This window comes from Streptomyces sp. NPDC002446, assembly GCF_053595675.1.
In genome coordinates this window covers 1-41,469 of the sequence record NZ_JBSFYC010000069.1, presented here as the reverse complement: position 1 = coordinate 41,469, position 41,469 = coordinate 1, and the positions used below count along the sequence as shown (strand labels likewise).

Annotated in this window: 38 protein-coding genes and 2 pseudogenes; 25 read left to right on the top strand and 15 right to left on the bottom strand. The window is 70.3% G+C overall.

Going from position 1 to position 41,469, the window contains the following annotated elements:
* Positions 1-207, bottom strand: a pseudogene (locus ACWD6P_RS29810) (hydroxypyruvate isomerase); the annotation flags it as partial.
* 135 nt (positions 208-342) lie between these two features.
* Between ACWD6P_RS29810 and ACWD6P_RS29805 the strand changes: the two are divergent.
* The 8 genes from ACWD6P_RS29805 to ACWD6P_RS29770 all read left to right on the top strand — a co-directional run bounded on the left by ACWD6P_RS29805 (position 343) and on the right by ACWD6P_RS29770 (position 7,766).
* Positions 343-606: a hypothetical protein gene (locus ACWD6P_RS29805; protein WP_451447277.1), complete on the top strand. Its 264-nt coding sequence runs from the start codon at positions 343-345 to the stop codon at positions 604-606.
* Entirely contained in the window at positions 603-983 is a 381-nt protein-coding gene (locus tag ACWD6P_RS29800) for a helix-turn-helix domain-containing protein (RefSeq protein ID WP_451447276.1), read from the top strand. Before ACWD6P_RS29805 ends, ACWD6P_RS29800 begins: the two co-directional genes overlap by 4 nt.
* Before the next feature lie 170 nt (positions 984-1,153).
* Positions 1,154-1,675, top strand: coding sequence for a 2-oxo-4-hydroxy-4-carboxy-5-ureidoimidazoline decarboxylase (uraD, locus tag ACWD6P_RS29795; RefSeq protein ID WP_451447275.1), 522 nt, complete (start codon positions 1,154-1,156; stop codon positions 1,673-1,675).
* Positions 1,672-2,097, top strand: a complete 426-nt coding sequence (gene uraH, locus ACWD6P_RS29790) for a hydroxyisourate hydrolase (protein WP_451447274.1) — start codon at positions 1,672-1,674, stop codon at positions 2,095-2,097. The genes uraD and uraH overlap by 4 nt, the downstream gene beginning before the upstream one ends.
* Positions 2,098-2,104: 7 nt before the next feature.
* The gene (gene pucL / locus ACWD6P_RS29785) at positions 2,105-3,028 is read left to right on the top strand and encodes a factor-independent urate hydroxylase (RefSeq protein ID WP_451447273.1); all 924 of its coding nucleotides are present in this window, start codon (positions 2,105-2,107) and stop codon (positions 3,026-3,028) included.
* An 84-nt stretch (positions 3,029-3,112) separates the two neighbouring features.
* Positions 3,113-4,489 (top strand): nucleobase:cation symporter-2 family protein, encoded by a 1,377-nt coding sequence (locus tag ACWD6P_RS29780; RefSeq protein WP_451447272.1) that lies wholly within the window; start codon positions 3,113-3,115, stop codon positions 4,487-4,489.
* Positions 4,490-4,569: 80 nt separating this feature from the next.
* Complete coding sequence (locus ACWD6P_RS29775; protein WP_451447271.1) at positions 4,570-5,955, top strand: 8-oxoguanine deaminase; 1,386 nt, start codon at positions 4,570-4,572, stop codon at positions 5,953-5,955.
* A gap of 299 nt (positions 5,956-6,254) precedes the next feature.
* Positions 6,255-7,766 (top strand): nucleobase:cation symporter-2 family protein, encoded by a 1,512-nt coding sequence (locus ACWD6P_RS29770; protein WP_451447270.1) that lies wholly within the window; start codon positions 6,255-6,257, stop codon positions 7,764-7,766.
* A gap of 121 nt (positions 7,767-7,887) precedes the next feature.
* On the opposite strand, the gene ACWD6P_RS29765 is transcribed toward ACWD6P_RS29770, so the two are convergent.
* Together ACWD6P_RS29765 and ACWD6P_RS29760 are read right to left on the bottom strand one after the other, a co-directional pair.
* The gene (locus ACWD6P_RS29765) at positions 7,888-8,763 is read right to left on the bottom strand and encodes a chitosanase (protein ID WP_451447269.1); all 876 of its coding nucleotides are present in this window, start codon (positions 8,761-8,763) and stop codon (positions 7,888-7,890) included.
* Between the two features lie 112 nt (positions 8,764-8,875).
* Positions 8,876-9,451 (bottom strand): TetR/AcrR family transcriptional regulator, encoded by a 576-nt coding sequence (locus ACWD6P_RS29760; protein WP_451447268.1) that lies wholly within the window; start codon positions 9,449-9,451, stop codon positions 8,876-8,878.
* 259 nt (positions 9,452-9,710) lie between these two features.
* Between ACWD6P_RS29760 and ACWD6P_RS29755 the strand changes: the two genes are divergently transcribed.
* Positions 9,711-11,111 carry a M20/M25/M40 family metallo-hydrolase gene (locus ACWD6P_RS29755; protein ID WP_451447267.1) on the top strand — a complete coding sequence of 467 codons (1,401 nt, stop codon included), beginning with the start codon at positions 9,711-9,713 and terminating at the stop codon, positions 11,109-11,111.
* Between the two features lie 58 nt (positions 11,112-11,169).
* Here ACWD6P_RS29755 and ACWD6P_RS29750 read toward each other — a convergent pair whose 3' ends face one another.
* The 8 genes and pseudogenes from ACWD6P_RS29750 to ACWD6P_RS29715 all read right to left on the bottom strand — a co-directional run bounded on the left by ACWD6P_RS29750 (position 11,170) and on the right by ACWD6P_RS29715 (position 21,557).
* Positions 11,170-13,011, bottom strand: a complete 1,842-nt coding sequence (locus ACWD6P_RS29750; protein WP_451447280.1) for a DNA/RNA helicase domain-containing protein — start codon at positions 13,009-13,011, stop codon at positions 11,170-11,172.
* Positions 13,012-13,131: 120 nt separating this feature from the next.
* Positions 13,132-14,610: pseudogene (locus ACWD6P_RS29745) on the bottom strand (SAV_2336 N-terminal domain-related protein); the annotation flags it as partial.
* Positions 14,552-15,481: an AAA family ATPase gene (locus ACWD6P_RS29740; protein WP_451447266.1), complete on the bottom strand. Its 930-nt coding sequence runs from the start codon at positions 15,479-15,481 to the stop codon at positions 14,552-14,554. The gene ACWD6P_RS29740 and the pseudogene ACWD6P_RS29745, both read right to left, overlap by 59 nt.
* Positions 15,478-17,553, bottom strand: a complete 2,076-nt coding sequence (locus tag ACWD6P_RS29735) for a vWA-MoxR associated conflict system protein (protein ID WP_451447265.1) — start codon at positions 17,551-17,553, stop codon at positions 15,478-15,480. Before ACWD6P_RS29735 ends, ACWD6P_RS29740 begins: the two co-directional genes overlap by 4 nt.
* Positions 17,550-18,515, bottom strand: a complete 966-nt coding sequence (locus tag ACWD6P_RS29730; RefSeq protein ID WP_451447264.1) for an alpha/beta fold hydrolase — start codon at positions 18,513-18,515, stop codon at positions 17,550-17,552. The genes ACWD6P_RS29735 and ACWD6P_RS29730 overlap by 4 nt, the downstream gene beginning before the upstream one ends.
* A 173-nt stretch (positions 18,516-18,688) precedes the next feature.
* On the bottom strand, positions 18,689-20,320 hold the full coding sequence (gene aceB / locus ACWD6P_RS29725) for a malate synthase A (RefSeq protein WP_451447263.1): 1,632 nt from the start codon (positions 20,318-20,320) through the stop codon (positions 18,689-18,691).
* 282 nt (positions 20,321-20,602) lie between these two features.
* Entirely contained in the window at positions 20,603-21,181 is a 579-nt protein-coding gene (locus ACWD6P_RS29720; protein WP_451447279.1) for a nucleotidyltransferase family protein, read from the bottom strand.
* A 151-nt stretch (positions 21,182-21,332) separates the two neighbouring features.
* A complete protein-coding gene (locus tag ACWD6P_RS29715) occupies positions 21,333-21,557 on the bottom strand; it encodes a hypothetical protein (RefSeq protein ID WP_451447262.1) in 225 nt (74 codons plus the stop codon).
* A gap of 361 nt (positions 21,558-21,918) precedes the next feature.
* Here ACWD6P_RS29715 and ACWD6P_RS29710 point away from each other — a divergent pair, with 361 nt between their 5' ends.
* Positions 21,919-23,826 (top strand): serine/threonine-protein kinase, encoded by a 1,908-nt coding sequence (locus ACWD6P_RS29710; protein ID WP_451447261.1) that lies wholly within the window; start codon positions 21,919-21,921, stop codon positions 23,824-23,826.
* A 206-nt stretch (positions 23,827-24,032) separates the two neighbouring features.
* Positions 24,033-24,323: a DUF5955 family protein gene (locus ACWD6P_RS29705; RefSeq protein WP_451447260.1), complete on the top strand. Its 291-nt coding sequence runs from the start codon at positions 24,033-24,035 to the stop codon at positions 24,321-24,323.
* Positions 24,324-24,412: 89 nt separating this feature from the next.
* Here the strand turns inward: ACWD6P_RS29705 and ACWD6P_RS29700 are convergent, their stop codons facing one another.
* Positions 24,413-25,216, bottom strand: coding sequence for an IclR family transcriptional regulator (locus ACWD6P_RS29700; RefSeq protein WP_451447259.1), 804 nt, complete (start codon positions 25,214-25,216; stop codon positions 24,413-24,415).
* 483 nt (positions 25,217-25,699) lie between these two features.
* Here ACWD6P_RS29700 and allB point away from each other — a divergent pair, with 483 nt between their 5' ends.
* The 3 genes from allB to ACWD6P_RS29685 are packed head-to-tail and all read left to right on the top strand — an operon-like array spanning position 25,700 to position 28,751.
* Positions 25,700-27,040, top strand: coding sequence for an allantoinase AllB (allB, locus tag ACWD6P_RS29695; RefSeq protein ID WP_451447258.1), 1,341 nt, complete (start codon positions 25,700-25,702; stop codon positions 27,038-27,040).
* A complete protein-coding gene (gene alc, locus ACWD6P_RS29690) occupies positions 27,037-28,167 on the top strand; it encodes an allantoicase (RefSeq protein ID WP_451447257.1) in 1,131 nt (376 codons plus the stop codon). Before allB ends, alc begins: the two co-directional genes overlap by 4 nt.
* 50 nt (positions 28,168-28,217) lie before the next feature.
* Entirely contained in the window at positions 28,218-28,751 is a 534-nt protein-coding gene (locus ACWD6P_RS29685) for a GNAT family N-acetyltransferase (protein ID WP_451447256.1), read from the top strand.
* A 31-nt stretch (positions 28,752-28,782) separates the two neighbouring features.
* On the opposite strand, the gene ACWD6P_RS29680 is transcribed toward ACWD6P_RS29685, so the two are convergent.
* The 3 genes from ACWD6P_RS29680 to ACWD6P_RS29670 form a co-directional block, all read right to left on the bottom strand.
* Complete coding sequence (locus ACWD6P_RS29680) at positions 28,783-29,460, bottom strand: thiaminase II/PqqC family protein (RefSeq protein ID WP_451447255.1); 678 nt, start codon at positions 29,458-29,460, stop codon at positions 28,783-28,785.
* A 93-nt stretch (positions 29,461-29,553) separates the two neighbouring features.
* Entirely contained in the window at positions 29,554-29,772 is a 219-nt protein-coding gene (locus ACWD6P_RS29675) for a DUF6126 family protein (protein WP_451447254.1), read from the bottom strand.
* Positions 29,769-30,395, bottom strand: a complete 627-nt coding sequence (locus ACWD6P_RS29670; RefSeq protein WP_451447253.1) for a helix-turn-helix domain-containing protein — start codon at positions 30,393-30,395, stop codon at positions 29,769-29,771. Before ACWD6P_RS29670 ends, ACWD6P_RS29675 begins: the two co-directional genes overlap by 4 nt.
* 195 nt (positions 30,396-30,590) lie before the next feature.
* Here ACWD6P_RS29670 and ACWD6P_RS29665 point away from each other — a divergent pair, with 195 nt between their 5' ends.
* From ACWD6P_RS29665 to ACWD6P_RS29615, 11 genes are all read left to right on the top strand, one after another.
* Entirely contained in the window at positions 30,591-31,040 is a 450-nt protein-coding gene (locus tag ACWD6P_RS29665) for a ribonuclease domain-containing protein (protein ID WP_451447252.1), read from the top strand.
* Positions 31,041-31,366: 326 nt separating this feature from the next.
* Positions 31,367-32,035 (top strand): bifunctional 4-hydroxy-2-oxoglutarate aldolase/2-dehydro-3-deoxy-phosphogluconate aldolase, encoded by a 669-nt coding sequence (locus ACWD6P_RS29660; RefSeq protein ID WP_451447251.1) that lies wholly within the window; start codon positions 31,367-31,369, stop codon positions 32,033-32,035.
* Between the two features lie 195 nt (positions 32,036-32,230).
* Positions 32,231-33,058 (top strand): transporter substrate-binding domain-containing protein, encoded by an 828-nt coding sequence (locus tag ACWD6P_RS29655; RefSeq protein WP_451447250.1) that lies wholly within the window; start codon positions 32,231-32,233, stop codon positions 33,056-33,058.
* Between the two features lie 215 nt (positions 33,059-33,273).
* Complete coding sequence (locus tag ACWD6P_RS29650; protein WP_451447278.1) at positions 33,274-33,993, top strand: GntR family transcriptional regulator; 720 nt, start codon at positions 33,274-33,276, stop codon at positions 33,991-33,993.
* A 207-nt stretch (positions 33,994-34,200) separates the two neighbouring features.
* Positions 34,201-35,193 (top strand): sugar ABC transporter substrate-binding protein, encoded by a 993-nt coding sequence (locus tag ACWD6P_RS29645; protein WP_451447249.1) that lies wholly within the window; start codon positions 34,201-34,203, stop codon positions 35,191-35,193.
* A 197-nt stretch (positions 35,194-35,390) separates the two neighbouring features.
* Positions 35,391-36,404, top strand: a complete 1,014-nt coding sequence (locus ACWD6P_RS29640) for a sugar ABC transporter substrate-binding protein (RefSeq protein WP_451447248.1) — start codon at positions 35,391-35,393, stop codon at positions 36,402-36,404.
* A complete protein-coding gene (locus tag ACWD6P_RS29635; RefSeq protein ID WP_451447247.1) occupies positions 36,401-37,474 on the top strand; it encodes an ABC transporter permease in 1,074 nt (357 codons plus the stop codon). The genes ACWD6P_RS29640 and ACWD6P_RS29635 overlap by 4 nt, the downstream gene beginning before the upstream one ends.
* Positions 37,471-38,280, top strand: a complete 810-nt coding sequence (locus ACWD6P_RS29630) for an ATP-binding cassette domain-containing protein (RefSeq protein WP_451447246.1) — start codon at positions 37,471-37,473, stop codon at positions 38,278-38,280. The genes ACWD6P_RS29635 and ACWD6P_RS29630 overlap by 4 nt, the downstream gene beginning before the upstream one ends.
* Positions 38,281-38,520: 240 nt before the next feature.
* Complete coding sequence (locus ACWD6P_RS29625) at positions 38,521-39,642, top strand: ROK family glucokinase (RefSeq protein WP_451447245.1); 1,122 nt, start codon at positions 38,521-38,523, stop codon at positions 39,640-39,642.
* Positions 39,639-40,211 (top strand): hypothetical protein, encoded by a 573-nt coding sequence (locus tag ACWD6P_RS29620; RefSeq protein ID WP_451447244.1) that lies wholly within the window; start codon positions 39,639-39,641, stop codon positions 40,209-40,211. Before ACWD6P_RS29625 ends, ACWD6P_RS29620 begins: the two co-directional genes overlap by 4 nt.
* A 457-nt stretch (positions 40,212-40,668) precedes the next feature.
* Complete coding sequence (locus ACWD6P_RS29615; RefSeq protein ID WP_451447243.1) at positions 40,669-41,391, top strand: hypothetical protein; 723 nt, start codon at positions 40,669-40,671, stop codon at positions 41,389-41,391.
* Positions 41,392-41,469: the final 78 nt, after the last annotated feature.

Here is a 41,469-nt window from a genome sequence, read left to right as displayed (position 1 = left end):
CCCCACCAGCCGCACCCCGGCACCCTCCAGCGCACCGCGCAGCGCATCCAGCTCCGCCCGCTCCGGCACCGGGGCATCCACCCACGGCCACCACAGCTCCACCGCCGTGAAGCCCGCCGCCCGCGCGGCCGCCGGCCGCTCCAGCAACGGAAGCTCGGTGAACAGGATCGACAGATTGACGTTGAAGCGCGTGTCCGTGAACCCCATAAGGGCGGCGCTCCTTCCGGATAGTGGAACTGTTTTTCTGCGTAATGGAACATTGCCTGGCGGGTTCGGAGGCTGTCAAGGGGGCCCCGGGGCAATTTCTGGTGGCCGGGCCGAACCGCGCGTAGGTTGAGCGACGTGCGATTGAGAGTGGAGTTCACGACGGAGCCGTTCGACCTGGACGAGGCACCGGCGCATGCGGTGGTGGCGCGGGACATCGTCACCGGCGCCGAGCTGGACGCCGTCGATGTCGGTCCGTTCGGCAATACGGCCGAGGGCGATGCGGAGCAGGTGCTCGGCGCGGTGTCCGCGCTGCTGCGCGAATCCCTGCGGGCGGGCGCGACCCGGGTGTCCCTGCAGGTCAATGTGATCGCCAAGACGGACGAGGGGGATGCGACGTGACCGAGCCCGCTGACCACCCGTTCGTCCAGGCGGTCAAGCCGCTGGTGGACGCGATGGGCGGAGAGATGGTCGCGCCCGATCTGGCCCAGGGCGACGATGTCGTGCTGGCCTGGGAGGGGCAGGACCGGGTCGCCGTACGGCTCCCGCATCTGTCGGATTCGCTCGACCACATCCTCGCCGAGCTCCAGCGCCGGCACGGTATGCCGCTGGCGGAGCTGGATCGCAAGACCAAGCAGTCGGTGGTGCGGATACTGGAGGCCCGGGGTGCCTTCTCCGTCCGGCACGGCGTCGAGACGGTCGCGGGCGCCCTCGGGGTCAGCCGCTTCACCGTCTACAACTACCTGAACAGGGAGAACGCCGCGAAGGGCGGCGACTGAGACGATCTGGTCGGAGCCTGCGCCCGACCGCCGAAGCCGCCGTCCGCACCCCCGGACGGCGGCTTTTGTGTTGCCGAGTTTTCAACAAAGTGTTGACGTGGTGTTGCCGGGGGTCTTAGCTGTTTCCAGCCAAAGCAGAGCTGTCCAGCACCAGGCCACGGAGGCTTCCCGTGTCTTCGAGCAAGACCCCGGGGCTGACCCGGTTCAACACCGCCGACGACAGTACGGCACGGGCCGCACTGCACGAGGTGTGTGCCAGCCGGGCATGGGGGAGCAAGGTTCTCGCCCAGCGCCCCTACGCCACCATCGACGCCCTGTACGCCGCCAGCGACGCCGCCATGGCCGAGCTGACCGCGGCGGACCTGGCCGAGGCGATGGCCGGGCACCCGCCCATCGGCCGGCCGAAGCCGGGAGACCCGACCTCGAACCGCGAGCAGAGCGGGATGGCCGGCGCCTCCGACGAGCTCAAGGCGGAGATGCTCGAACTCAACCTGGCCTACCAGGAGAAGTTCGGCCATGTCTTCCTGATCTGCGCCACCGGCCGCACCGGGGAGCAGATGCGCGAGGCGGTCCGTAACCGGATCGACAACTCGCCGGAACAGGAACGAGAGATCGTTCGTGTGGAGCTCGGCAAGATCAACCGCATACGCCTGACCCGTATCGCGGAGACCGCAGAAGGAGACGCAACATGAGCAGCGAGCCGGCCGCACAGACGTCGGTGTCCACGCACATCCTGGACACCAGCGTGGGCCGCCCCGCAGAGGGCGTCGCCCTCACGCTCTCGGTGCGCTCCGGCCACGACGGCGACTGGACGCCCCACGGCGCGTCCAAGACCGACGCGGACGGACGCTGCAAGGACCTGCCGGCCCTGCCGGAAGGCACCACCCACGTACGCCTCGACTTCGCCGTCGAGGACTACTTCGTTTCGAACAAGCACCGCCTACACCACGAGGCAACCCAGCAAGCCGAGGAACAGCAGGACGCCCCCCGCGTAAGGGACAGCGGAGCTTTCTTCCCGGAGGTGGCAATCACCTTTGCCGTCAAGCCGGGCGAGCACTACCACGTACCGCTGCTGCTCAACCCGTTCGGCTACTCCGTATACCGAGGGAGCTAGCACCGACATGCCCACGATTCTCGGCCAGAACCAGTACGGCAAAGCGGAGAACCGCGTCGTCAAGATCACCCGTGATGGCGACACGCACCACATCAAGGACCTCAACGTCTCGGTCGCCCTCTCCGGCGATCTGGAAGAGGTCCACCTCTCCGGCTCCAACGCCAACTGCCTGCCCACCGACACGACCAAGAACACCGTCTACGCCTTCGCCAAGGAGTACGGGATCGAGTCGGCCGAGCAGTTCGGCATCCACCTGGCCCGGCACTTCGTGACCAGCCAGGAGCCGATCAAGCAGGCCCGTATCCGCATCGAGGAGTACGCCTGGGAGCGGATCGAGACCTCCGACGCCAACTCCAGGTTCATCGGCGCCGACGAGGTCAAGCACTCCTTCGTGCGCAAGGGTCAGGAGACCCGGCTGACCGAGATCACCTACGACGGTGAGCAGTGGCAGGTCATCTCCGGCCTGAAGGACCTCGTGGTGATGAACTCCACCAACTCGGAGTTCTGGGGCTACATCAAGGACAAGTACACGACGCTCAAGGAGGCCTACGACCGCATCCTCGCCACGCAGGTGTCCGCCCGCTGGCGGTTCAACTGGACCGACGACGAGCAGCGGATGCCCAACTGGGAGCGTTCGTACGAGCAGGTCAAGAAGCACATGCTGCACGCCTTCGCCGAGACCTACAGCCTCTCGCTCCAGCAGACCCTGTACCAGATGGGTTCGCGCATCATCAACAACCGCTCCGAGATCGACGAGGTGCGGTTCTCCCTCCCGAACAAGCATCACTTCCTGGTGGACCTGGAACCGTTCGGGCTCAAGAACGACAACGAGGTCTACTACGCGGCGGACCGCCCGTACGGCCTGATCGAAGCCACTGTTCTGCGCGACGGTGTCGAAGCCCGGATCCCGGTGGATCTGACCAACCTCTGAGCGGCTCTCCGACGCCGCGCCGTGCCTCGCGTCCCCTCCCCACCCCACTGCGGGAGGGGACGCGGATCCTGAGGGGAACGACCCATGGCACAGCCATCGCAAGTCCCGCACCACCCCCGGCTCCCGGTCCATCCGGTGGACGAGAAGCCGGCGGCCAAGCGGCTCGTCCCTGCCGCGCTCCAGCACATCGCCGCCATGTACGCCGGTGTCGTCACCCCTCCGCTCATCATCGGCCAGGCCGTCGGCCTGGACGCCGCGGGCCGGACCCGGCTGATCGCCGCCGGTCTGCTCATCGCCGGGCTCGCCACGCTCCTGCAGACGCTCGGCATCCGCCGCTTCGCCGGCAACCGGCTGCCGTTCGTCAACGCGGCCAGCTCCGCCGGCATCACCCCCATGCTCGCCATCGCCGAGACCACCGCGAAGGGCCATCAACTCCCGGCCATCTACGGGTCGGTCATGGTCGCCGGCGTCTTCTGCCTCGCCGTCGGTCCGTTCTTCGGCAGACTGCTGCGCTTCTTCCCGCCGCTGGTCACCGGCGTCGTCATCACCCTCATCGGGGTCACCCTGATGCCCGTGCCGGTCGGCTGGGCGCAGGGCGGAGACGAGCACGCCGCCGACTTCGGCGCCATGCAGAATCTCGCGCTCGCCGCCTTCACCCTCCTGGTGATCCTGCTCATCCAGCGCTTCGCCCAGGGCTTCGTCAAGCAGATCGCCCTGCTGATCGGTCTGGTCGTGGGCACCCTCGCCGCGGTCCCCTTCGGGATGGCGAGCCTCGACGGGCTGCGCTCGGCCCCGATCGCCGCACTGCCCACCCCGTTCGCCTTCGGCGCCCCGGAGTTCCAGCCCGCTGCGATCCTCTCGCTGTGCATCGTGATGCTGGTGCTGATGACGGAGTCGTCGGCCGGCATGCTCGCCCTCGGCGAGATCTGCGACCGCCCCACCACCGGCGCCACGATCACCCGGGGACTGCGCACCGACGGCCTCGCCACCCTGCTCGGCCCCGTCTTCGGCGGCTTTCCGACCAGCGCCTTCGCGCAGAACGTCGGGGTGGTCTCGCTGACCCGGGTACGCAGCCGGTACGTTGTCGCGCTCGCCGGCGGCACGCTTCTGGTCCTCGGCGCCTTCCCCGTCCTGGGCGCGGTGGTCTCGCTGGTGCCGATGCCGGTCCTCGGCGGCGCGGGTGTCGTCCTGTTCGGATCGATCGCGGTCAGCGGTATCCGTACGCTCTCCGAGGCCGGGCTCGACGACAGCTCCAACATCATCCTGGTGGCCGTGTCGCTCGGCGCCGGCATCATCCCGCTCGCCGCGCCGACCTTCTACGCGGACTTCCCCGCCTGGGCGCAGACCGTGCTCGGCTCCGGAATCAGCGCCGGAGCCCTGGCCGCGGTCCTGCTCAACCTGTTCTTCCACCATCTCGGCACCCGGCACCGTTCCACGGTCCCGGCACTCAAATCCCCCTAGGGTCCTGCCGTGCCCGCCCCCGAGCTCCCGGCTTTCGAGCAAGGGGGACCCCCACGCCACCACAGAGAAGAGGAAGCACGATGGCACCATCGGCAGCCCAGCGCATCGTCATCGAGAACTGTGCGATCGCGACCGTAGACGCCGACGACACCGAGTACGCGTCGGGGTACCTCGTCGTCGCCGACAACAAGATCGAGTCCATCGGTGCGGGCAAGGCCCCCGAGGGCCTGGAGAACGTGGTCCGTCGCATCGACGCCACCGGACACCTGGTCACACCCGGCCTGGTCAACACCCACCACCACTTCTACCAGTGGATCACCCGCGGTCTGGCCACCGACCACAACCTCTTCAACTGGCTGGTCGCGCTCTACCCGACCTGGGCGCGCATCGACGAGCCGATGGTGCACGCGGCCGCGCAGGGCTCGCTCGCGATGATGGCCCGCGGCGGCGTCACCACCGCCATGGACCACCACTACGTCTACCCCAAGGGCTCCGGTGACCTGTCCGGCGCCATCATCCGCGCCGCCTCCGAGATGGGCGTCCGCTTCACCCTGGCCCGCGGCTCCATGGACCGCAGCGAGAAGGACGGCGGTCTGCCGCCGGACTTCGCCGTGGAGACCCTCGAAGGCGCGCTCGCCGGCACCGAGGAGACCGTCAAGAAGCACCACGACGCCTCCTTCGACGCGATGACCCAGGTCGCCGTCGCCCCCTGCTCGCCCTTCTCCATCTCCACCGATCTGCTCAAGCAGGGCGCGGAGCTCGCCCGCCGGCTCGGTGTGCGGATGCACACGCACGGCTCGGAGACGGTCGAGGAGGAGAAGTTCTGCCATGAGCTCTTCGGCATGGGCCCGACCGACTACTTCGAGTCCACCGGCTGGCTGGGTGAGGACGTGTGGATGGCCCACTGCGTCCACATGAACGACTCCGACATCGCGGCCTTCGCCCGTACGAAGACCGGTGTGGCCCACTGCCCGTCGTCCAACGCCCGGCTGGCCGCCGGAATCGCCCGCGTACCGGACATGCTCGCCGCCGGTGTCCCGGTCGGCCTCGGTGTCGACGGCACCGCCTCCAACGAGTCCGGTGAACTCCACACCGAGCTGCGCAACGCCCTGCTCATCAACCGCCTCGGCGCGCACCGCGAGGCCGCGCTGAACGCCCGTCAGGCGCTGCGCCTGGGCACCTACGGCGGTGCGCAGGTCCTCGGCCGCGCCACCCAGATCGGCTCCCTGGAGCCGGGCAAGCTCGCCGACCTGGTGCTCTGGAAGCTGGACACGCTCGCCCACTCCTCCATCGCCGACCCGGTGACCGCCCTCGTCTTCGGGGCAGCGGCGCCGGTCACGCTCTCCCTCGTCAACGGCAAGCCGGTCGTCGAGCACGGCCGTCTGCTGCACGCCGACGAGGACGCCATCGCCCGCACCACGCGGGCCGAGGCACAGCGTCTGGCCCGTATCGCCGCCGAGGGCTGACCCCCTCGGCGCGGCACACACGGCCGACGCACACCCCAGACTCGGCCGGGAGGGACGGCTCCCGGCCGGGCTTGCGGATCCGAGCGGGATCCGCAAGCGCCGGACCCGGGGGTGCGGGAACCTCTCCCGCACCCCCGGTCCGGCCCGGCCCCGCCGGTCCACCGTCCGTTCTCCACGCGCCATAAGCGCGGCACCACCCAAGCCCGCTCACCAGCGGCCCCTCGCACCACAGAGCAAGCCCTCCGTGACAGCCTCGCCTCGCCGGCCGCCGGCGACGCAGAAATCGAAGGAGGCCCGCAGTGGCCGCAGTTACCGGGCAGAAGTCGGAGGGGGACCGGAAGCACCCGGTCGACGAGACCCTCCCGCCCTTCAAGATGTTCACCAGCGGCCTGCAGCATGTGGCCGCGATGTACGCGGGTGTGGTGGCCCCGCCGATGATCGTGGGGCCGGCCTGCGGGCTGAGCGCCACCGAGACCGCGTTCCTGATGGGCGCAAGCCTCTTCACCGCGGGCATCGCCACCCTCCTGCAGACCCTCGGCTTCTGGAAGGTCGGCGCCAAGCTCCCCTTCGTCAACGGCGTTTCGTTCGCCGGCGTCACCCCCATGGTCGCCATCGGCAAGGCCCAGAGCCCCGACAACGCACTGCCGATCATCTTCGGCGCGGTGATCGTCGCCGGTGTGCTCGGCTTCCTCGTCGCCCCCTACTTCTCCAAGCTCGTACGCTTCTTCCCGCCGGTGGTCACCGGCACCGTCATCACCCTCATCGGTGTCTCGCTGCTCCCCGTCGCGTTCAACTGGTCCCAGGGAGGCAACTCCCAAGCCCCCGACTACGGTTCCCTGACGAACATCGGAATGGCCGCGCTGACCTTTCTGATCGTGCTGGTGCTGCGCCGGGTGCTGCGCGGCTTCCTCCAGCAGATCGCGATCCTGCTCGGCCTGATAGCCGGCACCCTGATCGCGATCCCCGTCGGCATCGCCGACTTCTCCGCCCTCACCGAGGCGGATCTGCTCGGCTTCCCGACGCCCTTCCACTTCGGCGCCCCGCAGTTCGAGGTCGCCGCGATCATCTCCATGTGCATCGTGATGCTGGTCTGCATGACCGAGTCGACGGCCGACATGCTCGCCCTCGGCAAGATCGTCGACCGTCCCGCCGACGAGCGCACGATCGAGGGCGGGCTGCGCGCCGACACCCTCGGTACGGCGGTCAGCCCGCTCTTCAACGGCTTCGCCAACAGCGCGTTCGCGCAGAACATCGGCCTGGTCGCGATGACCAAGGTGCGCAGCCGCTTCGTCGTGGCCACCAGCGGTCTGATCCTGATCGTGCTCGGCCTGTGTCCGGTGGCCGCCTCGGTCATCTCGCTGGTCCCGCTGCCCGTCCTGGGCGGCGCCGGCATCGTGCTCTTCGGCTCGGTGGCCGCCAGCGGCATCCAGACGCTGGCCACGGCCGCGATGGAGAAGGGCGACAACGCCCTGATCGTCTCGGCCGCCGTCGGCATCGGCCTGATCCCGATCGCCGCGCCGGACTTCTACCACCAGCTCCCCAAGGACCTGCTGGTCGTCCTGGACTCCGGCATCAGCACCGGCTGCCTGGTCGCCATCGCCCTCAACCTGGCCTTCAACCACTTCGGCAGAGGGCCCGCGGACGGGGATGCGGTCCACGGCGGGACGGCGGACCACGCGACGGCGGACGACGTGACGGCGGACGACGTGACGACCGGAGGCGGGGACGGGCACGAGCCCCAGATACCGCAGCAGCCCAACCGCGGCGCCGTGGACGACAGCGGCGAGCCGGCGGCCACGCCCGCCCGCTGACGGCAGGGGCCCCGGCCCACCGGCAACGGCCCGTAGGGGAGCGTCAACTACGCCTCTAGCGTCAACTACGCCTTACATGCGGGCCGTTGGGCTGTCGGCCGGGGCGTGAGGGTGCGGTGGCTCAGCCGATGTGGAAGCTCTCCCCGTACACCTTCCAGTCCAGCGGAGTGTGCAGATCGAGATTGCCGTTCCTGAGGAACACCCGCTGCGCGGTGTCGACCCGGCTCGTGTCGCTGTGCGCCTCCTCCTGCTTCATCGCCCAGACCCGGGCGTCGAGGAAGGCGTTGAGGTAGGCCTTCTCGTCACCGCCCTGGGCCGGCGGCTTCGCCTTGGCCAGGGCGCGCTTGCGGATACTGGAGAAGCCGGTCCGGTCGTCCCCGTCGCCGTGCATCACGATCGCGTCGTAGTACGCGAACTGGCCCAGCACGCCGACGCCGTCGGCCTTGCCCCGCTTGACCGCCGGGTTGAAGTACACCCGGTCCCGCTCGTCGTTCTGCGCCTGCCGGAACGCGGGGTCCCCGGCGGCCTTCCGCCAGTCCTCGGGGTAGCCGGGATCCAGCCCCTCGTGCGAGTCGCTGCCGTCCACCTCGCGCAGCGCGGGGAGGTACCTGGCCAGGACGTTGCCCGGCTTGCGCTGGGTGTAGAGCTCGACGAGCTCCAGCATGTCGTGGGTGCCCGAGCAGAAGCCGATGATGCCGCCGGTGTACCCCCGGCCGTCACCGATGTCCTCGATGTACTTGTACTGCGCCTTCCAGTCCAGCGACGAGTTCTCCGCGCTGGAGACCAGCCGCATGGCGATCTCCTTCTTGGCCGGGTCGTCGAGGCCGGTCGCGGCCCGTGCGGTGCGCGGTGCGGAGTCGGCCGCGACCGGGCGATGGTGGTCCGCCGGGGCCTGCGTGGTGGCGACGGCGGTGGCCGGTACGGCGAGCAGGGCGAGGCCCAGGGCGATACGGGTGGCGGTCCTGGGCAGGGCCCTGCCTATCGATCGGGTGCGCATGGAGTCAGTCCTCCAGTTCGGAGCGAGCCGTGGGGGAGTCCCCAATCGTTAGGAAGCTTTCCTACCAGACTCGGATGTCCGCGTATACCCGCCGGGACGAGCGCGCGCGGGCTCAGTCCAGCAGTCCGCCGAGCAGCTCGCGGATCCCCGGCCCGGGGTCGAAGTCCTCGGCGGGGAAGGAGAGTTGGTGGAAGACGACGCCGTCCAGGTAGTCGAGGAGGATCTCGCAGTGCCGGCGCGGCGCCGGCGAGCCGAAGCGCCGCAGCCAGTCCGTACCCCAGCCGACGACGGCCGCGCGCCCGCGGGTGAGCGCGGGGCGGAGCTCGGGTCGGGCCATGGACTCCAGGTAGAGGGCGAAGCGGGCGGCGGTCCTGGCCCGCTCGGGCCCGGTCGCGTACTGCAGGAACCGGGCGATGGCGTCGGCGAGTTCACCGGCGTCGGCCGGTGCGGCCCGCGCGGCGAAGTCCTCCCAGTCGCGGCGCTCCAGCATCTGCAGGTGGTCGACGATGCCGTCGATCAGCGCCGCCCGGTTGCGGAAGCAGTTCGACGTCGTACCCGACGGGACCCCCGCCGCGGCATCCACGGCCTGATAGGTCAGCCGCCGCGCCCCCTCGCTCCCCAGCACCCGAATCCCCGCGTCCAGAACCTGCTCCCGCCGCCGTGCCACCCGGAGTGCCCTTCCTGCCATGCGTTTTACTGCATTTGTAGTGCCGATTTACGGCGAACACAGTACCCGCTGCCATGGGCCCGCAGCGCGCCCCCGAGCCCGGCCCGGCAGGCGCTCCGGGGCGGCGCGCTACGACCCGAACATGTCACCATCCCCACCTCTATGCCCGATATGCTCCCCACTTCCGAAGGTCTGTCAGCAATCCGGCGAGTCAGCGCCCACCTCGCCAATGAGCCAGTCACGGCGCGCGTACCGGCGGCGCCACGGAAGGGGTTCCGCGGTGAACCAGGAAGCCAACGACCCGCACGTCCCCGGGGGCGGACCGGCCGCGTCGCTGGAGGCCACCGCCGACGCGCTGATGGACGGTGTGTGCGCCGACCTCAAGCGACTCGCGGCCATCCCCTCGATCGCCTTCCCGGGCTTCTCGCCCGAACCGGTCCTCCAGGCGCGCGACCTGGTCGTCGCCCTCCTCAGGGAGGCCGGTGTGGCCGACATCGGGGAGCTCAACCTCCCCGGCACCGCGCCCGTCATCACGGGCAGCATCCCGCCGCCCACCCCTGAGGCTCCCACCGTCCTGCTCTACGCCCACTACGACGTCCAGCCGCCCGGCGACGTACGGCTCTGGGACTCCCCGCCCTTCGAGCCCACCGACATCGAGGGCGGCATCCGCGCCCGCGGCATCGCCGACGACAAGGCCAACCTCATGGTCCACATCGGCGCGCTACGGGCCTTCGGGGGCCACCCGCCCGTCGGCATCAAGATCGTCTTCGAGGGTCAGGAGGAGTACGGCAGCGCCTTCGACGACTACCCGCCCACCGACCCCGACCTCTTCGCCTGCGACGCGATGATCATCGCCGACACCGGCAACATCCGCCCCGGCACCCCCACCCTCACCACCGCACTGCGCGGATCCGCGGTGGTCCTCGCCGAGGTCCGCACCCTCAACACCGCCGTACACAGCGGGGAGTACGGCGGCGCCGCCCCCGACGCCCTGCTCGTCCTCCTCAAGGCCCTCGCCACCCTCCACGACGTCCACGGCGATGTCGCCGTCGAGGGCCTGCACCGCGCACCCTGGGACGGCGCCGCCTTCAGCGACGACGAATTCCGCGAGCTGGCCGGCGTCCCGCACGGCACACCGCTGATCGGCTCCGGCGGCCTCGGCGAACGGCTCTGGAGCGGCCCGGCCATCACCGTCGTCGGCCTGGACGCACCGCCCGTCGACCAGGCCGCCTCCGCCGTCGTCCCGCACGCCCGCGCCAAGCTCAACCTCCGCGTACACCCCCGGCAGAACCCCAAGGAGGCACAGGAAGCCCTCGTCCGGCACCTCCAGCGCCTCCGCCCCTTCGGCATCCCGCTCACCGTCACACCCGGCGACGCCGGCCCCGGCTACGAAGCCGCCACCGACGGCCCCGCCTACCGCGCCGCCCACACCGCCCTGCGCCGCGCCTGGGGCACCGCCCCCGTCCACTGCGCGACCGGCGGCTCCATCCCCCTGGTCAACGGCCTCGCCAAGGCCGTACCCCACGCCGAAATCCTCCTCTTCGGCGCCGAGGACAACCTCTGCAACCTCCACGGCCCCAACGAACGCGTACTCCTCTCCGAACTCCGCGCCGCCCTGCTCGCCGAAACCGCCTTCCTGACCGAATACGCCAGGACACACCGCACCGAGGCAACGGAATGAGAACCGGTCCGGCCACCGCCCCACCCCCTCGACCACCCCTGCGCCCGCCGGCTCGCCTTCAGACGCCGGGCCCGCCCGCCCGACCCGCCGGCACCAACTCGCGCAGCTTCTGCCTGGTCTCGGCATCCGTCGAGAACACCACGGTGCCGACCATCCCCCGGGTCAGCAAGACCTTGTAGGTGTTGCGGATAAGTCGGTCCACCTCCGCATCGGGCGTGGAGCGCCTGAACGAGGGATCCCTGGACGCCGCCCGATCGGCCACCCACCGATCCGTCCGCCACACCAGATCCGGCCCCATGATGACGCCGCTCCAGTCGTATTCGAAGCCTTGGGCGGAGTAGACGCTGCCCACCTGTCCGAAGCCGGCCGGATCGGTCGCCCACAGGGCGGCAGGGGGCGCTCCGTTGACGGCCCGTTCCCCGTAGACGTTCCACGGGCGTGCCCAGTCGCCAATGACGATGTCGGCCGGCAGATCCTGCCCCGGTTGGACGTTGGTCGTCCATTTCCAGCAGTACCCGGCGGAGATTCGTGCTCCGTACCCCTGAGCCCGCCGAGCTACCAGGAATGCCTCCAGCTCCTGCGGAGTGTCGACCACAAGAAGGCGCATCCTGTCGTCGGGGTCCCATGCGACGGGACCGCCCTCCTTCTGCCCCAGCAGCCGTGTCACCCACTCCACATAGGCATCGCTGCCAGCGCACCGGAATTGCCGGTCCAACGCGACAACGCGGCACTCGATTCCCTTGGCGGCCGCGGCAGCCCGGATCTCGGCGACGGTTCCCCTCTCTCCTGGCCGTACCACCTGGTGCTCGTCCAAGAAGAACACCGGCACCCGCGCGACGTTGATCAACTCCTCGATCTGCGGCTTTCCGGTGCGCTGTGCGGCAGGCGTGTAGCGGTTGGCTGAGGTCTCCCGGATGCGGTGCGCCTCGTCGCAGATGAGTACGTCGACGTCGTTCTCGGGGGCGGTCGAGAAGCTGTTGAAATACTTGAAAAGCTGCCCCTCACGTTTGCGTGCTCCGGCCACCCGCCGCATGGTTCTGGTGAACGATGCTGACCCGGTCGCATGCAACGTGGTGACTCCGCGCCGATAGAGCTCACCCAGCAGCGACAGCGCGATCACGCTCTTTCCCGTGCCGGGACCGCCGGCGACCACCACCACTTCCTTGTGGTGCGAATCCCGCGCCTTGTGCACCGCGTTGAACACCGTCTGATACGCGAGCTTCTGCTCGTCCAGCAGAATGAACTGCTGCCGTTCGCGCACCTCCTGCGCAACCGCATCCATCAGCCGTTTCGGTGACGCGACTTCCCCGGCCAGCAGTTCATCGGCCGCCCGCGGCTCCGCCCTGGGCGCGAGACGTGCCTTGAGGTATTCCACGAAGGCGGCACGCCGCTCGGACGTGAACAGCTGACCGTACTGGCTCATCTCGATCCGACGCAGCCCGCCCACACCAAACTCCGTTGCGTGGGGCAGATACACCACGCCGTGCAAGCGTTCCGGATGAGCGGCAATTGCGCCGTTGAGGCTGGCGAGGTACTGGCAGTACCCCCGAACCTGCTCCACCGGATGCAGTACCGGCCGAGCGTTGGATTCGGCGTAACACAGCGTCGGATCGTTCTCGTCGCACGTCACCTGGGTCCAGCGCTTCAGCTCAACAACGACGTACGAGGGATGACCGGTCACCGGATGCACCCCGGCCAGCACCGCATCGAGCCGTTTACTGGTCAGGGGCATCTCGTACTCCAGGAGCATGTCGACCTCCCCGAGCCCGGCGTCGTGGAGAACGGCCGCCAGAGAGGCGATGTGGCCTTCCTCCCGGTAGCGCGCCGCGGGGCCGTCGGGTGGCTGGGGACGCGGGGGGACCTCCGGGTATGTGAGCGCAGTGCCGGGCAGTCCGAGCAGCTCCAGCGTCCGCCGCGAGGCTCGGCCGAAGGCCGTGAGTTCCGCCGGAAGCTCCTTCGGAGCTTCGGGGTGGTGTGCCACGGACACCAGTTGTGTCCGGCCTTCGCCTCGTGCGGCGATGTGGCGGCTGACCGCTCGGTTCATCTGCCACAGCTCGTGCTGCGCCAGATGTTGCCGCAGCGTGGCCTGTACGGCGCTGGGGACCTCCAGGACGACGGTGCCCTCAGTGCCTGTGTCAACGGAGAACAGCCCGCTGGTGATCAGTTCCGCGATATCGGCGGTGGTGGCCTCGGCGGCCACCTCCTGACGGATCACATGGAGCAGCCGCAGGCTCAGCTCGTCAAAGGCGGAGCACAGAACGGCCAGACGAGCCGCCGCCGGGGCGGCCGTACGGAGGTAACTCGCCGCGCGGACCTCAAGGGGGAGAAGACGTGGCGTGCCCAGGTGCCCGGGCAGGTCGACGTTGATCGCCTTTCGACCCTCCGCCGGCACCAGAACGGCGCTGCATCCGGCCGGATCGTTACGCATCGCCATCTGCGACCATCGCCCCAGGGAGTGGGGGGACAGCGACAATACGGGAATCGGCATCCAGTCGCCGTGGTCGCCGCCGGCGGAGGCGGACAACAGCGGGGCATCGAAGCGCAGCTGGGCATTGGGAGCACCGGGCCCGCCCGGCGCGACGGTGGTGACCGGCAGGTTGAGACCGGTCCGCCGCCACAGTCTCGTGGGCAACGGGTTGAGCAGAGCGGTGGCGGTCGCAGCTCCCCAGTCACGTAGCAGTTGCCAGACCTGAGGCGCATGCCACTGCGGTGCAGCGCAGTCGGAGACCACCATGATCAGACGCCGATTGTCCGATGCCCGCAGGCTGCGCGGAGCCATGCGGCGATGCTGTTGGTTCCGCACTTCCGGACGGCCATCCGGGGCGAAGCACAGCCGTCGGACGCGCAGGGAGCGGAACGCACCGAGCCCTTCCAGCATGCTGGTGAACTCGCTGATGGTCTCCTGCCACACCTGCATCGACGGCGATGAGTCCACGACGAGTTCGAGATCGAACCAGCGCTCCGGCGCCGCGGCGAACATGGGGATCAGTTCCCCGCTCCGGGCATAGCCGTCGACCGTCGCGTCCAGGTCCAGTGCGGTGTTGCGCCCTTGCGGCCAGTGCCGTTTCCACGGGCGCAGAGCGCGGGGAAGGTCTGGCGAACGAGCTGGGCCGGCGGCCCGCGGCACGGTCACCATGTCCCCACGCACCAGGGAGCTACTGCCGGGCAGATGCTCGTGAAGAGCACGATCGGCAGTAGTCCGTTCCGTCTCGCGGCTCGGCCCGGGGCCCGGCCGAGTTGTCTGCTCCGCCGTGTCCGGGGGGTCGTCGCCGCTCGGTCCGGCCTCGGGCTCCGCCGTATCCAGATCACCGTGTCTGTCCGCGGCCCTCGCGTCGTCACCCTGCCGTGCCGCCAGCCACAGAGCCTCGGCCAGAGCAGTGGCGTCGAGATCTGGCACGGCAACGCGCAGTGCGTCGAGTGCCCGTGCCAGCGGGTCGGGCTCAGACACGGGACAGCTCGCGCAATACCAGGTCCATGACCTCCTGCCGGTCCTCGTCATCGGGTGCGTTGCCGCCGCTCAGCAGATGGACGGCATTGAGGAGCTGATCGATGGCGAGGCTCTCGCCTTTGCCGAGGCGCTCGACGAACGAGGTGATGAGTGTGTCGACTGCTTCTCCGTTGGCGGGGCGGAGCTGCAGATGGGCTTCGACGATCCGGCGAAGTGCCTCAACCGTGGGCATCGGCATGGTGAACCGGATACACCGCCGCAGGAACGCCGCAGGAAAGTCACGTTCGCCGTTACTGGTCATGACGATGAACGGGAACTGCTCACACCGCACTTGCCCTCGCGTGATGGAGCTTCTGCGGTCACTGCCGGACTCACGGATCTCGGCGGTTTCGTGCTTATAGCGGGCTAGCTCCGGAATCTCGAACTCACCGCGTTCCAGCACGTCGAGAAGGTCACTCGGCAGGTCGAGGTCGCTCTTGTCGATCTCGTCGATGAGCAGCGCCCTGGGACGGTCAGAGGGGAGCAAGGCAGTTCCCAGGGGTCCCAGGTGCAGGAAGGGTTCGATGCCATCGCCGTCCGCGGACGGATCGAGCCGCTGGGCATGGATACGGCCCAGCGCGTCGTACCGATAGAGCGCCTCGGCCAGGCTGCTTCGGGACGTGATGTGCCAGCGCAGTACGGTACCGAGCTTGAGCTCCGCCGCGACCTGCTCGATCACCGTGGACTTGCCGGACCCGGCAGGGCCAGTGATCAGCAGCGGACGTCGAAGCGCCAGGGCGGCGTTCACCGCATCGGTGAGGCCGGCCGGCGGCTGGAACTCTTGATGAAGCGAGGGGCGGGGAAAGCGGCGCCAGGGCGGCGGTGGCCCCAGGTCGACGTTGCGCGGTGTGCCGTCACCCACGTAGAAGGGCTGCCAGGTCATGTGGGACTCTCCCCGTCCTTGGTGAACCGCTCGAACCAGCTGCAGAATTCGAGCCATTCCACGTCGTGCCAGATCGTGCGCAGCTGGGCGAGCCGTGCGTCGGCTGCCCCCGGGACATCTTGTTTCCAGCTTTCGCGGTAGGCGCTGCAGAACTCAAGCGGCAAGAAGTGCCAGTACTCCTCGACACACTTACGGGCCTCGGCAGGGACTTGGCCGTCACCACCCGGCCACATCACGATGGGTGAATAGGGCAGCAGGGCTTCCATCAATTCCGGGAGCCTCGGTGGACGGTGAGTGAGGGCCACGGCCCGCGTGAATTCGCCCTTCGTGAGCCGATCGCGAAGAGACGGGATATGACGGGTGTCGTCTTCGGACAGCCAGTCCACCGGGGCGCCGCCCACGTTGGGCTTGCTCATGGCCGTAAGCCGTTCCCGTGCCTCCTCGTTGATCCACCAGAGGTCTTCGGGAGGCTGGAGCCGCCCGCTCCAGCGCAGGACGACGTCATAGCGTGCGCCCAACCGTCTGCCGATGACCGTCTTCTCGGGGTGCCACCGCAGCAAGAGCGAAGTGGAGGCCGCGATTTCGACCTGGCGAAAGGAGATGCCCAGTACCTGGGCCTGCTCGGACGCCCATCTCAGCACCGTGCCCAGCCCCCGTTCCACCCCCGCTTGGCTGGGATGGCAGGGAAACACATCGTGCGGAGCATGCTCTTCTTTGCCGGCGTTCCCGGTGAGCAACCAGGCATCGAGAGACTCAGGCCATTCGTCACCGACGGCGGCATGCAAGCTGACGACCAGCCGCGCCCGCCCCCCGCAGCTTCGCTCATACAGTTCGTCGAAGGCGTCATTGAGTTCGATCGATGCGCCGATATCTGCGGCCCACCGGGTCAGTTCCCTTGTATCGGAGGCGACACCGGAGCTGACGGCCAGCGCGGCAACGAAGGCCGCAAGGCGCGCGGTGGGGCTTTGCCCCTGTGCCGGGGCGTGCAGCAGCAGGTGCTCGATGGCATCACGCAGCAGTTCGCTGCCGGTGGAATCCGGAAGGCGCTCGCCGGAGCGTGAGCACGTGAGGGACAATGCCTGTCGCAGCCGTTCCGAGGTGAGCGGGTCGCCGGGCCATGAAGCGAGCATGTCGTGTGTACGGAACCCGATGTGCAGCGAGGAGATGACCCGCAGGGCCCAGTTCCGCTCCGCAGACAGCGACTCGGCTGTGCTCGCCACCTCATGGCGTAGGGCTTGCAGTTCACGCGCTCCAGTGACGGTGGTCCCGGCGGCCCCGCATCCCAACGGCTCAAGTGCCCGCCCCAGTTCCCGCATGGCCAAGGGGCCGAGGACCGGACTCGCCCCGCAGTCGGAATGCCTGCGATTACGGGCGAGCCAGAGTCGGCCGGCCGCCAGGGGATCTCCGTGCAGCTCCGCGCTCACCGGGGATTGGCCCAGGATTGCGTCGTCTTTGCTCACAGCGTCGGCGACGTCCGAGACCTTGAGGTAACTGCCCACTCCGGCGATGCCTTTGGTGAGCACCCTGACGATGCCCCGGGTGAAGCGGAGATCGCGGGCGTCCTCCTGCATCGCACAGGACATGAGGATCGAGAGTCGGGTCCTGCCGCCCTGATTGCCGTCGCTCAGTGAGTTCAGATCGGGAATCGCTCCTGCCGCATGGCAGGTGTCGACGAGCGCTATCAGGCCCTTCAGACCGGGAGCCTCCAGTGCCTGGGTCACCATGCCGCCGACATCAACGCCCATGTGGACTGCGCCCGCCCTGGACTCCCCGGCCATGAAATACAGCCGCCCGCCCGACTGGATGCCGTGGCCTATCAGCGCGAGGACGAGTACGGCTCCGGCCTCGCCGGCCCGGCCGGCGGCGCCGCGGATCGCCTCCTCGATCTGCGCCTGGGTGAGGGCGGGACCGTACAGCAGAGAGGGCCGAGTCAGTGGTCCAGCTTCACAGGCGCCCAACCGAGGGTTCGTGATGGCGTCGTGGAGGGAACGTGCGGCGTCCTCCAGCCCTTCCAGCTCGCCGAGCTGGGCGCACTGCGGTGCGATCACGAGGGCATGCCGGGTCTCCGTCATGAGCGCGCTGCCGACTCCAGCGCTTCGACGACCGGGCCTGCCACGGCCGGCTGAGCCAGATATTTGGTGGCGGGGTGCACCCATGCGCCGTCCGAGTCGACCCGGGAGCTCATCGGAAGCACGGACGCCGCGTTCGGCCGGACGAACGCCTCCAGGCGGGGCCGTGCGGCGACTATGTCATCCCGGTCCCAGAAGTTGAGCCATGTGCCGACCTGTTCGGGGACCTGGGGCGGATGTGGGCGTACGTGCGGCAGCACGGCGGTTCGCGTCCCGAGGGGTGAGCCGAGAGTGACCAGCAACGGCACCGGCCCTTGGTGGTCGTGCAGGGCCTCCAAGGCGACCACGGTTCCGAGCGAGTGCGCAACGACGACCGTTGGGCCGTCGGGGTCGAGCATGTCGACGACACGTTGCCGGACTCTGCGGTCGAGAGAAAGACCGTTGTCGTCCGGCTCGCCTCGGCCCAGGTACCGGGCCACCTGCCCGAGAGCCGTCCAGGTCAGCCGGGCGGTGACCCAGCCGCCCATCCCGCGCAGACCGGGCAGCGACATCAGCGTGGTGAGCGCGTTGAGGGCATACCTGCCCGGATTCCCCAGGCCCTGCGCGGTGCCTGCGGGAGCCAGCTGGGCACGTGCGTGGCGCAGAGTCCGAAGCTCACCGTTCCCGAGGCCGGGGTCGGCAAGCCTTTCGTCGACGGCTTCCAGCAGCAGCTGGTGGACCAGCACTCCGGTGATCTGCTCGTGGTCGGCAGCGGTCTTAGTGCCCTGGGATCCGGCGTTCCGGAACAGGTCACCGTAGTAAGCGAACCGGGCATCGGCGGCCAGCTCTTGGGTGAGCTCCACACCCCGTGCCGAGTGACCGGCAGCCCTTGCTCCGGCGGCCAGTGCGCGCAACCAGTCCTTGCGTTCGGCTACGACGTCTCTCGTCCCGCCGATGCCGTGCACGAACACAAGGCGTGTCCTCATCGATCCCCCCAACAGCGGCGCCCGGCTCCGGAGCGTGAGCAAGCTCCGAGGTTACCAACCGTGTTTGGGGCGGCACCGCAGCTGTGACCACAGTGAGGCCACCACCCGCCGTCCCGCGACGCGCCGCCTCCGGCACCGCGCGGTGCCGGAGGCGGCGGGGAACCGGCGAGCTGTCAGCCGGTGAGCAGCTCGTAAGCCGGCAACGTCAAAAACTCCGCGTAGTCCGCGTCCAGGGAGACCTTCAGGAGGAGGTCGTGGGCCTGTTGCCACTTGCCGGTGGTGAAGGAGTTCTCGCCGATCTCGTTGCGGATCGCGGTCAGTTCCTCGGCGGCGACCTTGCGGACCAGGTCCGCGGTGGCCTTTTCGCCGTTTTCGAAGACGACGCTGGCGTCGACCCACTGCCAGATCTGGGAGCGGGAGATCTCGGCGGTGGCGGCGTCCTCCATCAGGCCGAAGATGGCGACGGCGCCCAGGCCGCGCAGCCAGGCCTCGATGTAGCGGGTGCCGACCTGGACGGCGTCGACCAGGCCCTGGTAGGTGGGCTTGGCGTCCAGGGAGTCGATGGCGATGAGGTCGGCCGCCGAGACGGAGACGTCCTCGCGCAGGCGGGACTTCTGGTGGGGGGCGTCGCCGAGGACCGCGTCGAAGGAGGCGCGGGCGACCGGGACCAGGTCGGGGTGGGCGACCCAGGAGCCGTCGAAGCCGTCGCCGGCCTCGCGGTCCTTGTCGTTCTTGACCTTGGCCAGGGCCTTCTCGTTGGCCTCGGGGTCGCGGCGGTTGGGGATGAAGGCCGCCATGCCGCCGATGGCGTGTGCGCCGCGCTTGTGGCAGGTGCGGACGAGGAGTTCGGTGTAGGCGCGCATGAAGGGGGCCGTCATGGTGACCGCGTTGCGGTCGGGCAGGACGAACTTGGCGCCGCCGTCGCGGAAGTTCTTGACGATGGAGAAGAGGTAGTCCCAGCGGCCGGCGTTGAGACCGGAGGCGTGGTCGCGGAGCTCGTAGAGGATCTCCTCCATCTCGTACGCCGCGGTGATCGTCTCGATGAGGACCGTGGCGCGGATGGTGCCCTGAGGGATGCCGACGTAGTCCTGGGCGAAGACGAAGATGTCGTTCCAGAGGCGGGCCTCCAGGTGCGACTCGGTCTTCGGCAGGTAGAAGTACGGGCCCTTGCCGAGGGAGAGCAGGCGCTTGGCGTTGTGGAAGAAGTACAGGCCGAAGTCGACCAGGGCGCCGGGGACCGGACGGCCCTCGAACTGGAGGTGGCGCTCCTCCAGGTGCCAGCCGCGCGGCCGCATCACGACGGTGGCGAGCTCCTCGGCCGGCTTGAGGGCGTATGACTTGCCGGAGTTCGGGTCGGTGAAGTCGATCCGGCGCTCGTAGGCGTCGATCAGGTTGAGCTGGCCCGTGACGACGTTCTCCCAGGTGGGGGCGGAGGCGTCCTCGAAGTCGGCGAGCCAGACCTTCGCTCCGGAGTTGAGCGCGTTGATGGTCATCTTGCGGTCGGTGGGACCGGTGATCTCCACCCGCCGGTCGTTGAGCGCGGCCGGTGCCTCGGCGACCCGCCAGCTGTCGTCGGCGCGGATCCCCGCGGTCTCCGGGAGGAAGTCCAGGGTGCTGGTCCGGGCGATCTCGGCGCGGCGCTCGGTGCGGCGGGCGAGCAGTTCGTCGCGGCGCGGGGTGAACCGGCGGTGCAGCTCGGCGACGAAGGCGAGCGCGGCGTCGCTGAGGACCTCGCCCTGCCGTTCGGGGGTGTGGGCGGGGTCGACTTCGACGATGGCCAGCGGGGACGGCGCTGGTGCGGACATGAGCTGTCACTCCATTCAGCGGCGGTGCCTGGCGGCCGCCGGTACGCCGGGCGGCACGGGGTGCCGCGGGCTCCGGAACACGGTCGCGGGCGCCGTCTGGGTTCAGGGCGCTTCTGACCAGTGGAGACTAGTTTCCTTATCGCGGAACTTCAATGGTTTGTTGATGTCGAGATTCTCAGGGTCGACAGAAGTGGTGATCGACTGGCTCTCGGTGCCATGTTCGTCACTCTCCATCACTCCGGCACTCCGGCCGAATCACTCCGGCACTCCGGCCGACCCGTGTCACTCCAGTCGGTGCAGGTCCTCCGGCGTGTCGATGTCGTACGGCTCGGCGATGTCGGCGCACTCGACGAGGGTGAGGGCGTCCGCGTGCTGCTGGAGGTAGGCGCGGGCGCCGCGGTCGCCCTGTGCGGTCGCCGCGATGCCGGGCCAGCGGTCCGCGCCGAAGAGGACGGGGTGCCCGCGGTGGCCGTCGTAGGCGGCACAGGCGAGGGAGGCGCGGCCCGCGTACGCGGCCACCACCCGCGCCACCGCCGCGGCGCCGATGCCCGGCTGGTCGACCAGGGACACCACGACCGCGTCCGCCCCCGAGCCGGCCAGTGCGGCGAGGCCCGCGCGGAGCGAGGAGCCCATGCCCTGTGCCCAGTCCGGGTTCTCCGATGTGCCGTACGCCGAGAGGTCGGCCCGTTCGCGTACGGAACCGGCGGCGGCGCCCAGGACGATGTGCACCGGGTCGCAGCCGCCGTCCCGCAGGACCCGTGCGGCGTGCTCGACCAGCGGCCGTCCCCGGTGGTCGAGCAGCGCTTTGGGCCGGCCCCCCAGGCGGCGCCCGCCGCCCGCTGCGAGCAGCAGGCCGGCCACCTTCCCTTCGGGGCGTGCCGGTGCCGCCGGGTCTCCCGGCTTTGCGGGGAGTGCCGGCGGCGTCGGTGGTGTGGGGGGTGTCGGGCGCGTCGGGTGTGTCGGTGCCATGGGGACTGCCTACCTCATGGCGCCCCGCGGTGCGCCCCGTTGGTCAGGCCGCGTCGTCGGAGGCCCGTGGGCGGGGGATGCTCGGCCGGAACCGCTCCCGCAGATGGTGGGTGCGCTCTTCCACGCGGCGGCGCTCGGCAACGTAGCGGTGTATGTGCTCCAAGGTGATCTCCGATGCGTCGGAGAGTCCGTACGCGTGGCAGATGAGCTGCACGAGGCTGGCGCCTCGGGGGTTCGGGCCGGTGCCGGGGCCGGTGTCGGGCTCCATGGCATTCTCCGATCCAGTGATATGCCGGATATTTCCTCGGAGGGAAGAATGCTCCCTTCTGCTCCCGCATACGCATCGGATTCCGTACGCCCATGCCAACGGGTGCCGGTGGGAACGCACGTGCTGACGCATCATCAGGCCGTTTCCGGGCATCGCAGGGCATGCGCGTCAGTGGCCGTGAGCCGCTCCGGATGGAGGCCAAATGCGTTCGCGAAACCGGCTCTTCGGACATGCGTGACGTTCGCTCACCGGCGATGTCACGGTGCGGCGCGTGGCCGGATAAGGTTCTGCCCCGTTGTGGACATCGTGGCTGCTGCCTGCCGGTGTGCGGTGGGGTCAATTTTCTGAGTCGGGGGACGTCGTGGTGAACAGTGTGGGCTCTTCCGGGATCTTCCAGCCGCTGGAGGGGGACGACCCGCGGGCGATCGCGGGGTACCGCCTCACGGCGAAGCTCGGCTCCGGTGGCATGGGTAAGGTCTATCTCTCCTACACGCCCGGCGGCCGGCCGGTCGCCATCAAGGTGATCCGGCCCGAGTTCAGCGAGGACACCGAGTTCCGGCGGCGCTTCAAGCAGGAAGTGCAGTCCGCGCAGCGGGTGCAGGGGCTGTTCACCGCACCGGTCATCGACAGCGACGCCGACGGCGCCAGCCCCTGGCTGGCCACCGCCTACGTCCCCGGTCCCTCGCTCGCCGCGGCCGTCGCCCAGCACGGCCGGCTCCCCGTCCCCACCGTGCTGCTGCTGGTCGCCGGGATCGCCGAGGCGCTCCAGGTCATCCATGGCGCGGGCATCGTGCACCGGGACCTGAAGCCGTCCAATGTGCTGCTGGCCGCCGACGGCCCGCGCGTCATCGACTTCGGTATCGCCCGCGCCGCCGACGCCACGTCCCTGACCAGCAGCGGCGTCACCGTGGGCACGCCCACCTTCATGGCGCCCGAGCAGGCCGCGGGCAGCACCATCACCCCCGCCACCGATGTCTTCGCGCTCGGCCAGGTCGCGGCGTACGCGGCCATCGGCACCCCGGCGTTCGGTGAGGGCACCTCGCACGGGGTGCTCTACCGCATCGTCCACGAAGAGCCCGACCTGACCGGACTCCCCGAGGAGCTGCGGGAGTTGGTGACCCGCTGCCTGGCCAAGGAGGCCTCGGAGCGGCCCTCCGTCGCGGAGGTGATCGAGCTGTGCGGGGCGGCCTCCGGCGAGACCCAGCTGCGCCGGCCCGAGGAGTGGCTGCCCACCGCGGTCGCCGCCGACATCACCACGCGTGCGGCGGCCCCGGCACCCGCGCAGGCCCCGCCGCCCCCGCTGGAGGCCCCCGCCGCGGCCGCGCCGGCCCAGCAGCCGGCCCCGCCCGCGCAGCCGCCCACCCAGCCCGTACAGCCGCCGACCGCCCCGGCACCCGCCGTCCCGCCGGTGGCGACCGAGCTGAGCCACCCGCAGACCCCGCCGCCCGGCTTCGGGCCCGCGGCCTACGCGCCGACCGTCGGCGCCACCGCGCAGGGCGCGCCGGCGAACGCCGCGGCGGCCGCCACCGCCCCCACGGCCACCGGTCCGACGGTCGCTGGACCGGCGGCCACCGGCCCCACCGCCGCCTACCCCGCCGCCGCGGTGCCGGCCCCGCAGCCGCCGAAGAAGAAGCGCAAGGGGCTGATCACGACCCTGGTGCTGGTCTGCCTGCTGGCCTTCGCGGGCGCCGGCGGCGGTGTCGTCTACGCCTTCATGAAGGACGACGGCAAGAAGGCCAATGACCAGGCCACCGACGGCAAGAAGGCGAAGAACAGCGCGGCCTCGCCGACGCCCACCGGGGGCGCCACGGCGAGCCCCGGCACCGACGACTCCAGCACTCCGGCCGCCCCCGCGCAGGACCCGACCCCGGTCGACTACAAGGGCATCAACCTGCCCGACGAGTACCACATCTCGTTGTCCGACGAGCCGATGCTGCCGACCAACACGGACACCGACACCAACACCGACTTCTCCTACGACGACAACAACTACTCGGACGACCAGGTCGACACCGAGACCGGCAAGCTGGTGCTGCTCACCGCCGGCCAGGAGGGCTCGCTGGAAACCTGCCGCACCGAGACCCGGTACACCGAGAGCATCCTGACCAAGCAGCTCTCCAAGGGCGCGCAGATGTGCCTGACCACCGACTACGGCCATGTCGCCCTGATCACCTTCAAGGGGTACGCGCCGAAGACGGACCCCAGCAGCTACATGACCATCGACGTGCGGGTGTGGCGCAATGCGGTGCAGCCCAAGGAGAACTCCTGAGCCCTGAGGCTCGAAGCGGGCCGGTCCGCGCCGGATACGGCGTCCGGACCGGCCCGCTGCGGCGTCCGGATCAAGCCGGTGATCCGATTTTTTCGCTCTCCGTATGGCGCGGGCAGCACAGAGTGGCGTTAACTGTCCCGCATTGTGGACGGGCAACGGCCATGGAGGACGCCGTCGTTGTGGAACAGCTGCAGAGGGACCGACGAGTGACCGGGGTCGAAGGCGACCCGCGTGTCCAGGAGCTGCGTGGGGCGGTGTCCCGGCTGCGCCGTCAACTGGCCGTGCTTCCTGCGGAGTTACCGGACCGGGCGGCCGCGGACGACGAGCTGGCCGCACTGGACGCGATGGTGAGTCACGGGCTGCCGGAGGTGCCCCGGCTGCGCCGGTCGCTGCTGCTGATCGCCGGGGCGGTCGGCTCGGTGAGCGCGCTGTCGCCCGCGCTGAGCGAGGTGCGCGCGGGCATCGACCGCTTCGGAGGGCTGCCGAGCGGCCTGTGACCGGGGGCGCGGAGCGCAGGACCGGCGCGCACGTCAGCGGCGCGAGCCGGCGCGCGGACCCGCCCCGGCCCTCGAACCGCCCCTTCCGTCTACGCGGGCGTCTGGTTCGCCAGCGCCACCGACAGCTGGGCCGCGACGTCCTGCAGTACCGGCACGATCTTGTCCGTGGCGGCCTCCGTCACCCGGCCGGTCGGTCCTGAGATGGAGATCGCCGCCGAGGTGGGGGAGTTGGGTACCGGTACCGCGAGGCAGCGGACGCCGATCTCCTGCTCGTTGTCGTCGACCGCGTAGCCGAGCCGGCGGACGTCGGCGAGCGCATCGAGGAAGCGTTCCGGGTCGGTGATCGTCTTCTCGGTCGCGGCCGGCATGCCCGTACGGCCGAGGAGCGCGCGGACCTCGTCCGCGGGGTGGTGGGCGAGCAGGGCCTTGCCGACGCCGGTGGAGTGCGGCAGGACGCGGCGGCCGACCTCGGTGAACATGCGCACCGCGTGCCGGGAGGGGACCTGGGCCACGTACACGATCTCGTCGCCGTCGAGCAGGGCCATATTGGCGGTCTCGCCGGTCTCCTCGACCAGGCGGGCCAGGTACGGCCGGGCCCATGTGCCCAGCAGCCGTGAGGCGCTCTCGCCGAGGCGGATCAGCCGGGGGCCGAGCGCGTAGCGGCGGTTGGGCTGCTGGCGTACGTAGCCGCAGGCGACGAGCGTGCGCATCAGGCGGTGGATGGTGGGCAGCGGCAGTCCGCTGCTGGTGGACAGCTCGCTCAGGCCGACCTCGCCGCCGGCGTCGGCCATCCGCTCCAGCAGGTCGAAGGCGCGCTCAAGGGACTGGACGCCGCCGCTGGCGCCTGCGGGCTTGGCTTCGGCGGCGGAGGTGCTGGCGCTGGACGGCGGCACGGCGCGTTCCTTTCGGGGCGGGTCAGATCGGTCTCGGCTGGGACTTGCGGGCGCCGGGCCCGACCGGAGCAGCCTACCGGTCCCCCTACGGTGACACACGGTCTCTCGCACACTCGTTCTCGCCGGTCAGGCCCTCTTTGTCCCAGGGTGTGAGCCCCGGGGCGAGTGCCTAGCCGCGATCTCCGGATGGTGCCAGTGACCGTAGCTCCATTCTGCTGCGCGAAACCCATTATCCATTCTGTGGAATCGTCCAAGGTGTCGGGCGCGGCGGGGTGCCGGGCGCGGGGCGCGTCGGCGGCCGGGGAGGGGTCTTGACGGAGTCGGGGGCCGGAGTGAAGATTCATTCAACAGACTGTTGAATTTCGGGTTCCGCATGCAGGGAATTCCGGTTCCGCATTCCTTTCCGGGCGCCGGCTTGTGGTGCGGAGTGCGCCCACCGCGCCGCCGGGCAACGATGAAGACACGATACGAGGAGGGGACCGGGTGTCCGAGATAGAGCTGGTGCTGCGCTCCACGCGCGTCGTCACCCCCCAGGGGACGCGCGCCGCGTCCGTCACCGTCAAGGACGGCAAGATCGACGCGGTGCTGCCGTACGACGCAGCGGCCCCGGCCGGGGCGCGGGTGGCCGACTTCGGTGACGACGTCCTGCTGCCCGGCCTCGTCGACACCCACGTCCACGTCAACGACCCCGGCCGCACCGAGTGGGAGGGCTTCTGGACCGCCACCCGCGCGGCCGCGGCCGGCGGCATCACCACCCTCGTGGACATGCCGCTCAACAGCCTCCCGCCCACCACCACCACGGCGAACCTCGACACCAAGCGCGAGGTCGCCCGCAGCAAGGCCCATATCGACGTCGGCTTCTGGGGCGGCGCCATCCCCGGCAACGTCAAGGACCTGCGCCCGCTGCACGACGCCGGGGTCTTCGGCTTCAAGTGCTTTCTGTCGCCCTCCGGCGTGGACGAGTTCCCGCAGGTCGACCAGGAGCAACTGGCCGCCGCCCTGGGCGAGATCGCCGGCTTCGACGGTCTGCTGATCGTGCACGCCGAGGACCCGGGCCACCTGGACGCCGCGCCCGAGCCGCACGGCCCCAAGTACGCCGACTTCCTCGCCTCCCGCCCCCGCATCTCCGAGAACGACGCCATCGCCGGGCTGATCGTCCTCGCCCAGCGGCTCGACGCCCGGGTGCATGTGCTCCATCTGTCCTCCAGCGACGCGCTGCCGCTGATCGCCGCCGCCAGGCGCGAGGGCGTCAAGATCACCGTGGAGACCTGTCCGCACTTCCTGACCCTGACCGCCGAGGAAATCCCGGACGGAGCAACGGAGTTCAAGTGCTGCCCGCCCATCCGCGAGGCGGCCAACCAGGACGCGCTGTGGGAGGGCCTGGCCGACGGCACCATCGACTGCATCGTCTCCGACCACTCGCCGTCCACCGCCGATCTCAAGACCGCCGACTTCGGTGCGGCCTGGGGCGGCATCTCCTCCCTCCAGCTGGGCCTGCCCGCCATCTGGACCGAGGCCCGCGAGCGCGGCCACTCCCTCGACGACGTGGTGCGCTGGATGGCCACCGCCCCGGCCGCTCTGGTCGGCCTCGGCCAGAAGGGCGCCATCGAGCCCGGCCGGGACGCCGACTTCGCCGTCCTGGCCCCCGAGGAGACCTTCACCGTCGACCCGCAGGCCCTCCAGCACCGCAACAAGATCACCGCGTACGCCGGCAAGACCCTCTACGGCGTCGTACGGTCCACCTGGCTGCGCGGCCGGCAGATCAACGACGGCAGCACCCTCGCCGAACCCACCGGCGAGCTCCTCGAAAGGCCGCGCGCATGACCACCGCCGACCTCCCCCGCTACACCGGTGACGCCGGCCCCTACCAAGGCGGCGACCCGTATGCCGACTACCGGACCCCCGGCGCCGCCGGATTCCCCTTCGCCCACCTGCCCGACCTCGCCGACCGCCGGCTCGGCGCGGGCGTGATCGCCGCCAATGACGAGTTCTTCGCCGAACGGGAGAACCTCCTGCGGCCCGAGCCCGCCCACTTCGACCCCGAGGCCTTCGGCCACAAGGGCAAGATCATGGACGGCTGGGAGACCCGGCGCCGCCGCGGCACCGACGGCGCGCACCCGTTCCCGGCGGACGAGGACCACGACTGGGCGCTGATCCGCCTCGGCGCACCCGGCGTGATCCACGGCATCATCGTCGACACCGCCCACTTCCGCGGCAACTACCCCCAGTCCGTCAGCGTCGAGGGCGCCTGCGTCGAGGGCTCGCCCTCGCCCGCGGAACTCCTCGCCGGCGAGGTCGCCTGGACCCCCCTCGTCCCGCGCACCGCCATCGGCGGACACGCCGCCAACGGCTTCACCGTCCGGGCGGAGCGGCGCTTCACCCACCTGCGCCTCAACCAGCACCCCGACGGCGGCGTCGCCCGCCTCCGGGTCCACGGCGAGGTCGTCCCGGCGCCCGGCTGGCTCGCCGCGCTGGGCACGTTCGACGTCGCCGCACTGGAGAACGGCGGCCAGGTCGAGGACGCCTCGGACCGCTTCTACTCCTCGCCCACCCACACCATCCAGCCGGGCCGCTCCCGCAAGATGGACGACGGCTGGGAGACCCGGCGCCGCCGCGGCAGCGGCAACGACTGGGTCCGCTACCGCCTCACCGAGCAGTCCGTGATCCGCGCGGTGGAGATCGACACCGGCTACCTGAAGGGCAACTCGGCGGGCTGGGCGGGTCTGTCCGGCCGCGACGGCGAGAGCGGCGAGTGGACCGAACTGCTGCCCCGCACGCGCCTGCAGCCCGACACCGTCCACCGCTTCCTGCTCGACGACGCCCCCGCCGTCACCCACGTCCGGATCGACATCTTCCCCGACGGCGGCATCGCCCGCCTGCGGCTGCACGGCTCGCTCACCGACGAGGGAGCGCGCCGGCTGACCGCCCGTTACGGGGAGTTGGGCGGCTGACGGACCGGCCCGGGCTTCTCCGGTGCCGCCGCGGAGATCATGATGGTGCCATGACTGGGAACCCACTCTCCGCACCACCGACGGTCATACGTCTTCCGCGGTACACGCACACGGAGCAGAACGAGATCCTCGGCGACGGCGACGATCCCTTCGGCGTCGCGGGGGCCGGCCTGACGTGGCGGCGCAAGGACGAGCACTTCGGCATCAGACGTGACGGCCGCCTGGTGGCGCACGCCGGTCTGGTGCTGCTGCCGGTATCGGCCGGCGGCGAGGAGACCTCGGCGGTGGGCCTCGGCGGGGTGGCCGTCGCGGCGGACCTGCGGGGGCACGGGCTGGCGCGGCTGGTCGTCACGGCCGCCGTGGCGCACGCCCGCACGATGGGGCCGCGGCACGCCCTGCTCTTCTGCCGGCCGCCGCTCGTGGCGCTGTATCAGCGGCTCGGCTGGCACACGCTCCCCGGGGAAGTCGAGGTCGAACAGCCCGAAGGGCCCGCGATCATGCCGCTGCGGACCATGTGGACGCCGCTGCACGACGGTGCGGAGCAGCCCGCCGGACCGCTGCGGCTGCTCTCGCTGCCCATGTGAGGTGGGGTCGGCGGCCGGTCCCGCGTGCGGATCAGTCCGCGACCGCGTCCCAGAACATGAGTTCATACGCCTGGAGGAGCCGGCCGTAGCGGTGTGCCGCGGCCGGCCGGGCCTGGCCGGTGTCCAGGCCGTGCTGCACCGCCGCCCGCGCCCGCTCCTCGACGTCCGGCGCCGGCTCGGCGAAGAACCCGAAGAATCCGCGGGCCTCCTCCGGGAAGGCGTAGTGCTCGCGCATCGCGGCCTCGACGGTCGCGCAGTAGCCGCCCCAGGCCGCGAAGTTGGCGGTCAGCGCGATCGCCACATCGGTCGGCTCGGCGCCGAGGGCGAGCCGCGCCGCATAGGACGGGTAGGCCTGGCAGCCGGGCCGCGGCTGGTAGCCGGCGATGTCCTGTTCGGAGAGCCCGCAGGCATCCGCCAGCCCGGCCAGCTGCCGCAGGGCCAGCGCCTCCCCTTGGGCGAGCAGATCGAAGAAGTCGGCAACGGGCGGGTCGCCGTCCGCCCGGCGCGCCAGATGCTGGAAGCTGAGCCGGTCGGCGGTGATCACCTGGTGCTGTTCGAGGGCGAAGGTGGCGAAGACGGAGCGCGGCGCCTCGCCCGCCTCGATCCGCGAGACCAGCCGGTTGGCGCCGGCACCGGGGGCGAGCGCGCATACCGCGTCATGGAGCACGGCGGCCGCGGTCGGGCGAGGGGCGTCGGGGTCGGGGCGCATGGGTCGGTCTCCTCCGGGGCGGGGCGAGAGCGGTGACGGGGCCTCAGATTAGGGGCCCGGACGGCGCTCGCCGCGCTTTGCCGGGAAGCGCCGCTAACGCGACTTCGCCGCGACCACCAGCAGGCTCATGAACGCCAGCAGCACATGCGTCGCCACGACGTAGATGAACACCCGCACATACACCCCGCGGGGCGGCTTGTTCTCGACGTAGCGGCGCTCGGGGGCCGGATCGGCGGGGATCGCCCCGGCCGGGGAATCCCCCGGCCGAGGAGTGGAGTGGTCGGGCACGGCGAAGGATCCTTCCCTGCTCATGGGCCGCGGTGCGCCGCGTCGTCGCCCAGGCACAGCTCGGCGGCGCCGCTCTGCAGCAGCGTGTGGACGAACAACAGCTCCGTGCCGCCCCGGGAGGCGGCGGCGATACGGTGCGGGGTCAGCGAGTCGAAGTGCGCCGCGTCCCCCGGGTCCAGTACGTGCACGGCCGCGCCGAGCGTCAGCCGCAGCCGCCCCTTGAGGACGTAGAGCCACTCCTCACCGGGGTGCACCCGGACCAGCTCGCCCTGCGCCCGCTGCGGCACATGGACCCGCAGCGCCTGCATCGCCCGCCCGGCGCCGCCCACCGTGCGGTACGTCCAGCCGCCGGCCTCCGACGGCTCCGTACGGCCGGCCCGCACGATCGGGTCGCGCTCCGGGGCGGTCTCGCCGAGCAGGTCGGATACCGTGGTGCCGTAGGTACGCGCGAGTGCCAGCAGCATCGGCAGCGACGGCTGACGCCGGCCGGTCTCCAGCCGTGACAGGTGCGCGGGCGAGAGCCCCACCAGCCGGGCCGCGGTCTCCAGTGTGAGACCGCTGCGGCGTCGCAGGTCCCGCAGGCGCGGGGCGACGGTGGGGAGGTCCTCCGGCGGTGCTCCGGAGGGCTCGTCGGGGAGCTCGGTCATACCTCCGGTATAGCCATCCTTCACCTCCCGGGCAAAAGTTTTGCCTGAGAGGCAAAGAGCCCTGCGCCGGGTGCCGTCCGGCCCGGGCGGGGGCCGGGATCCGGGTGACGAATCGGGGTGGCCTCGTTAACTCCCGGGAAACTTCCGTCCCTTGGGATTGACAGGGGCATGTCTACGCGCGTCATCCTGGAGGGCATGAGAATCCCCCCACGGATCACCAGGTTCGGCGCCGCGGGCGCCCTCGCTTCGGCCCTTCTCCTCGGCGGGACCGCGGTCGCCGCCACCCCCTCCGTCGCCTCGGCACGCCCGGCCGCCCCGTACGCCACGACGGCGCACGCAACGGCCGTGCACGCCCAGGACGTCGGCAAGATCTGCTTCACCAAGCTGCCCTCGCAGGCCCATGACACCCTCGATCTGATCGAGAAGGGCGGGCCCTACCCGTACCCGCAGGACGGAACTGTGTTCAGCAACCGCGAGGGCATCCTTCCGTCCCAGAGTTCCGGCTATTACCACGAGTACACCGTCGTCACACCAGGCTCGCCCGACCGTGGTGCGCGCCGGATCGTGACCGGTGAGAAGCAGAACGAGGACTACTACACCGCCGACCACTACAAGTCGTTCGACCTCGTCGACCGCGGCTGCTGAGCTGAATCGCAGCTGCTGAGACCGCTACATCCACCGACCGCGGCGGCCGGGGTGCACTCGCACCCCGGCCGCCGCCGTGCTGTGCGCCCCCTCCCACCTGCGTTTTCCGGCATTCTCTGCAGAAGGGGCGCGCGGGGCGCACCCCCGAGGCAGGATTGTCAGTGGTTCCCGGTAGCGTTTCGGGAGAAACGAGGAGCGGGCGGGCATCGGCGGACAAGGGACCATGTGCGGTCAGCTGCCGCGGCGCGCCCCGGAAAGTGCCGTATCCGCCGTGGCCATGGCAGTCGGCATAAGGCGCTGGACAAAAGGAAGGACGGCGAACTGCCGTGTATCGCTGGGAGATCACCCGGGCCGCACTGGCGCAGCGCGTTTTCGCCATCGTCCGCAGCAAGACGTACGACGAGGCGAGCGCCACCGCCGACACCTTGCTGTCCGCGGGGATCACGAGCCTGGAGATATCCCTCACCACCCCCTTCGCGCTGGAGGCGGTCACGACGCTGACGCGCGAGCTGGGCGATGACGCGGTCATCGGCGCGGGTACGGTCCTTGACGGGGTGTCGGCCCGGATGGCCGTCGACGCGGGCGCCCGCTACCTGGTCTCACCGACCCTGGACGCCGAGGTCATCCGTACGGGCCACCGCTACGGCGTCCCGGTCTTCGCCGGGGTGTCGACGCCGACCGAGATGGTCCGCGCCCTCGAACTCGGCGCGGACGCGCTCAAGCTGTTCCCCGCCTCGTCGTACGACCCGTCCTGGCTCAGGGAGATACGCGCCGCCCTGCCGCAGGTGCCGCTGCTGCCGACGGGCGGGGTGACGGTCGACGGCGCGCCGGAGTGGATCGCCGCGGGTGCCGTCGCCGTCGGCATGGGCTCGGCGCTCTCTGAGGGCGACCGCGACACCGTCGCCAAGCGCGCCGCCGACCTCCTCGGCCGCCTCGCCGAGGCCGCCGCCGACCAGGAGACGGGCCTCGACGGCGCGGACCGCTACGACGGCTGACGGTCCGACCGCACCGGCCCCGGCCCTTCGGGCCGTCGCTCGCCGCCGGCCGACCGGGGGTTCACCGCGGCCAACGGCTCTGTCACGCTGAGCGCTTCGGTCATGTGACCGCGCCGCCGCGCTACGCCGTGTCCTGCCCGGCACGGCGCGGCGTCCGGGCGCATGACCGCCCGACCAGGAGCCCCGGGAGCCCATATGAAGCGCGCCGCCACCCTGTCCGCCCTCGCCTGTCTGCTCGCCGTCACCGCCGCCGCCCCGGCGGCCTCCGGCACCCCCGCCGCCGTACGGGGCGCGGCCCCCGCGGCCGGCAAGAGGACATCGGCCCTCGACGCCGTTCCGCGGCGCGGGGTGCTGCGTGTGTGCACCACCGGCGACTACCGTCCCTACAGCCATCTCGACCCCGCGACCGGCACGTACCGCGGTGTGGACATCGAGATGGCCCGGGACCTCGCCAAGAGCCTGGACGCCAGGCCCCGCTATGTGGCCACGACCTGGGCCCGGCTCGTCGGCGACCTGTCGGCCGGCCGCTGTGACATCGCCATGGGCGGCGTCTCGATCACGCTCGCACGGGCCCGGTCCGTCGCCTTCAGCGAGCCGACCCGCACGGACGGCAAGACGCCCATCGCGCGCTGCGCGGACCAGGACAGGTACCGGACGCTCCGGCAGATCGACCGACCTGGCACGACCGTCATCGTCAACCCCGGTGGCACCAACGAGGAGTTCGCCCGCGCCCACATCAAGCGGGCGACCCTCACGGTCCATCCGGACAACACCACGATCTTCGACGAGATCATCGCCGGCCGTGCCGACGTGATGATGACGGACGCCGGCGAGACCCGCTACCAGGCCAAAATCCACCCCGAACTCTGCGCCATCCACCCGGACAAGCCCTTCACCTTCTCCGAGAAGGCCTACGCCCTGCCCCGCGCCGACGGCGAGTTCACGGCCTATGTGAACCAGTGGGTCCATCTGGCCACGCATGACGGGACGTACCGCAAGTACGAGCAGGAGTGGATGAAGTAGCGGGGGAGGCGAGCGGCATGACCCGGCCGTGGCCCGGCGCCGGGGCGTCGGCAGCAGCGCCGGTCCCGGGCCGGCTACGCCCCCCGGTAGTAGTCCTTGTCCGGACAATGTGACCTCTGGACTTCCCGTCATCTGCCGGGACGGATACGCTCGCCAACGTGGGGAAACGCGATGCAGAAGATGCCCTGGGCGCCGGGAGCCCCGTCCAGTTCAGCGTGGACCGGAGCAGTCCGGTCCCGTTGTATTTCCAGCTGTCGCAGCAGCTGGAGGCGGCGATCGAGAACGGCAGGCTCGCCCCCGGCAGCCTGCTCGGCAATGAGATCGAGCTGGCCGGCCGGCTCGGGCTCTCCCGGCCCACCGTGCGGCAGGCGATCCAGTCGCTGGTCGACAAGGGGCTGCTGGTGCGCCGCCGCGGTATCGGCACCCAGGTCGTCCACAGCCAGGTCAAGCGGCCGCTGGAGCTGAGCAGCCTCTACGACGACCTGGAGGCGGCCGGGCAGAAGCCGGCCACCCGCGTACTGCTCAACACCACCACCGAGGCCGATGCCGAGGTCGCCGCCGCGCTGGGGATCGCCGAGGGGGCGGAGGTCGCGCTGGTCGAGCGGCTGCGGCTGACGCACGGCGAGCCCGTGGCGCATCTGCGTAACCACCTCCCCGCCGGGCTGCTCAGGCTGGAGACCGCGGAGCTGGAGGAGACCGGTCTCTACCGGCTCATGCGATCGGCCGGGATCACCCTGCACAGCGCCCGTCAGGCGGTCGGCGCACGAGCCGCGACCGCGGAGGAGGGGCAGCGGCTCGACGAGCCCGAGGGCGCCCCGCTGCTCACGATGCAGCGGACGACGTTCGACGACACCGGGCGCGCGGTCGAGTTCGGCTCGCACATCTACCGGGCGTCCCGTTACGCCTTCGAGTTCCAGCTGCTCGTACGGCCCTGAGGGCGGCCGGACGGCCCGGAGCGGGGGGCACGGCGGGGACAAGCCCGCTCTTTTGGGTCGAATTGTTGCGGTATGTCCCGTCGGCGAGGGGCCTCGCCAAGTCCTCTCATCAGAATGTTCTGACAAAGTATTGACGCGGCTGAGCGCCCGCCGTTACAAACTCCTCCAGTCGCATTCCGGCGGCCGTGGAGAAAAGGCGGTTCCACGATGATCAGCGTGTGTACGACCGGCGTCCGGCGGCTCACCGTCCGCAGCGCCGCCGCTTTACTGACCACCGTCGCCCTGGTCGCCGGCTGCAGCGCCACCGGCGGTCAGGACACCAAGGGCGAGGGCACCGGCACCCGCATGACCATCGGGATGGTCAGCCACGCCGGTGACGGCGACACCTTCTGGGACATCGTGCAGAACGGCGCCGAACAGGCCGCCGCCAAGGATCATGTGAAGTTCCTCTACGCCCACGACAAGGAGGGCGGCAAGCAGGCCGAGCTGATCCAGTCGTACATTGACCAGAAGGTGGATGGGCTGATCGTCACGCTCGCCAAGCCGCCGGCTGTCAAGGCGGCGGTCCGCAAGGCCCAGGCGCAGGGCATACCCGTCATCACCGTCAACTCCGGCGGCGAGTTCTCGAAGGCGTACGGGGCGCTGACGCACATCGGGCAGGACGAGTCGGTGGCCGGGCGCGCGGTCGGCGAGGAGCTCGACGACCGGCGGGCGAAGAAGACCCTCTGCGTCATCCACGAGCAGGGCAATGTGTCGCTGGAGGACCGCTGTGCGGGCGTCCGCAAGGGCTTCCACGGCACGGTCGAGAACCTCAACGTCGACGGTACGAACGCACCGGCCTCGCAGTCCTCGATCCAGGCCAAGCTGCAGTCCGACCCGTCCATCGACGCGATCGTCACGCTCGGCGCCCCGATGGCGGCGATCTCCGTCAAGGCCAAGAAGGAGGCCGGCAGCGCGGCGCAGATCGCGACGTTCGACCTGAACTCGGCGGTGGTGGGGCTCCTCAAGGCCAAGAGCGTCACCTTCGCCGTCGACCAGCAGCCGTATCTGCAGGGCTACGAGGCGGTGGACCTGCTCTGGCTGCACAAGACCAACGCCGACGTCCTCGGCGGCGGCAAGCCGGTGCTCACCGGGCCGGCCCTGGTCACCGGGGAGGACGTACCCAAGCTGACCGAGTACACCGGGCGAGGCACCAGGTGAGAGCGCGCAGAAGGCGGGACCCCATGAACCGGGACAGATCACCGGTAACGGATACTTGGTCGGTTGGTCCCGGCCGGACGGTGCCGGTGGACGACACCGCACCCGTACGGACCGGCAACACCGCACAGCGAAGACAACCGACGCGAATACAAGCAACGCAGCCGACACGGCAAGAGCAGCGGGAAGGGCGAGTCCTCGTGGCAAGGGTTCGGAGAAGGGGACACGTCGTCAGCGCGGTGCTGGTGGCGGTGCTCGGTGCCTCCTTGGCGGGATGCAGCAGCACCGGAGGCAAGCGCGCCGAGGAAGAGCGCGCCGCCAAGGCCGCCGGCGGCAAGGCCGCGGTGAACACCCCCAGGTGGACGTTCGCGATGGTCACCCACTCGGGAGACGGTGACACCTTCTGGGACATCGTGCAGAACGGCGCCCAGCAGGCCGCCGCCAAGGACAACATCAAGTTCGTCTACGGACACGACGAGGAGGCCTCGCGGCAGAGCCAGCTGGTGCAGTCCTACATCGACCAGAAGGTCGACGGGCTGATCGTCTCGCTCGCCAAGCCGAACGCGATGAAGGACGTCGTCGCCAAGGCCGTGAAGGCCGGCATCCCGGTGATCACGGTGAACTCCGGAGCCGCGGAGTCCAAGGCCTTCGGCGCGCTCAGCCACATCGGGCAGGACGAGACGGTGGCCGGCGAGGCGGTCGGCGAGGAGCTGAACGAGCGCGGCCGCAAGAAGGCCCTGTGTGTCCTGCACGAACAGGGCAACGTCGGCCATGAGCAGCGCTGCGACGGCGCCGAGAAGACCTTCAAGGGCGATCTGCAGAAGCTCTACGTCGAGGGCACCAACATGCCCGACGTGCAGTCCTCCATCGAGTCCAAGCTCCAGGCGGACCCCGCCATCGACGCCGTCGTCACCCTCGGCGCGCCCTTCGCCCCCACCGCCGTCAAGGCCAGGGAGCAGGCCGGCAGCAAGGCGGAGATCGACACCTTCGACCTCAATGCCCAGGTCGCGGCCGGTCTCAAGGACGGCTCCCTCGGCTTCGCCGTCGACCAGCAGCCCTACCTCCAGGGCTACGAGGCGGTCGACCTGCTGTGGCTGTACAAGTACAACGCCGATGTCCTCGGCGGCGGCAAGCCGGTGCTCACCGGACCCCAGGTGATCACCAAGAAGGACGCCGAAGCGCTCCAGGACTACACGAAGCGGGGTACCCGATGAGCCACACCGACGCATCGACCGTGCAGCCCGCCGGGCCGCCCGCCAAGAGCCGGGGCGACGAACGGCTGCTGCACCGCTCCCTGGCCCGCCGGATGATGGGCCGCCCCGAACTGGGCTCGGTCGTCGGCGCCGCCGCCGTGTTCGTCTTCTTCTCGATCGTCGCCGAACCCTTCCTGCGGGCCTCCAGCCTCTCCACCGTGCTCTACGCGTCCTCGACGATCGGCATCATGGCCGTGCCGGTGGCGCTGCTGATGATCGGCGGGGAGTTCGACCTGTCGGCCGGTGTCATGGTCGTCAGCTCGGCGCTGGTCTCGTCGATGTTCAGCTACCAGATGACCGCCAACACCTGGGTCGGTGTCGGGGTGTCGTTGCTGGTCACCCTGGCGATCGGGGCGTTCAACGGGGTCCTGCTGACGCGTACGAAGCTCCCCAGCTTCATCATCACGCTGGGCACCTTCTTCATGCTCACCGGCCTCAACCTCGGCTTCACCAAGCTGATCAGTGGCACCGTCTCGACGAAGACCATCGCCGACATGGAGGGCTTCGACTCGGCCCGTACGCTCTTCGCCTCGCATCTGACCCTGGGCAGCGTCGACATCCAGATCACCATCCTGTGGTGGATCGTGCTGGTCGCCCTCGCCACCTGGATCCTGCTGCGCACCCGCGTCGGCAACTGGATCTTCGCGGTGGGCGGCAACAGCGACGCCGCGCGGGCGGTCGGCGTCCCGGTCACCAAGACCAAGATCGGCCTCTACATGGGCGTCGCCTTCGCCGCCTGGGTCTCCGGCCAGCATCTGCTGTTCTCGTACGACGCGATCCAGTCCGGCGACGGAGTGGGCAACGAGTTCCTCTACATCATCGCCGCGGCGGTCGGCGGCTGCCTGATGACCGGCGGCTTCGGCTCGGCGATCGGCGCCGCCGTCGGCGCCTTCATCTTCGGCATGGCCAGCAAGGGCATCGTCTACGCGCAGTGGAATCCGGACTGGTACAAGTTCTTCCTCGGCGCGATGCTGCTGCTCGCCACACTCCTGAACGCATGGGTCCGCAAGCGGGCGGAGGCAAAGGCATGACCGCGCTCGTCGAGCTGACAGACGTCAGCAAGTACTACGGCAACGTCCGGGCACTGGAGGGCGTGTCCCTGGAGGTGCACGCGGGGGAGATCTCCTGTGTGCTCGGCGACAACGGCGCCGGCAAGTCCACCCTCATCAAGATCATCGCCGGTCTGCACCGGCACGACGCCGGCTCCTTCACCATCGACGGCGAGGAGACCACCCTCTCCTCCCCGCGCGAGGCCCTGGACCGCGGTATCGCCACCGTCTACCAGGACCTGGCCGTCGTCCCCCTGATGCCGGTGTGGCGGAACTTCTTCCTCGGCTCCGAGCCGACGACCGGAGTGGGCCCCTTCAAGCGGCTCGACGTCCGTACGATGCGCGAGACCACCCGCAGCGAGCTGCTGCGGATGGGCATCGACCTGCGCGATGTCGACCAGCCCATCGGAACCCTTTCGGGCGGCGAGCGGCAGTGCGTCGCCATCGCCCGCGCCGTCTACTTCGGCGCCAAGGTCCTCGTCCTGGACGAGCCGACGGCGGCGCTCGGCGTCAAGCAGTCCGGCGTCGTGCTCAAGTACGTCGCGGCCGCCCGAGACGCCGGGCTCGGCGTGGTGTTGATCACCCACAATCCGCACCACGCCTACCTCGTCGGCGACCGCTTCGTCCTCCTCAAGCGCGGCACGATGGCCGGCAGCCACGCCAAATCGGAGATCGCCCTGGAGGAGCTGACCCGCCAAATGGCGGGCGGCAGCGAACTGGAGCAGCTCAGCCACGAGCTGGCCCGCACCGCGACGCCGGAGTTCCCCGGCGGCCACCGGCCCGACTGAGCACCCGACGGCGCCCCCGCGCCCCGCGCCGCCACCAGGCCGCGCGGGGCGCAGCGCTGTCGGCCCGCGGTGCGCCGGGCACCGCAGGTGATGCACAATCGCAGCGAACCCGCACATCGAGGCCCCGGCCTCCCGAGACCCCGCAGGGACGAGACGACTCTTGCGAGCACGCAGCAGCCGCATGGGGGCACCACCCACGCCCTTCAGGCAGTGGGGGAGCAACGGCGAAGAGGTGGGTCGATGAGCATGTACCGGGACCGGGTGCACCGGGGATCCGCCAGGGCCACCGTGCTGCGCACGGTCGGCACCCGCGAGCGCCGCTCGCATCTGACCGCTCCCCGCGTGCCCACCGTCGGCATCGACATCGGCGGCACCAAGGTCATGGCGGGCGTGGTCGACGCCGACGGCACCATCCTGGAGAAGGTCCGCACCGAGACGCCGGACAAGTCCAAGAGCCCCAAGGTCGTCGAGGACACCATCACCGAGCTGGTGCTGGACCTCTCCGACCGGCACGACGTCCACGCGGTGGGCATCGGCGCGGCCGGGTGGGTCGACGCGGACCGCTCCAATGTGCTCTTCGCACCCCATCTGAACTGGCGCAACGAGCCGCTGCGGGACCGGCTCGCCGGCCGCCTGGCCGTCCCCGTCATGGTCGACAACGACGCCAACACCGCCGCCTGGGCGGAGTGGCGCTTCGGGGCGGGCCGCGGCGAGGACCACCTCGTGATGATCACCCTCGGCACGGGCATCGGCGGCGCCATCCTGGAGGACGGCGCGGTCAAGCGCGGCAAATACGGTGTGGCGGGCGAATTCGGCCATATGCAGGTCGTTCCCGGCGGCCACCGCTGCCCGTGCGGCAACCGCGGCTGCTGGGAGCAGTACAGCTCCGGCAACGCCCTCGTACGGGAGGCGCGGGAGCTGGCCGCCGCCGACTCCCCGGTCGCGTACAACATCATCGAGCGGGTCGGCGGCCGCATCGGCGACATCACCGGACCGCTGATCACCGAGCTGGCCCGCGAGGGCGACGCGATGTGCGTCGAGCTCCTCCAGGACATCGGCCAGTGGCTCGGCGTCGGCATCGCCAACCTCGCCGCCGCCCTCGACCCGTCCTGCTTCGTCATCGGCGGTGGTGTCAGCGCCGCCGACGACCTCCTGATCGCCCCGGCCAGGGACGCCTTCCGACGCCACCTCACCGGCCGCGGCTACCGCCCCGAAGCCACGATCACCAAGGCCCAGCTGGGCCCGGAGGCCGGAATGGTCGGCGCCGCCGACCTCGCCCGCCTGGTGGCCCGCCGCTTCCGGCGCGCCAACCGCCGGCGCGTGGAGCGCTACGAACGCTACGAACGGGCCGGCCGCCGATGACCGAAACCGAGTCCCACGCCATGCACGACGACCACCACCCCACCCCGCCGCCCCGCGCCAAGCGCCGCCGCCCCGTGCTGATGGCGCTGATCGTCTTCCTGCTGATCGCGATCCCGGCCGGCTACATCGTCATCTCCGCCGAGCAGAGCCGCGACAGCGGCGAGGGCAAGGAGCAGGAGGCCGCCGCCACCGGCCTGACCAACGCCTTCCCCTCCAAGGTCCAGCAGCGGATCTACAACGTGCCGGTCCCGATCGGCTCCACCCCGGTCTGGTACTACGAGACCAACTCCTGGCAGACCAGCTCGCTGTTCGTCCAGTTCCGGACCAACGACTGGGGCCTGGAGCACTACCTCAAGGCGGTCGGCACCAGCACCGCCGCCCTCAAGAAGGACCACAAGACGATCCCACCCGAACAGGCGGCGAAGGTCGGCTGGGACTTCGGCGTCGACTGGCCATGGGCGGGCACGACGACCACGAGCAAGGCACCGCACCCCTACCAGCGGATCATGGTGAGCTACGACGAGCCGGGCCACCCGGTCGTCTACACCGTCTCGACCGTGCGCTTCTGACCTGCGCGGGGGCCACTGCGGGGGCCGTCGCGGGCGCCGCCGCGGGGGCCACCGCGGGCGCGGGCGGCGGCCTGCTCCGGCCGCCTGCGCGGCCGCGCGCCCGCGCTTCCGCGCGGTCCCGGTGGTCCCCTGTGTCGTTGGAGGTGGCGCAATCTCAGCCCCGCCGAGGTCACCTTCGTCACCCACGACCACCGGACACGTCCACCGGACTCGTCCACGTAGTGCTTGCCTCTCGCCGGGGCAAACCTCGGGCGCCTTGCCAGTGGTGACGCAAGGCTGGTCGACTTGTCACCCAATCGGAGGGTCGTAGCGTTCGATCCGATACTTTCCGTACTTTCCGTCGCTGCCGGTGGTGTCCTGAGCCTGTTGCGCAGCGGGCCGGGGTGTCCGGTGCCGCGTGGGTATTGGGGAGGAACCAGCAATGCTGCGATCGGTGATCAGACGTGTATGGAGGCCCGTGGTCGCGGCCGCGGCGGGTATGTGTGCCTTCGCAGGCATGACGGCGCCCGCCCCGGCCTCCACGCAACCCCGGCAGGCCCAAGCCGCCGCCTCGGGCTACCTGAACCTCCATCAGTGCGTGTACTACTCGTCCTCGGCCTCCAACCATTTCACGACCGTGGTGCCGGGCGGCGACGGCCGGTTCGCGACGGGCACGAACGCCTCCGCTACGGCCGACACCCAACCGTCCTGCGGTCAGGGCGACGGTAACTACTCCCTCATCCCCCTCCTGTCCGGCGTCAAAGCACTGAACCTCGCCTCAGGGCGCTACCTCAACCTGCATCAGTGCGTGTACTACTCGTCCTCGGCCACCAATCACTTCACGACCGTGGTGCCGGGCGGCGACGGACGCTTCGCCACGGGCACGAACGTCTCCAACACGGCCGACACCCAACCGTCCTGCGGTCAGGGCGACGGGAACTACTCGCTCATCCCCCTCCTGTCCGGCGTCAAGGCACTCGACCTCGCCTCGGGGAGCTACGCGAACCTGCATCAGTGCGTGTACTACTCGTCCTCGGCCACCGACCACTTCACGACCGTGGTGCCGGGCGGCGACGGGCGGTTCGCGACGGGGACGAATGTCTCCAGTACCGCCAACACCCAACCGTCCTGTGGTCAGGGCGACGGGAACTTCTCGCTCATCCCTCTCCTGTCAGGCGCCAAGGCACTCTCGGTCGGCTGAGGAACTGTCCGGCGGGTCACTATCTCACCGACGCCCTCGCCGCGGGCCCGGTCGTCCTCGACGGCGGGCTGTCCAATC

Excerpts from the sequence above, each read along its gene's own strand:
- ACWD6P_RS29635 (WP_451447247.1), top strand. The coding sequence starts at position 36,401 with ATGAGCCACACCGACGCATCGACCGTGCAGCCCGCCGGGCCGCCCGCC.
- ACWD6P_RS29620 (WP_451447244.1), top strand. The coding sequence starts at position 39,639 with ATGACCGAAACCGAGTCCCACGCCATGCACGACGACCACCACCCCACC.
- ACWD6P_RS29765 (WP_451447269.1), bottom strand. The coding sequence starts at position 8,763 with ATGCGCACCCGATCGATAGGCAGGGCCCTGCCCAGGACCGCCACCCGT.
- pucL (WP_451447273.1), top strand. The coding sequence starts at position 2,105 with ATGCCCACGATTCTCGGCCAGAACCAGTACGGCAAAGCGGAGAACCGC.
- ACWD6P_RS29685 (WP_451447256.1), top strand. The coding sequence starts at position 28,218 with ATGACTGGGAACCCACTCTCCGCACCACCGACGGTCATACGTCTTCCG.
- alc (WP_451447257.1), top strand. The coding sequence starts at position 27,037 with ATGACCACCGCCGACCTCCCCCGCTACACCGGTGACGCCGGCCCCTAC.
- ACWD6P_RS29715 (WP_451447262.1), bottom strand. The coding sequence starts at position 21,557 with ATGGAGCCCGACACCGGCCCCGGCACCGGCCCGAACCCCCGAGGCGCC.
- ACWD6P_RS29675 (WP_451447254.1), bottom strand. The coding sequence starts at position 29,772 with ATGAGCAGGGAAGGATCCTTCGCCGTGCCCGACCACTCCACTCCTCGG.
- uraH (WP_451447274.1), top strand. The coding sequence starts at position 1,672 with ATGAGCAGCGAGCCGGCCGCACAGACGTCGGTGTCCACGCACATCCTG.
- aceB (WP_451447263.1), bottom strand. The coding sequence starts at position 20,320 with ATGTCCGCACCAGCGCCGTCCCCGCTGGCCATCGTCGAAGTCGACCCC.
- ACWD6P_RS29630 (WP_451447246.1), top strand. The coding sequence starts at position 37,471 with ATGACCGCGCTCGTCGAGCTGACAGACGTCAGCAAGTACTACGGCAAC.
- ACWD6P_RS29625 (WP_451447245.1), top strand. The coding sequence starts at position 38,521 with ATGAGCATGTACCGGGACCGGGTGCACCGGGGATCCGCCAGGGCCACC.
- ACWD6P_RS29730 (WP_451447264.1), bottom strand. The coding sequence starts at position 18,515 with ATGAGGACACGCCTTGTGTTCGTGCACGGCATCGGCGGGACGAGAGAC.
- ACWD6P_RS29665 (WP_451447252.1), top strand. The coding sequence starts at position 30,591 with ATGAGAATCCCCCCACGGATCACCAGGTTCGGCGCCGCGGGCGCCCTC.
- ACWD6P_RS29760 (WP_451447268.1), bottom strand. The coding sequence starts at position 9,451 with ATGGCAGGAAGGGCACTCCGGGTGGCACGGCGGCGGGAGCAGGTTCTG.
- ACWD6P_RS29780 (WP_451447272.1), top strand. The coding sequence starts at position 3,113 with ATGGCACAGCCATCGCAAGTCCCGCACCACCCCCGGCTCCCGGTCCAT.
- ACWD6P_RS29775 (WP_451447271.1), top strand. The coding sequence starts at position 4,570 with ATGGCACCATCGGCAGCCCAGCGCATCGTCATCGAGAACTGTGCGATC.
- ACWD6P_RS29670 (WP_451447253.1), bottom strand. The coding sequence starts at position 30,395 with ATGACCGAGCTCCCCGACGAGCCCTCCGGAGCACCGCCGGAGGACCTC.
- ACWD6P_RS29740 (WP_451447266.1), bottom strand. The coding sequence starts at position 15,481 with ATGACCTGGCAGCCCTTCTACGTGGGTGACGGCACACCGCGCAACGTC.
- ACWD6P_RS29645 (WP_451447249.1), top strand. The coding sequence starts at position 34,201 with ATGATCAGCGTGTGTACGACCGGCGTCCGGCGGCTCACCGTCCGCAGC.
- ACWD6P_RS29735 (WP_451447265.1), bottom strand. The coding sequence starts at position 17,553 with ATGACGGAGACCCGGCATGCCCTCGTGATCGCACCGCAGTGCGCCCAG.
- ACWD6P_RS29680 (WP_451447255.1), bottom strand. The coding sequence starts at position 29,460 with ATGCGCCCCGACCCCGACGCCCCTCGCCCGACCGCGGCCGCCGTGCTC.
- ACWD6P_RS29655 (WP_451447250.1), top strand. The coding sequence starts at position 32,231 with ATGAAGCGCGCCGCCACCCTGTCCGCCCTCGCCTGTCTGCTCGCCGTC.